The organism is Pseudomonas sp. B37(2017), assembly GCF_002112885.1.
In the GTDB taxonomy this organism is placed as follows: domain Bacteria; phylum Pseudomonadota; class Gammaproteobacteria; order Pseudomonadales; family Pseudomonadaceae; genus Aquipseudomonas; species Aquipseudomonas paraglycinae.
This window is the reverse complement of record NZ_NEIX01000015.1, coordinates 57524-108626: the sequence shown is the minus strand read 5'-3', so window position 1 is coordinate 108626 and position 51103 is coordinate 57524. Positions and strand designations below refer to the sequence as shown.

At 60.9% G+C, this 51103-nt stretch carries 42 protein-coding genes (1 of these 42 only partly in view); 22 read left to right on the top strand and 20 right to left on the bottom strand.

The window, feature by feature from the left end; genetic code table 11:
• The first annotated feature begins 224 nt into the window (after positions 1-224).
• The 3 genes from CAF90_RS26855 (at position 225) to CAF90_RS26845 (ending at position 1490) form a co-directional block, all read left to right on the top strand.
• Positions 225-593, top strand: a complete 369-nt coding sequence (locus CAF90_RS26855; protein ID WP_085609059.1) for a glycine zipper domain-containing protein — start codon at positions 225-227, stop codon at positions 591-593.
• A gap of 137 nt (positions 594-730) precedes the next feature.
• Positions 731-1153, top strand: a complete 423-nt coding sequence (locus CAF90_RS26850) for a glycine zipper domain-containing protein (protein ID WP_085609058.1) — start codon at positions 731-733, stop codon at positions 1151-1153.
• Between the two features lie 124 nt (positions 1154-1277).
• Entirely contained in the window at positions 1278-1490 is a 213-nt protein-coding gene (locus CAF90_RS26845; protein WP_085609061.1) for a hypothetical protein, read from the top strand.
• Positions 1491-1534: 44 nt separating this feature from the next.
• On the opposite strand, the gene CAF90_RS26840 is transcribed toward CAF90_RS26845, so the two are convergent.
• Positions 1535-1912: a hypothetical protein gene (locus tag CAF90_RS26840; protein WP_085609057.1), complete on the bottom strand. Its 378-nt coding sequence runs from the start codon at positions 1910-1912 to the stop codon at positions 1535-1537.
• A complete protein-coding gene (locus CAF90_RS26835) occupies positions 1905-6692 on the bottom strand; it encodes an RHS repeat-associated core domain-containing protein (RefSeq protein ID WP_085609056.1) in 4788 nt (1595 codons plus the stop codon). The genes CAF90_RS26840 and CAF90_RS26835 overlap by 8 nt, the downstream gene beginning before the upstream one ends.
• 249 nt (positions 6693-6941) lie before the next feature.
• Between CAF90_RS26835 and CAF90_RS26830 the strand changes: the two genes are divergently transcribed.
• A complete protein-coding gene (locus tag CAF90_RS26830) occupies positions 6942-7637 on the top strand; it encodes an HAD-IA family hydrolase (protein ID WP_085609055.1) in 696 nt (231 codons plus the stop codon).
• 76 nt (positions 7638-7713) lie between these two features.
• Here the strand turns inward: CAF90_RS26830 and CAF90_RS26825 are convergent, their stop codons facing one another.
• Complete coding sequence (locus CAF90_RS26825; protein ID WP_085609054.1) at positions 7714-8460, bottom strand: 3-oxoacyl-ACP reductase family protein; 747 nt, start codon at positions 8458-8460, stop codon at positions 7714-7716.
• A gap of 125 nt (positions 8461-8585) precedes the next feature.
• On the opposite strand from CAF90_RS26825, the gene CAF90_RS26820 reads away from it, so the two are divergent.
• Entirely contained in the window at positions 8586-9527 is a 942-nt protein-coding gene (locus CAF90_RS26820; RefSeq protein WP_085609053.1) for a LysR family transcriptional regulator, read from the top strand.
• Here the strand turns inward: CAF90_RS26820 and CAF90_RS26815 are convergent.
• From CAF90_RS26815 to CAF90_RS26805, 3 genes are all read right to left on the bottom strand, one after another.
• On the bottom strand, positions 9496-10224 hold the full coding sequence (locus CAF90_RS26815; RefSeq protein ID WP_085609052.1) for an aspartate/glutamate racemase family protein: 729 nt from the start codon (positions 10222-10224) through the stop codon (positions 9496-9498). The genes CAF90_RS26820 and CAF90_RS26815 overlap by 32 nt on opposite strands.
• A 54-nt stretch (positions 10225-10278) precedes the next feature.
• The gene (locus CAF90_RS26810) at positions 10279-11823 is read right to left on the bottom strand and encodes an NCS1 family nucleobase:cation symporter-1 (RefSeq protein ID WP_085609051.1); all 1545 of its coding nucleotides are present in this window, start codon (positions 11821-11823) and stop codon (positions 10279-10281) included.
• 501 nt (positions 11824-12324) lie between these two features.
• A complete protein-coding gene (locus tag CAF90_RS26805; protein ID WP_007960132.1) occupies positions 12325-13059 on the bottom strand; it encodes a phosphoadenylyl-sulfate reductase in 735 nt (244 codons plus the stop codon).
• Positions 13060-13222: 163 nt separating this feature from the next.
• Here CAF90_RS26805 and thrH point away from each other — a divergent pair, with 163 nt between their 5' ends.
• On the top strand, positions 13223-13840 hold the full coding sequence (gene thrH / locus CAF90_RS26800) for a bifunctional phosphoserine phosphatase/homoserine phosphotransferase ThrH (RefSeq protein ID WP_085609050.1): 618 nt from the start codon (positions 13223-13225) through the stop codon (positions 13838-13840).
• 56 nt (positions 13841-13896) lie between these two features.
• On the opposite strand, the gene pabB is transcribed toward thrH, so the two are convergent.
• The 4 genes from pabB to CAF90_RS26780 form a co-directional block, all read right to left on the bottom strand.
• The gene (gene pabB, locus CAF90_RS26795) at positions 13897-15240 is read right to left on the bottom strand and encodes an aminodeoxychorismate synthase component I (RefSeq protein WP_085609049.1); all 1344 of its coding nucleotides are present in this window, start codon (positions 15238-15240) and stop codon (positions 13897-13899) included.
• A 227-nt stretch (positions 15241-15467) separates the two neighbouring features.
• Positions 15468-16454 carry an alpha-L-glutamate ligase-like protein gene (locus tag CAF90_RS26790; protein WP_007951965.1) on the bottom strand — a complete coding sequence of 329 codons (987 nt, stop codon included), beginning with the start codon at positions 16452-16454 and terminating at the stop codon, positions 15468-15470.
• Positions 16454-17989: an inactive transglutaminase family protein gene (locus tag CAF90_RS26785; RefSeq protein ID WP_007951967.1), complete on the bottom strand. Its 1536-nt coding sequence runs from the start codon at positions 17987-17989 to the stop codon at positions 16454-16456. Before CAF90_RS26785 ends, CAF90_RS26790 begins: the two co-directional genes overlap by 1 nt.
• A gap of 5 nt (positions 17990-17994) precedes the next feature.
• Positions 17995-18531 carry an ATP-dependent zinc protease gene (locus CAF90_RS26780; protein WP_007951970.1) on the bottom strand — a complete coding sequence of 179 codons (537 nt, stop codon included), beginning with the start codon at positions 18529-18531 and terminating at the stop codon, positions 17995-17997.
• Positions 18532-18831: 300 nt separating this feature from the next.
• Between CAF90_RS26780 and CAF90_RS26775 the strand changes: the two genes are divergently transcribed.
• The 6 genes from CAF90_RS26775 to prpD all read left to right on the top strand — a co-directional run bounded on the left by CAF90_RS26775 (position 18832) and on the right by prpD (position 27213).
• A complete protein-coding gene (locus CAF90_RS26775) occupies positions 18832-19554 on the top strand; it encodes a GntR family transcriptional regulator (RefSeq protein ID WP_169432611.1) in 723 nt (240 codons plus the stop codon).
• A complete protein-coding gene (gene prpB / locus CAF90_RS26770) occupies positions 19551-20441 on the top strand; it encodes a methylisocitrate lyase (protein ID WP_007951973.1) in 891 nt (296 codons plus the stop codon). The genes CAF90_RS26775 and prpB overlap by 4 nt, the downstream gene beginning before the upstream one ends.
• 43 nt (positions 20442-20484) lie before the next feature.
• Positions 20485-21612 carry a 2-methylcitrate synthase gene (gene prpC / locus CAF90_RS26765; RefSeq protein WP_085609048.1) on the top strand — a complete coding sequence of 376 codons (1128 nt, stop codon included), beginning with the start codon at positions 20485-20487 and terminating at the stop codon, positions 21610-21612.
• A 61-nt stretch (positions 21613-21673) separates the two neighbouring features.
• Positions 21674-24268, top strand: a complete 2595-nt coding sequence (acnD, locus tag CAF90_RS26760; protein ID WP_085609047.1) for a Fe/S-dependent 2-methylisocitrate dehydratase AcnD — start codon at positions 21674-21676, stop codon at positions 24266-24268.
• Between the two features lie 54 nt (positions 24269-24322).
• Entirely contained in the window at positions 24323-25513 is a 1191-nt protein-coding gene (gene prpF / locus CAF90_RS26755; protein ID WP_085609046.1) for a 2-methylaconitate cis-trans isomerase PrpF, read from the top strand.
• Positions 25514-25728: 215 nt separating this feature from the next.
• Positions 25729-27213 (top strand): 2-methylcitrate dehydratase, encoded by a 1485-nt coding sequence (gene prpD, locus CAF90_RS26745; RefSeq protein WP_085609044.1) that lies wholly within the window; start codon positions 25729-25731, stop codon positions 27211-27213.
• Positions 27214-27347: 134 nt separating this feature from the next.
• On the opposite strand, the gene CAF90_RS26740 is transcribed toward prpD, so the two are convergent.
• A complete protein-coding gene (locus CAF90_RS26740; protein WP_007951980.1) occupies positions 27348-28166 on the bottom strand; it encodes a pyruvate, water dikinase regulatory protein in 819 nt (272 codons plus the stop codon).
• A 174-nt stretch (positions 28167-28340) separates the two neighbouring features.
• Here CAF90_RS26740 and ppsA point away from each other — a divergent pair, with 174 nt between their 5' ends.
• The 8 genes from ppsA (at position 28341) to CAF90_RS26700 (ending at position 36504) form a co-directional block, all read left to right on the top strand.
• Positions 28341-30716, top strand: coding sequence for a phosphoenolpyruvate synthase (gene ppsA / locus CAF90_RS26735; protein WP_085609043.1), 2376 nt, complete (start codon positions 28341-28343; stop codon positions 30714-30716).
• A gap of 98 nt (positions 30717-30814) precedes the next feature.
• A complete protein-coding gene (locus tag CAF90_RS26730) occupies positions 30815-31804 on the top strand; it encodes an alpha/beta fold hydrolase (protein ID WP_085609042.1) in 990 nt (329 codons plus the stop codon).
• Positions 31805-32030: 226 nt separating this feature from the next.
• A complete protein-coding gene (gene rraA, locus CAF90_RS26725) occupies positions 32031-32522 on the top strand; it encodes a ribonuclease E activity regulator RraA (protein ID WP_007951984.1) in 492 nt (163 codons plus the stop codon).
• Positions 32523-32546: 24 nt separating this feature from the next.
• Positions 32547-33542 carry a zinc transporter ZntB gene (locus tag CAF90_RS26720; protein ID WP_007951985.1) on the top strand — a complete coding sequence of 332 codons (996 nt, stop codon included), beginning with the start codon at positions 32547-32549 and terminating at the stop codon, positions 33540-33542.
• 63 nt (positions 33543-33605) lie between these two features.
• On the top strand, positions 33606-33854 hold the full coding sequence (locus tag CAF90_RS26715) for a hypothetical protein (protein ID WP_007951986.1): 249 nt from the start codon (positions 33606-33608) through the stop codon (positions 33852-33854).
• Positions 33855-33856: 2 nt separating this feature from the next.
• Positions 33857-34681: a mechanosensitive ion channel domain-containing protein gene (locus CAF90_RS26710; protein ID WP_007951987.1), complete on the top strand. Its 825-nt coding sequence runs from the start codon at positions 33857-33859 to the stop codon at positions 34679-34681.
• Positions 34682-34771: 90 nt separating this feature from the next.
• The gene (sigX, locus tag CAF90_RS26705; protein WP_011333251.1) at positions 34772-35362 is read left to right on the top strand and encodes an RNA polymerase sigma factor SigX; all 591 of its coding nucleotides are present in this window, start codon (positions 34772-34774) and stop codon (positions 35360-35362) included.
• A gap of 107 nt (positions 35363-35469) precedes the next feature.
• Positions 35470-36504: an OmpA family protein gene (locus CAF90_RS26700; protein ID WP_007951988.1), complete on the top strand. Its 1035-nt coding sequence runs from the start codon at positions 35470-35472 to the stop codon at positions 36502-36504.
• Positions 36505-36579: 75 nt separating this feature from the next.
• On the opposite strand, the gene cobA is transcribed toward CAF90_RS26700, so the two are convergent.
• From cobA to CAF90_RS26655, 8 genes are all read right to left on the bottom strand, one after another.
• Positions 36580-37332: a uroporphyrinogen-III C-methyltransferase gene (gene cobA, locus CAF90_RS26695; protein WP_085609041.1), complete on the bottom strand. Its 753-nt coding sequence runs from the start codon at positions 37330-37332 to the stop codon at positions 36580-36582.
• Positions 37333-37345: 13 nt separating this feature from the next.
• On the bottom strand, positions 37346-40060 hold the full coding sequence (locus CAF90_RS26690; protein ID WP_085609040.1) for a nitrate reductase: 2715 nt from the start codon (positions 40058-40060) through the stop codon (positions 37346-37348).
• Positions 40060-40377 (bottom strand): nitrite reductase small subunit NirD, encoded by a 318-nt coding sequence (gene nirD, locus CAF90_RS26685; RefSeq protein WP_007951992.1) that lies wholly within the window; start codon positions 40375-40377, stop codon positions 40060-40062. The genes CAF90_RS26690 and nirD overlap by 1 nt, the downstream gene beginning before the upstream one ends.
• A complete protein-coding gene (nirB, locus tag CAF90_RS26680) occupies positions 40374-42827 on the bottom strand; it encodes a nitrite reductase large subunit NirB (RefSeq protein WP_085609060.1) in 2454 nt (817 codons plus the stop codon). Before nirB ends, nirD begins: the two co-directional genes overlap by 4 nt.
• 309 nt (positions 42828-43136) lie before the next feature.
• Positions 43137-44807 carry a bifunctional protein-serine/threonine kinase/phosphatase gene (locus CAF90_RS26675; RefSeq protein ID WP_085609039.1) on the bottom strand — a complete coding sequence of 557 codons (1671 nt, stop codon included), beginning with the start codon at positions 44805-44807 and terminating at the stop codon, positions 43137-43139.
• A gap of 7 nt (positions 44808-44814) precedes the next feature.
• Positions 44815-46026, bottom strand: a complete 1212-nt coding sequence (locus tag CAF90_RS26670; RefSeq protein WP_007952035.1) for a NarK/NasA family nitrate transporter — start codon at positions 46024-46026, stop codon at positions 44815-44817.
• A 355-nt stretch (positions 46027-46381) separates the two neighbouring features.
• On the bottom strand, positions 46382-46957 hold the full coding sequence (locus CAF90_RS26660) for an ANTAR domain-containing response regulator (protein WP_007916390.1): 576 nt from the start codon (positions 46955-46957) through the stop codon (positions 46382-46384).
• A 15-nt stretch (positions 46958-46972) separates the two neighbouring features.
• Positions 46973-48184 carry a CmpA/NrtA family ABC transporter substrate-binding protein gene (locus CAF90_RS26655; RefSeq protein WP_085609037.1) on the bottom strand — a complete coding sequence of 404 codons (1212 nt, stop codon included), beginning with the start codon at positions 48182-48184 and terminating at the stop codon, positions 46973-46975.
• 222 nt (positions 48185-48406) lie between these two features.
• On the opposite strand from CAF90_RS26655, the gene CAF90_RS26650 reads away from it, so the two are divergent.
• Positions 48407-49426, top strand: a complete 1020-nt coding sequence (locus tag CAF90_RS26650; RefSeq protein ID WP_085609036.1) for a quinone-dependent dihydroorotate dehydrogenase — start codon at positions 48407-48409, stop codon at positions 49424-49426.
• Positions 49427-49564: 138 nt separating this feature from the next.
• Here CAF90_RS26650 and rmf read toward each other — a convergent pair whose 3' ends face one another.
• Positions 49565-49780 (bottom strand): ribosome modulation factor, encoded by a 216-nt coding sequence (rmf, locus tag CAF90_RS26645; RefSeq protein ID WP_003223300.1) that lies wholly within the window; start codon positions 49778-49780, stop codon positions 49565-49567.
• 530 nt (positions 49781-50310) lie between these two features.
• Between rmf and rlmKL the strand changes: the two genes are divergently transcribed.
• Positions 50311-51103, top strand: the 5' end (the start) of a protein-coding gene (gene rlmKL, locus CAF90_RS26640) for a bifunctional 23S rRNA (guanine(2069)-N(7))-methyltransferase RlmK/23S rRNA (guanine(2445)-N(2))-methyltransferase RlmL (protein WP_085609035.1). The gene runs 1478 nt beyond the window's last position; 793 of the gene's 2271 nt are visible here — the first part of the coding sequence; it begins with the start codon at positions 50311-50313; the stop codon falls past the right edge of the window.

Genomic DNA, 51103 nt, shown 5'->3' with positions numbered 1-51103 from the left:
ACCAGGAGCGCCCGCACCTGTCCTTAAAATACAAAACGCCCGATGCGGTGCATCGGGCGTTAGGGTGAAACAGGTGTAAACCTATTTCAGGACTAGACACGTCATAAAACCTTTTCCGTATTCGCTGTCCAATCGGCGCCAAGTGCGCTGCAACGCTGGACATTGCCGCGACAACAGCATTCAATCTGCGCCCTTTTTTATTCCTTCTGTTGAGGTTTTTCGTCATGCGTTTAACTCTGCCTGCTCTGGTTCTGGGGCTTCTGGTTGCTCAAGGTGCAATGGCTGGCGACGGTACCGCCGCACTGGGCGGCGGCCTGGGCGGTGCGCTGGGTAACGTGGTTGGCCAGAAAATGGGCGGCAGCACCGGTGCAGCGATTGGTGCTGGCGTAGCTGGCGCGGCCGGCAGCGCATTGGCTGCCAAGAAAGGTGCCCGTACCAAAGCGGCCATCGGCGGCGGCGTCGGCGCGGCAGGTGGTTCGGTGATCGGTGACAGCCTGGGTGGCAGAACGGGCGCCACTATCGGTGCTGGCCTGGGTGGCGCAGCCGGTGGTGCGGTGGGCAGCAACCTGTCCAAGGGTCACAAGCGTCACTGATTGCCAACGCGTGACTGAAAAGGCCCGGCTTGATGCCGGGCCTTTTCGTTGCTGAACGTTTTTCCCGAAATCCCCTCCAATACCACATAGCCCCCTCCGCGGGCGTACCGTCCCGATCCGGGACCTGTGAGGTCTGTATGCGCTTGACATTATCCGCATTGGTTTTGGGATTATTGGTGGCCCAAGGCGCCATGGCCGCTGGTGATGGCACAGCCGCCGTGGGTGGCGGATTGGGTGGCGCGCTGGGCAATGTGGTCGGCGGCCAGCTCGGCGGCAGCACCGGTGCTGCGGTGGGTGCTGGCGTTGGCGGTGCGGCCGGCAGTGCCGTCGGCGCGAATAAACGCAACCGCACGGAAGCTGCCATTGGCGGTGGCCTCGGCGCCGCAGGCGGTTCAGTAGTTGGCAACAGCCTCGGCGGCTCCACTGGTTCGACTATCGGCGCAGGGCTGGGTGGCGCAGCGGGTGGCGCGGTTGGCAACAACCTGGGTGACGATGGCGGCAAGTCGCACTCCGGGGGCGGCCACAAGCACAAGAACAAACACAAGAACCGTCATCGTTGAGTGACCGGTTCTACGAAAGCCCGGCTTTATGCCGGGTTTTTTTTTACCTGCGCGTCATGCGCAGGAACGAATGGCGACCATACTTTTCGAACGTCCTATACGAATGCAATTGACGAGGTGCGCCATGACTCCCGAAACCGAAGGCAAGGAAGAAAAAGGCCCGAGCGGATTGCCGTTTATCAATGATCCGGGGAATGAAGATCCGGGGTCGTTGATGGATGATGCGACGGTTCCGTTAATTGAGACTGATGAAGAGGATACGCTTGAGTATCCGTTGCCTTCGCCTACTGACTCACTGGGGCGTGATGATTTGCCGCCGGAGGATGTCAACGTTTAGCGTATTTTTATTCAGGCTTTCTCATTTCATCGGGTGCCTGTGGCTTACTCGAAAAAAACGTTAATTCTTTCTACGATGATTTTTACGTATCGTTCATTCAAGTGTGGATGTTCGTAATGGATTTCTTGCTCATAGAAGCTAACGAAGGACTCAAGAATGCTGCCATTGAGGTAACCGTAAAGAATGCACGAAAAGCTGTCATCAATTGTTTCAACACCCATTCGCTTCTCTTTTGAAGTTTCAGCGTAGTTCTCATCAGGCAATACAATTTCTAGTTCGACACTATGTTGTTCTCCGATTCGAATTCGGTGTGGGCAGTAGCTTATAAAGCACCTGACTTCAACGTTGTTGATGAGTAGGACGACAAACTCTTCAACGATGTCATCGATCTCAATTACGGTTGCAGCATATTTTTTAATCATTTTCGGGAGTGATCTCTTTGTTTTTTGAGTTTCCGTTGATCGTTTTCCAGAACTCTTTTCCGCTTTTGGTATGAAAGGTTGTTATCTCTTGGTTGTTGTTCGTGCCAACAAATGCAAATTTTGCCTCACCTTTTTTGGTCGTACCCATCAACATAAAAAATCCTGACCGCATTTCTTCTTTGTATACATATCGAACGTGGGTTCCTAGTTTGGCAACGTCACGAGCGACGGATAAATACTCATCTTTGCTCGTTGCATTGAATGCCGCACCATGTTTTTTGTAATGCGTAACCAAGGTTCCTTCATCACCAAAATTATAAGGGCGAGTTTTTGGCTTTGGAGCTACCGGCTCTTCGTTGTCGACAAAAGAGCCGCCAGTTTCGTCCGGAACCGAACAACCCGGCTTGTTCGACGGCGGACAGTTGGACGTCAACCCCAACGGATCCACCCACCCCGTCGGATTCGGCACGTACCGGTACTGATTCAACCCACCCGCCAGCTTCACCGGATCCGGCGTCAGATACCGCCCAGCGTCGGGGTCGTAATACCGATGCCGGTTGTAATGCAGCCCGCTTTCGTCATCGAAGTACTGCCCCTGAAAGCGCAGCGGCTGGTTCAGGTAGTCGTCGGTCGCCAGTTCCAGCGAGGTGACCTTGCCGTAGGCGCTGTATTTGGCTGACCAGACGATGTCGCCGCTGTAGTCGGTCAGTTCCTGCGGAGTGCCGAGGTGATCGAGTTGGTAGTAGAACGGGCAGGCGCGTTTCGGGCCTTTGCCGTCGAGCATGGCCAAGGGGCGGAAGGTGCCGGGTTCGTAGATGAAGCTGCGGTGCTGTTCTTTGCTGCTTTCGGCGATCAGATGGTCGCCTTGCCAGAAGAACTCGGTGGTCTGGCCGTTGACGGTTTTGCGGATGCGCCGGCCAAAGGCGTCGTATTGGTAGGTGGCGCTGGTGCCGTCGGGGCGCGTGAGGCCGATCAGGCGGTGCTGGCTGTCGTAGCGATATTCGGTGACGAGGGTTTGCGCGCGGCCGCGGCGTTCGCGGATCAAGTTGCCGAAGGCGTCGTAGTCGTAGTGGCGGTCGCCCTGCATCAGCAGGCGGTTGCCTTTGATCTGTGTCGGGCCTGGACGGTCCTGCATCAGCAGGTTGCCGGCCGGGTCGTGGGCGAAGTTTTCCGGCACATCGTCGCGGGTATGGCGCACCCGAATCAGCCGGTCGAGGGCGTCGTACGTGTAGCTGCGCTGGCCGTGGCGGGTGTCGGCGATGTGTTCGAGGTTGCCGTTGGCGCTGTAGGCAAAGTCGCGACGGTACAGCCCGCTGCGCTGATGGCCTACGGCGTGGGCGCGTAACCGGCCCTGTTCGTCGTAGGTGTATTCGCTGAGCAGCAAGCCCTGCTGGCGTTGTTGTTCGCGGCCGTTCTGGTAGACATGGCGGGTGAGCAAGGCGCCGTTGAGGTCGATCGCCGTCAGCGCGCCGCCCTTGGCGTAGTGGTAGTCGAGCTTGCTGTTGTCCGGCAGACGCAGGCGGGTGAGCTGGCCGCAGGCGTCGTAGGTGTAACGCAGGGTGCCCCAGCCCTGATGCTCGCGCACCAGCCGGTCCTGCAGGTCGTATTCAAAGGCCAGTGGGTGATCCTGGCCGTCATCCACGCCGACCAGTCGACCGAGACGGTCATAGCGGTAGCTGACCTCGACCCCGTCCGGCAGGGTCTTGAGCAGTAGACGTCCGGCGCTGTCGCGCTCATAAGTGGTGACTAGCGTGGTGCCGTCATCGCCATACTCGGTCTTTTCCAGCAGGTGGCCGTTGCGGTCGTAGGCGTAGGCGGTGCGCCGGCCATCGAAGCCGGTTTCCTGTCGGATCAGTCCGGTCGGCGTGTAGTCCAGCCGGTACTTTTCGCCGGACTCGTTCTCGATTTCCGTCAGCAGCAGCTGCGCATGGTCGTAGCGGTATTGCAGCCGGGTGCCGTCGGGGTTGATCCGGCGACTGACCAGGTGCAGGTCGTCGTCATACTCGTAGCGGGTGATCCGTCCCAGCTCGTCGCGTTCGGCGGTGATCTGGCCGTAGGCGCTGTAACTGAAGGCTCGAGTGGCGCCATTCGGCGAGGTGGTCTGGATCAGCCGGCCAACGGCGTCCCACGCCTGGCGAGTGACCGCACCGTGTTCATCCTGCGAAGTAATCCGCCGCCCCAAAGCGTCGTAGGAGAACTTCCGAACCCCGCCGTCCGGCAGGCTTTCCTCGACCAGTTGCCCGAGGTCGTTCCACACGAACACATGCCGGCCCGAATCCGGATAACGGATCGACAGCAACCGCCCCTGCGCGTCGTAGTGGTAATGGGTGACATGACCGTCGGGATCGACTGCTTCGGTGACGTCACCCTGAGCATTACGCCGGTACGTCCACACCGCATCGCCACGCGAACGGCTGTGAAGGAAACCATTGCGGTACTCGTAGGACGTCGGCGCATCGTCCGGCGGAATCAGCGCGATCAGCCGTCCGGCATCGTCATAGCGGTATTCGGTAACCGCCCCCAGCGCATCCTGCTCAGCGACCAGCCGGCCCGCCGAATCGTAGGCCTTGAGCTGTTCACCACCGTCCGCCGCGACCTGACGCACCAATCGCGCCGTGTCGTCGTGGACGTAAGCCTCTTCAGTCCCATCGACGTAATGCACGGTGACACGGCCGGCGTCATCCCAGACGTAGCGCGTGTCCATCTGCGAAAACGACGCCCAATGCCGCACGCAACGCGCCGCCTTGCCGGAACGCTCCCACTCCCAGAAGAAACTCGCGCCGCCGCTCAGTTGCCGTTGCAGGATGACGTGCTGATCGTCGTAGTCGTAACGCTCGCTTTCGCCGACCGCGTTCGCCGCCTCGATCAGTCGATGACGGGCATCAAAGCGATAACTGGCCAGCGTCTGCTCGGTACGCCAGGCAGACTCCCGAAAAACCTGATAATCGACCGCGACCAGATGCGCCCGCTCATAGCGCAACAGCAGCGAACGGCCAGTCCCGTTATCCAGCCGCTGAACCCGGTCGGAAAGATCCCGATGCACCGTCAGACGATTGCCATACGCATCGCTGACAGCCGTCAGACGCCCAGCCCGAAAGTGATAAAACCGCGCCGCCTCACCCGCCAGCGCAACAATCAGCTCCTCCGGCTCATCCCCGAGAAAGATCGCCGCCCGCGACAAGCTGTTGTGAATCGCCGGCCGCTCAACGCTCGGCAACGGAAACCGCGTCCGCCGGTTCTCATGGTCAACCCAGACCACCGCAGCGCCATCAACCTCCAGCCGATGCGCCAGCGAATGGCTCCAGCCAAACCCCAACCCAACATCGATCTCAGCCGCACTGCTGCGGTACAACCGGCTGAACTCAAACGGCAGCAGTCCATCAAGCACACCGTCAGTCAGCGTCAACAATTCTTCGCCGGTGACCATCGACACCGGACACCCATTGGTACAGGTCAGCGGTGCACAATCGGCGCTGTCACCATTGGGATTTTTCGCCTGATCCGAAGCATCATCCCGAGGCTCATGCCGCTCCATTCGCGTCATGCCGTGGGACTTGTCCCGCGCAACGGTCGCCGGATTGGGCACCGTCAGCACCAGCGCATCCCCCGTGCGAATCTCCAGCGGGACAGCCGGTGTCGGCCGCAACGGCACCTGCCGCGCGTTGACCACCAGCGGTTTCAAAGCGCTCGCATGCCGGGTCAGGTCAGGCGCCGAGGTCACCGCTGCCAGCCGCAACGCCGAAGCCGCCAGCCATTCCCGCGCACGCGGCGACTTGATCTTGCCCAGTACCTTGGTGCTCAACCGCAGCGGCACACCCATGCCACCCGACACACACATCAGCAGAAAACTGACCAGCAGCTCGGCCCGAACCTCAGCCACTACCTCGGCCAGATACTGCGGCGGCAACATTTTCAGCCAACTGGTAAAGGCCGCCAGATAAATGAACAGCAACGGCTCATCGCCGAGCATCAGCAGGCCATTGGCAATGGCTTCGCTGGACGCCTCGAGCAAGGCATCCAGTTCAGCGCTGGACAGGTACTGCAGAAGCTTTTCGCTGTTGGCCTGCAAATCGGCGAGCAGGGCAAACAGCTGCTTCACGTCATCCCAGACGCCATTCAGCGCGGATTCGAAGCCGTGCCAGTCAGCCTCTTGCAGTTGGCCGAAACGCTCCAGGAAGCCGGCACTGGAAAACTCGGTCCATTGCGGGTGGAGCTCCGTCCATTCCGCACGCAGCCATTTCTCCAGACCATCGATCAAGCCCTGGTAGGAGGCATACAAGGCTTTAACGTGGTCGGTGGAAACATCGGGAAAGAAGGTGATGCGATAACGCTGGCCCCGGTCGCAGTCGTCGACCTTGAGAATGCCGCTGGGGCCGATGGTGTAACGCAGCGGTTCTCCGAAACCCAGAACACCGTCGACATCGGAAATGACCGGTTCAAGGATCACCGGCGTGTCGCCGATCGGCACAAACCGCGCGGCTTCGAACATGTGCACCAGCGTCAGGGAGCCGGTAGCGGAACACATGGCGACAGAGGAACTGATGGGTTTGCGGCTGGCGACCGGCGCACTGAGCCGGACATCGTTGCCGACCTGGAACACTTGCTCGACACCCAGCGCGGTGCCCGTCCAGAACTGCTCGGCCCAGGCGTCATAGTTGTTGAGACAGAGGCGAAACTCCTTAAACAGCTTTTCGACGTCGGGCTGATCAGGGTTCAGCGCAGCGACCACCAGCAAACCAATGCTGTTGTTCAGTTTCAGGAGTTGGTCAGATGGAAGCATTCGCAGTCACTCGCGCGCATCAGGGGAATGGCGCGAAACTTTGCGGGGGATCAAACAGGAAAGAAGTCAGCCGAGTAGGCGATGTCTGTAGGGCGATTCTCTAAATGTGCGGGAGGGCGTTCGGCGGACAACCGACATTGCCCGTTGCTCAACCTTGGCCGCGCTCGTTATGCTGCTGAACCCTTTAATCAGATCCAAGCAGCGGCGCTATCCGCGCCGCCCGGGATGTCTTTGATAACGGATCCGATGATGAATGCACCGCTGAAGGCGTTCGGCCCGATCAAGGCCGTGATTTTCGATATGGACGGTTTGCTGCTGGACACCGAGGGCATCTACACCGAGGTCACCTCGCTGATTGCCGAGCGTTATGGCCGCACTTTCGACTGGAGCATCAAGCAGAACATCATCGGCCGTGGCGCCGGCGATCTGGCGCGTTATGTGGTTGAAGCGCTGGACCTGCCGATCACTGCCGAAGAATTTCTGGTGATCCGCGAGCCGCTGATGCGCGAGCGTTTTCCCACTGCGCAAGCGATGCCGGGCGCCGAGGAACTGATCCGCCACCTCAAGGCGCACAACATTCCGATTGCGGTCGGTACCAGTTCGTCGCGTCAGTCGTTCGGGCAGAAAACCACGTTGCACCGCGATTGGTTTGCACTGTTCGACTTCATCGTCACCGCTGACGACCCGGAAGTCGGCGCGGCCAAACCCGCGCCGGACATCTTCCTCACCGCCGCGCGCCGCCTGGGTGTATCGCCGGAAGATTGCCTGGTGTTCGAAGACTCTCCATTCGGTGTGACGGCGGCGAAAGCGGCCGGCATGACCGCCATCGCCATTCCCGATGCCGCCATGGCCGATGAAAAGTACGCACACGCCGACGGGATTCTTCGTACGTTGAAAGCGTTCACGCCGAGTGCATGCGGATTGCCAGCGCTGGACTGGGCCTGATCAAATCACGAACAAAAAAACGCCGCCCCTCTGTTAAAGGAGGGGCGGCGTTTTTCGTTATCGACTATCCGATCAATCAGGCGCCGAAACCACCGTCGATGGTCAGGCTGGCACCGGTGATGTAACCGGCCTCCGGGCTCGCGAGGTAGGCAACGAAGCTGGCGATTTCCTCGGCTTTACCGTAGCGACCCACCGCCATCAGCGGGATCAGGCTGTCGGCGAACTCGCCGTGAGCCGGGTTCATGTCGGTATCGACCGGGCCGGGCTGCACGTTGTTGATGGTGATGCCGCGTGGGCCGAGGTCGCGGGCCAGGCCTTTGGTCAGGCCGACCAGTGCGGATTTGCTCATCGCATACACGCCGCCACCGGCGAAGGGCATGCGGTCGGCGTTGGTGCTGCCGATGTTGATGATGCGCGAGCCTTCGCCCATGTGTTTGGCGGCTTCCTGGCTGGCGATGAACACGCTGCGTACATTGATTGCCAGGGTCTGGTCGAAGTCTTCCAGTTTGAAGTCTTCCAGCGGCGCGACGGCAAGCACACCGGCGTTGTTGACCAGAATGTCGAGGCGGCCAAAGGTTTCGACAGTGGCATTCACCGCGTTGCGGATGGCGCTGGCGTCGGCGCTGTCAGCCTTGATCGCCAGGGCTTTGCCACCGGTGGCGGTGATGCTGTTTTGCAGTTCTTCAGCCTTGGCGGCCGAGCTGACGTAGGTAAAGGCAACCGCGGCGCCTTCAGCGGCCAGGCGTTTGACGATGGCGGCACCGATGCCGCGAGAGCCGCCTTGAATCAGAGCGACTTTACCGCTGAGGTGTTGAGTGGTCATGTTCGATCTCCAGAAGTTTCAAGGCAGGCTGCCTTGGTGTGGTGTCGAGTATCTGCCCCTCGCCAATAGGCGGGTAGACCGTGGTTGCTATAGTCTGTGTAAACCAAAAGTTTAGAGTGGTGGCCATGGAAACCTTCAGCAGTATCGAATGCTTCGTGCGTAGCGCCGAAGTCGGCAGCTTTGCCGAGGCCGCGCGACGCCTGAGCCTGACACCGGCCGCTGTGGGAAAAAGCGTGGCGAAACTGGAAGCGCGCCTCGGCGTGAGGCTGTTCCAGCGTAGCACCCGTCGGTTGACCCTGACGGAAGCGGGGCAATTGTTTCTGAGTGAGGTCAGCGGCAGCCTGACCACCATCCAGAACGCTGTGAACAATCTGGCCAGTGCCAGCGGCCAACCGGCCGGTACGCTGAAAGTCAGCATGGGCACGGTGTTCGGCCGTTTGTACATCGTGCCGTTGCTGGGGGAATTCCTGACAAGGTTTCCGGCGATCAACCCGGACTGGCACTTCGATAACCGCCAGGTCGATCTGATCGGCCAAGGTTTCGATGCGGCGATTGGCGGCGGCTTCGAACTGCCCCAGGGCGTAGTGGCGCGCAGGCTGACGCCAGCGCATCGGGTGTTGGTGGCTTCTGCGGATTATCTGGATCGGCACGCGCCGATCAGCGAGCCAGACGACCTCAAGCTGCACGACGGCATCCTGATCCGCTCACCACAGACCGGTCGCGTGCGCTCCTGGCAGTTGACGCATCGCACCCGGCAACACAGCCCGCTGACCCTCAAGGCCCGAATGACCATGAGCGATTCCGAAGCCGCCTGCGCCACGGCGGCGCAGGGGTTGGGGATTGCGTTGGTGAGCATGCCGTTCGCGGTCGGCTACCTGGAGGCGGGGACTTTGCAGCGAGTCTTGCCCGACTGGTACGTCGACGACGGCAACATCTCCATCTATTACGCCGAACACAAATTGCTGCCGGGCAAGACCCGGGCGTTCGTAGATTTTGTCATCGAGCAGTTTTCAACCCTGGGCCTCGCTGAACGGTTCAACGCGCAAAACGTGCTGGCCAGCCGATGATGGTTTTCGGGCGTGGCGTCGCGTAAGTCCGCACCTTGGACGTCGACAGGCCCAGTCGCACCAGCGATTCGGCGATGGTCACGGCCGCTGTGACGCCGTCCACCACCGGCACTCCGGTGCGCTGACGGATCTTCTCGTCGAGTCCGGCCATGCCGCCGCAACCAAGGCAGATCACTTCGGCTTTATCCTGAGTCACCGCCAGTTCCGCCTGATGCACGATGGCTTCCAGAGCGCGCTGCGGTTCATGTTCCAGTTCCAGAACCGCCAGACCACTGGCGCGCACCGAGGCGCAGCGATCCCACAGGCCGGAAAGTTTCAGCCGATCCTCGATCAACGGCACGGTGCGATCCAGCGTGGTGACCACCGAATAGGCGTGGCCAAGAAACATCGCGGTGCTGGCCGCCGCATCGGTGATGTCCACCACTGGCACGTTGAGCAATTCCTGCAAACCTTCGCGACCGTGTTCGCCGTAGCCGGCCTGGATCACCGCGTCGAACGGCTGGTCGTAGGACATCACCCGGTCCATCACGGCGATGGCGGCCAGGTAACTTTCGAAATTGCCCTCGACTGAATCGGCGCCGAAGTGCGGCGTCAGGCCGACAATCTCGGTGCCGGGGGAGGCGACAGCCTGCGCCGAGCGGGCGATGGCCTGGGTGATGGATTCGGTGGTGTTGACGTTGACCACGAGAATTCGCATGGGAAGTCCTTATTACGGTTGGTTCTGCGGCCCCGCGAAGGGCCGCCAAAAGATTCAGTGGCTGACGTTGTCGACGGCGATGGCTTCACCGTCGACATCGGCGTAGTGCGGCTGGCGTTTGGCGATGATCAGGTAGAGCATCCCGGCAATGCCGGCGCCGATCAGCCAGGAGAAGGGCGAAACGCTGTGGAAGCCCGGCACCAGCGCCAGAACGATCGCGATCAGCGCGGCCGGAATGAACGCCGCCACCGCCCGCAGATTGACCCCGCGGCTGTAGTAATACGCGCCGTTCGGGTTTTCGCTGTACAGCTGCGGCACGTGGATCCGGCCTTTGCGGATCAGCCAGTAGTCGACCATGATCACGCCGTACAACGGGCCGAGCAGGGCGCCGAGGCCGGACAGGAAGTACACGATCACCAGCGGGCTGTTGTAGAGGTTCCACGGCAGGATCAGCACCGCAATCGTTGCGCTGATCAGCCCGGCGCGGCGGAAGGTCAGGTATTTCGGCGCCAGGTTGCTGAGTACGAAGGCCGGGGCGACGAAGTTGGCCATGATGTTCACCGCCACGGTGACGATCAGGAACGCCAGGCAACCGAGCACCAGAAAGAACGTGTTGGGAATCGACGCAATGATCTCGGTCGGGCTTTCGATGATCCGGCCGTTGATCTGAAATTGCGCGCCGCACAGCAGGACGGTGATCCCGGCGAACACCAGAATATTGACCGGCAGGCCCCAGAAGTTTCCGATCTTGATCGTCTTGCGGCACGGTGAAGAGCGGGCGAAATCGCAGAAATTGAGGATTAGCGTGCCGTAGATCGCCAGCCACAAGGCGCCGCCGGCAAAGATGTTGCGCCACATCTCGCCGCCGGTCAGCGGTTCGCGGATCGACCAGGCGATGGTCGCGTTGGCCTGGGTGTACATCCACGCGGCGAGGCAGGCAACGGTCAGCAGAATCACCGGCCCGGCGAAGGCTTCGTAGCGGCGGACCATTTCCATGCCGTAGGCGAGGATCGCCAGCTGCACGAACCAGATCGCAACGAAACACACCCAGCCCAGGCTCGACAGGCCGAGGATCGAGTTGTGGTCGTAGTCGGCGAAACCGGGATGGATCGCCGTGAGCAGCACGCGAAACACCACCGACGCCAGGTACGTCTGAATCCCGAACCAGGCGATGGCGATCACCGCCCGGATCAATGCAGGAATCTGTGCCCCGTGAATGCCGAAACTGATCCGGCTGATTACCGGAAACGGCACGCCGGTTTTCTGCCCCATGTAACCGGACAGGTTCATGAAGAAGTACACCAGCGCCGCGCCGATCCCCAACGACAGCAGAATCTGCCAGCCACCCAGGCCCAGGGCGTACAGACCGATGGCAAACGAGTAGTTGGCGATGTTGTGCACATCGTTGGTCCACAGGGCAAAGATGCTGTACTTGCCCCAGCGCCGTCCTTCGACCTTGGTCGGCGCGAGGTCACTGTTGTGCAGACGCGGGCTCAGTTGCAGCGGTTCGGCGATGCCATCACCGGGCACGCTGTGGTCGAGGGGTGAAGAGGCGGGCAGATTCAGCGCAATGTTGTTATTGGAGAGACTCGTACGCATTCCGGCAGGCTCCTGATGTTCGGGCCGCGATGACTGTGCATGAGCGTTCGGGCTCGGCAGATCTTCGTCGCGGCGGTGAAAACATCACTGGTTACGGGGCATCTGCAGCCTGTACGGGATAGGGCGCTTCAGGCTTGCGGATCGAAAGTGTGGGTTCATGTTTTGCAGTTTTGTATACAAAACATGTATGCACTAAAGCCAGATCTGTGCCAGTCGGCGATCTATGAAAACCACCGCTGATTTCGAAAAGTTATTGAAGAGCGCTAAGCTGCTGAAATACGGGCGATATAAATTGACCGTTCGAACAGGTATTTATTTTTCGGGAGGGATTTTGGCGGACGCCGGGAGGGAGTGTTTTTGGAGCTTGATGTAACTTTTCAGGGCGCAGAAACGAAAAGTGCACACATAAATGGCACCGATGGTGACATTCGTGTGTACACATTTTTCAAGGTGGGTAGCGAACACTGTGGGAGCTGACTTGCTCCCACGGGGCATCAGGGGTTATGCCTTGCTGATGATATTCCCGGCATGCAATCCGCATTCTTTCTGGGTCGCTTCTTCCCACCACCAGCGACCTTCGCGTTCGTGCTGGTTCGGCAGGACAGGGCGGGTGCACGGTTCGCAGCCGATGCTGATGAAACCGCGCTCATGCAGGCTGTTGTACGGCAGCTCCAGCATGCGGATGTAGCCCCAGATTTCCTCGCTGGTCATCTGCGCCAGCGGGTTGAACTTGTACAGGGTGCGCTCCGGGGTGGAGAACGCTGTATCGATTTCCATCACCGCCACGGCACTGCGGGTGCCAGGGCTTTGATCGCGGCGCTGGCCGGTGGCCCAGGCTTTGACGCCGGACAGCTTGCGACGCAGCGGCTCGATCTTGCGGATGCCGCAGCATTCGCCATGGCCGTCCTTGTAGAAACTGAACAGGCCTTTTTCCTTCACGAACGGTTCAAGTTTCGTGTAATCCGGCGAGACCAGTTCGATGTCGATCTTGTAGTGCTCGCGCACCTGATCGATGAAGCGATAGGTTTCCGGATGCAGGCGGCCGGTGTCGAGACTGAACACCTTGACGTTCTTGTTCAGCTTCCAGGCCATGTCCACCAGCACCACATCCTCGGCGCCGCTGAAAGATATCCACAGGTCATCGCCGAACTCGGCGAACGCGAGTTTGAGGATGTCCTGCGCGGATTTGTTGGCATAGGTCGTGGCGAGTTCCACGACGTCGAACGTTGGGCTCATCAGGGCGGCTTCCTACAGGTCGGTGGCGCTGGGCGCTCTATATGGCGGCGATGGTAACAAAAAGCAACGCGCGCCGGGGCGGCCTCTGCGTTGCGCGCTCTAGGTCGAGCCGCTAGAGTTCGGGCTCGCTCGACTCAATAAACATTACAAACGGGAGTGTCTTGTGGAAATTGCCTGTCTTGATCTTGAAGGGGTGCTGGTGCCGGAAATCTGGATCGCCTTCGCCGAAAAAACCGGAATCGAATCGCTCAAGGCCACCACCCGGGACATTCCCGACTACGACGTGCTGATGAAACAGCGCCTGCGCATCCTCGACGAGCATGGCTTGAAGCTTTCGGACATCCAGGAAGTGATCGCCACCCTCAAGCCGCTGGACGGCGCGGTGGAGTTCGTCAACTGGCTGCGCGAGCGGTTTCAGGTGGTGATTCTGTCGGACACGTTCTACGAGTTTTCCCAGCCACTGATGCGTCAGCTGGGCTTTCCGACTTTGCTTTGCCATCGACTGATTACCGATGACAGCGGGCGGGTGACCAGCTACCAATTGCGTCAGAAAGATCCGAAACGTCAGTCGGTCCTGGCTTTCAAGGGCTTGTATTACCGGGTGATTGCGGCGGGGGATTCCTACAACGACACCAGCATGCTGGGCGAAGCGGATGCGGGGATTCTGTTCCATGCGCCGGATAACGTGATCCGCGAGTTTCCGCAGTTTCCGGCGGTGCACACGTTTGCAGAGTTAAAGCAGGAGTTTCTCAAGGCTTCGAACCGCGATCTGACTTTGTAGCCACCACATGATCGTTCCCACGCGGAGCGTGGGAACGATCATCAAGCGATCAATGGTTAAAGGTTCTGCAAGGTTTCGAGCAGAACCCTGACCTTGGTAATTGACTCCTGATACTCCGCCTCCCAATCCGAGTCAGCGACGATCCCGCCACCGCCCCAGCAGCACACCTGTCCATCCTTCACCAGCAGGCTGCGAATGGCGATGGAACTGTCCATCTCGCCACGCACATCCAGATACAGCAACGAACCGCAATACAACCCACGTCGGGTCGGTTCGAGTTCGTCGATGATCTGCATCGCGCGAATCTTCGGCGCGCCGGTGATCGAGCCGCCGGGGAAGCTGCCAGCAATCAGATCCAGAGCGTCGCGATCTTCCGCCAGCTCGCCGGTCACGCTGCTGACCAGGTGATGCACGTTCGGATAACTTTCCAGGCTGAACAACTCCGGCACCCGCACCGAGCCGATGCGGCAAGTGCGGCCCAGGTCGTTGCGCAGCAGGTCGACGATCATCAGGTTTTCCGCGCGGTCCTTGGGGCTGGCCAGCAGTTCGGCGGCGTTCGCCGCGTCTTCGGCCGGGGTCGCGCCACGGGGGCGGGTGCCCTTGATCGGGCGGGTTTCCACCTGACGCTGGCTGACTTTGACGAAACGCTCGGGTGACAGGCTCAGTACCGCGTTGCCGTCGGGCAGGCTTTGGAAACCGGAAAACGGCGTCGGGCATGCTTCGCGCAATTTGCAGTAGGCCAGCCATGGATCACCCTGGCACGGCGCGCGGAAGCGCTGGGCGAAGTTGACCTGATAGCAGTCACCGGCCTGGATGTAATGCTGGATGCGTTCGAAGGCCTGACGGTAATCGTCGGCTGAAAGATCTGCCGCCATCGGGCTGTTCAGCTTGAACGGGGTCAGTTCCGTGCCCACCGGTTGGCTGAATACATCGATCAGCCGCTGTTTCTCGCTGGCGCTGACCGAGGGGTGGAACACCAGTTGGCTGGTTGCCGATTGGTGATCGCTGATCAAGGCCCAGTCGTACAGGCCAAATCGCGCATCGGGCAATTGCAGATCATCCCGGGCCTGACTTGGCAGGTTTTCCAGATGCCGACCGAAGTCGTAGCTCAGGTAACCGATCAGGCCGCCGGCGAAGGGCAATTCGTACCCGTCGGGCAATTGCGCATCGCCCAAACGGGTCAGATTGTCCCGCAGACGTTGCAGGAAATCTTCCCCGCGCTCGTCCGGCAATACCGCCAGTTGTTCCAGCGGCCAGGCACTGAGCAGGTCATAACGGCCACGGTCGGCACTCGGCCGGCCACTGTCGAGCAGCACGGCGCCGGGCGCATGGCGGACGGCCGCGAAATAGTCGGCGGGGTTGGCGCGATAGGGCAGCGGGTGTACGGAACAGGTCAACATGGGCGGGGCAGATCGGCCATCGAGGCGGGGTGGGGATTGTAGTCCCCTCCGGGAATTGCTCCTAGAGGGGATGTCGGGGATTGGCAGATTGGCGGCAGGATCACGCGACTTGATCGTTCCCACGCTCTGCGTGGTAACGCCGCCATGGACGCTCCGCGTCCACTGTGACGCGGAGCGTCACGGTATGCATTCCCACGCGGAGCGTGGGAACGATCATGAAAGGGAAGTCAGCCCTCGACCGCCGGAATATGCCCAAACAATTCCTGAGCAAACGCCACCCGCTCTTCAACCGACTCCGTCACTCCACGCGCCTTCAGCTCTTCCAGATGCGCTTCCACCGCATGGGTACGCAACGTCAGCCCGCAATCATTGGCAATCTGGATATTCAGCCCCGGCCGCGCATTCAGCTCCAGAATCAGCGGGCCTTTCTCCTGGTCCAGCACCATGTCCACGCCGATGTAACCCAAACCACACAGCTCATAACAACCGGCGGCGAGTTTCATGAAACCGTCCCAGTAGGGCAGTTGCACGCCGTCCACCGCGTTGGTGGTGTCCGGGTGTTTGGTGATGATGTTGTTCAGCCAGGTGCCGCGCAGGGTCAGGCCGGTGGCCAGGTCAACACCGACGCCGATGGCGCCCTGGTGCAGGTTGGCCTTGCCCCCGGATTGACGGGTCGGCAGGCGCAGCATCGCCATCACCGGGTAACCCATCAGCACGATGATGCGGATGTCCGGCACGCCTTCGTAGCTGATGCTTTTGAAGATCTGGTCCGGGGTCACCCGGTATTCGATCAGCGCCCGATCACGGTGGCCGCCCAGCGAATACAGGCCGGTGAGGATGCTGGAGATGTGATGCTCCAGCTCTTCGTGGGCAATGATCTTGCCCGATACCGTGCGATAGCGGCCCTCGAAACGGTCGGCGACCACGATGATGCCGTCACCGCCGGCGCCCTGGGCCGGCTTGATCACGAAGTCGTTGCGCCCGCCGATGATCTCGCCAAGCTTGTCGATTTCCTTCTCCGTGGAAATCACGCCATACAGTTCCGGCACGTGAATGCCGGCCTTGATCGCGCGTTCCTTGGTGATGATCTTGTCATCGACGATCGGGTACAGGCTGCGCTTGTTGTACTTGAGCACGTAGTCGGCGTTACGCCGATTGATGCCCATGATGCCCCGGGCTTCCAGGGCCTTCCAGGTCTTCCAGAAACCGAACATCAGGCGTCAGCCTTCTTCAGGAAAGCCTTGAAACGTACGAGTTCAGTCAGGCGATAACCGCGATAACGACCCATGGCCAGCATGAAGCCCACCAGAATCAGCAGGATCGCCGGGAAGGTGAACACGAAGTACACCAGCTCCGGAACGGTCATGATCAGGTGCGCCAGGGACGCTGCGAACAGCGTGCCGATCGCCACTTTCATGGCATGGCTGGCGCCGCGTTCTTCCCAGGTGATCGACAGGCGTTCGATGGTCATGGTCAGAATCACCATCGGGAACAGCGCCACCGACAGGCCACGCTCCAGACCGAGCTTGTGACTGAACAGACTAATCGCCGCAATCAGCACCACCACGAAGGTCAGCACCACCGACAGGCGCGGCAGCATTTGCAGCTTCAGGTGTTCCAGATACGAGCGCAGCGATAACCCGAGCGCGGTGATCACGGTAAACAGCAGGATGCCGAAGCCCAGTTGTGTCTCGCGGAAGGCCAGGGCGATCAGCACCGGCGTAAAGGTGCCGAGGGTCTGCAGGCCGATCAGGTTGCGCAGGATCAGGATCACCAGCACGCCGATCGGGATCATCACCATGATCATGAAGGTCTGCTGGGTTTGCAGCGGCAGGCCGTACAGCGAGTATTCGAGGAAGTTGGCGTCGGTGTTTTCGTCGGTCAGCTTGGCCAGACGAATCGCGTTCATCTCGCTGTTGTTGAGGCTGAAGGTCACGTTGGCTTTCTTGCCGCCGTCGACGGTGATCAGGTTCTCATCACCGCTCCACCACAGCAGGCGGTCGGTCGGCAGGCCTTGCTCGCCGGTTTCCGGGTTGAAATACAGCCAGTCGGTGCCGTTGAAGCTGCGCAGCCACAGTTCCGGAGTTTGCGGTTGATCGGCGACGAGGCGGATGGTGTGGACTTTCTCCACCGGCACGTGGGCGATGGACAGCAGCAGCTCGACGATTTTGGCTTTGTGCGGCGTCGACGGATCGCCGGCCAGCAGCAGTTTTACGTTGTCGTCGTTGACGTTGTTGACGCGTTTGATCGCCTCGCCAATGAAGGTCTCGACGTCGGCCGAGTGCTGGCGGATCGGGGCGAGCAGGGCTTCGGCGGCGATCTTTTCCGGGCCTTCGATGGCCATGCTGTCGCGGAAGGTCGGGCCTTTGATCTTGGTTTTTTCGGCGGTGTAACGCTTGGTCAGCACCAGACGGTAATAAAGCGTCTGGTTGCCCTTGGCCCGGCGCGCCGACCAGGTGACCTTGCGGTTGCCGTCGACGCGGTTGACCGCCACGCCGTAGTTGTTGGAGATAAAGCTTTCATTGAGGCTGACGTAATCGCGGCTCAGGGGCGGCACGAACATCTGGATCTTGACCGGATCCTTGGTGCTGGCGACGAACTCGACCTTGGCGTCGATGTTCCACAGGTCGTCGGTGGCGTCTTCGGTCACTGGAATGCCGAGCACGAAAATCTGATAGGCCGTAACCGAAACGCCCAGCAGCACCAGGATGGTGATCAGGACTTTCAGGTGGAAGGTTAGAGAACGCATGGAAATTACTCGGCGGTATGAGCGGCGATGGCGCAGGCGGGTTTGCCGGCAGCGTATTTAAGACTGGGATCGACCAGCGCATCGAAGCGTTTCAGCGCCTCGGAGCCGATCAAAAGCGGGTATTGGAACGCACTACGGTCGGTCAGGTTCACTTCGATGCTGCGCATTGCCGAACCCATGCAGATGTCCAGCTCGATCACCGGGCGGGCGGTGTACTTCTTGCCTTCCTCCGGATCGTAGTCGCCGGCGCGGCGCTTGATCTTGCTGACCCGGGCCAGCGGCCGTTCGATCGGGTGCGAATGCGCGGCGTCGATGGCCAGGTAGAAACGTACCCAGGACTCGCCGTTGCGTTTGAAGCGTTTGATGTCGCGGGCGCTCAGCGAGGCGGTTTTCGCCCCGGTGTCGAGTTTCGCCGCCACTTCCAGGTTGATCCCGTCGAGGGCAGCGTATTCGTTGAGGCCGTACACGGTCTTTTCCCCCGCCACGGCGAGGCCGGGCAGGCAAAACAGTGCAAAGAATGTGGGGAAGGGCTTGAGTCTCATAAATCCTGGCGAGCAGCGTTCCGTTCTCGGTTCAGGGCCATGGCATCAGGAAATCCTGTCTGCCCATGCGCCTTCGTGTGCCTATCAGCTTTTTATGACAAGCCGTGCAAATGACTCGCAAATGCGGGCGGCATTCTAGCACGGTGGTTTTATGGCGCCAGCGCCGGGACCGGTCTATAACCCTTGGGGCTGAGATGAAGGCTTATTAGACGATTGTCGACAATCTGTATTTATCCTTTGACTGGTGCGGGCTGATTCGCTAGTTTTTGCCGCATTGGATTTGAAGGTGTCGACAATATGCTGGATCAACTCGATCCCCCGGTGATCAGCGGCGACGATTCCGAGACGCTCTCGGAAAACGTCTTCCGACGCATCCAGGCGGCCATCGTCAAAGGCGAGATCGCCCCGGGCAGCAAGATCTCCGAGCCGGAACTGGCGCGCACCTACGGCATCAGCCGCGGGCCGCTGCGCGAGGCGATCCACCGGCTGGAAGGCCAGCGCCTGCTGGTGCGCGTACCGCACGTCGGTGCGCGGGTGGTGTCGCTGAGCCACGCCGAATTGCTCGAACTCTACGAAATCCGCGAATCCCTCGAAGGCATGGCCTGCCGTCTGGCGGCCGAACGCATGAGCGTTGAAGAAATCGACGAACTGCGCCGGGTGCTGGAAACCCACGAACGCGATGCGGCGTTTCAGGCCGGTGTCGGCTACTACCAGCAGGAAGGCGACTTCGACTTTCACTACCGGATCATCCAGGGCAGCGGCAACCGCACCCTGACCCAGATGCTTTGCGGCGAGCTTTATCAACTGGTGCGCATGTACCGCATCCAGTTTTCCACCACGCCCAACCGCCCGCGCCAGGCCTTTGCCGAACACCACCGGATTCTCGATGCCATCGCCGACCGTGACGGCGAGCTCGCGGAATTGTTGATGCGCCGTCACATCGGCGCCTCGAAACGCAACATCGCCCGTCACTACCAGGACGGCGCCGACAATAAGACAGCCACTGAACGAGGTGAGTCATGAGTTCCAACAAGAGCACTCCAGGCCAGCGTTTCCGCGATGCGGTCGCCAGCGAACATCCGCTGCAAGTGGTCGGGGCGATCAACGCCAACCACGCGCTGCTGGCCAAACGCGCCGGTTTCAAGGCGATCTACCTGTCGGGTGGCGGGGTGGCTGCCGGCTCCCTTGGCGTGCCGGACCTGGGCATCACCGGCCTGGATGACGTGCTGACCGACGTGCGCCGCATCACCGACGTCTGCGACCTGCCGCTGCTGGTGGACGTGGACACCGGTTTCGGCGCCTCGGCGTTCAACGTGGCCCGCACCGTCAAGTCGATGATCAAGTTCGGCGCGGCGGCGATTCACATCGAAGACCAGGTCGGCGCCAAGCGCTGCGGCCACCGTCCGAACAAAGAGATCGTGACCCAGCAGGAAATGGTTGACCGCATCAAGGCCGCCGTCGATGCCCGCACCGACGACAGCTTCGTGATCATGGCCCGCACCGACGCCCTGGCCGTTGAAGGTCTGGAATCGGCACTGGACCGCGCCGCCGCGTGCATCGAGGCCGGCGCCGACATGATCTTCCCGGAAGCCATCACCGAGCTTGAGATGTACAAGCTGTTCGCCAGCCGCGTGAAAGCGCCGATCCTGGCCAACATCACCGAATTCGGCTCGACGCCGCTGTACACCACCGAGCAACTGGCCGGCGCCGATGTATCGCTGGTGCTGTACCCGCTGTCGGCGTTCCGCGCGATGAACAAGGCGGCGGAAAACGTCTACACCGCGATCCGCCGCGACGGCACTCAGCAGAATGTCATCGACACCATGCAGACCCGCATGGAGCTCTACGATCGCATCGATTACCACACCTTCGAGCAGAAGCTCGACGCGTTGTTTGCGGCGAAGAAGTAAGCCGCAACCGTACTCCCTAATAAATTCAAGATTGGAGACAACAATGGCCGAAGCAAAAGTACTCAGTGGCGCCGGGCTCCGGGGCCAGGTTGCCGGGCAAACCGCACTGTCCACCGTGGGCCAGGCCGGTGCCGGGCTGACCTATCGAGGCTACGACGTACGCGAACTGGCAGCAGACGCACAATTTGAAGAAGTGGCGTACCTGCTGCTCTACGGGGAGCTGCCGACCAAGGCACAGCTCGCCGACTACCAGAACAAACTCAGCAAGCTGCGCGACCTGCCGCAAGCGCTGAAAGAAGTGCTGGAACGCATCCCCGCCGACGCTCACCCGATGGACGTGATGCGCACCGGTTGCTCGTTCCTGGGCAACATCGAGCCGGAGAAAGACTTCTCCGAGCAACGCGACAAGACCGACCGCCTGCTGGCCGCGTTCCCGGCGATCATGTGCTACTGGTATCGCTTCAGCCACGACGGCAAACGCATCAATTGCGTGACGGACGAACAGTCCATCGGCGGCCACTTCCTGCACCTGCTGCACGACAAGAAGCCGAGCGAACTGCACGTCAAGGTGATGAACGTTTCGCTGATCCTTTACGCCGAGCACGAATTCAACGCCTCGACCTTCACTGCTCGGGTGTGTGCTTCGACCCTGTCCGATCTGTATTCCTGCGTCACGGCAGCCATCGGCTCGCTGCGCGGCCCGCTGCACGGCGGCGCCAACGAAGCGGCGATGGAAATGATCGAGCGCTTCTCGTCGCCGGAAGAGGCGATCAAGGGCACCCTCGGCATGCTCGAGCGCAAGGACAAGATCATGGGCTTCGGCCACGCGATCTATAAGGACAGCGATCCGCGCAACGAGGTGATCAAGGGCTGGTCGAAAAAACTTGCCGACGAAGTGGGCGACAAGGTGCTGTTCGCGGTTTCGGAAGCCATCGACAAGACCATGTGGGAGCAAAAGAAACTGTTCCCCAACGCCGACTTCTACCATGCCTCGGCGTACCACTTCATGGGCATCCCGACCAAGCTGTTCACCCCGATCTTCGTCTGCTCGCGCCTGACCGGCTGGGCAGCGCACGTGTTCGAACAGCGCGCCAACAACCGCATCATCCGTCCAAGCGCCGAGTACACCGGCGTCGAACAGCGCAAGTTCGTGCCAATCGACCAGCGCTGACCGGGGAGGGCGCCGGCACAGGCGCCCCCTCTTTGAAACTACCGTGACCGAGTCCTGACCGATGAACACAGAATTTCGCAAGAACCTGCCCGGCACGCCGCTGGACTTTTTCGACGTCCGTGCGGCTGTCGATGCGATCCAGCCCGGCAGCTACGACACCCTGCCGTACACCTCTCGCGTGCTGGCGGAAAACCTCGTGCGTCGCTGCGACCCGGCCACGCTCACCGATTCCCTGAAACAACTGATCGAGCGCAAACGCGACCTCGACTTCCCGTGGTTCCCGGCCCGCGTGGTGTGCCACGATATTCTCGGCCAGACCGCGCTGGTGGATCTGGCCGGCCTGCGCGACGCGATCGCCCAGCAGGGCGGCGACCCGGCGCAGGTCAACCCGGTGGTGCCGACCCAACTGATCGTCGACCACTCGCTGGCGGTGGAGGCGGGCGGTTTTGACGCCCAGGCGTTCGAGAAGAACCGTGCAATCGAAGACCGTCGCAACGAAGACCGTTTCCACTTCATCAACTGGACCAAGAAGGCGTTCAAGAACGTCGACGTGATCCCGCCGGGCAACGGCATCATGCACCAGATCAACCTGGAGAAAATGTCTCCGGTGATCCAGGTGCGCGACGGCGTGGCATTCCCGGATACCTGCGTCGGCACCGACAGCCACACCCCGCACGTCGATGCGCTGGGCGTGATCGCCATCGGTGTCGGTGGGCTTGAAGCCGAGAGCGTGATGCTCGGCCGCGCGTCGTGGATGCGTCTGCCGGAAAGCGTCGGCGTCGAACTGACCGGCAAGCTGCAACCGGGCATCACCGCCACCGACATGGTGCTGGCGCTGACCGAATACCTGCGCAAACAGAAAGTGGTCGGCGCATGGTTGGAGTTCTTCGGCGAAGGTGCTTCGGCACTGACCCTCGGCGACCGCGCGACCATCTCCAACATGGCCCCGGAATACGGCGCCACGGCGGCGATGTTCTACATCGACCAGCAGACCATTGATTACCTGAAACTGACCGGTCGCGAAGACCAGCAAGTGCAGTTGGTCGAGCAGTACGCCAAGCAGATCGGCCTGTGGGCTGACAGCCTGAAAGGCGCGCAGTACGAGCGCGGCCTGACCTTCGATCTGTCTTCGGTGGTGCGCAACATGGCCGGCCCGAGCAACCCGCACGCCCGTGTGGCGGTGTCGGATCTGGCGGCCAAAGGCATCGCCGGCCAATGGGAAGACGTGCCGGGGCAAATGCCCGACGGCGCGGTGATCATCGCGGCCATCACCAGTTGCACCAACACCAGCAACCCACGCAACGTGATCGCCGCCGGCCTGCTGGCGCGCAACGCCAACAAGCTCGGGCTGACCCGCAAGCCGTGGGTCAAGTCGTCGCTGGCGCCGGGCTCGAAAACCGTGGCGCTGTACCTCGATGAAGCGGGGCTGACCACGGAGCTGGAGCAACTCGGTTTCGGCGTTGTCGCCTTTGCCTGCACCACCTGCAACGGCATGTCCGGCGCGCTGGACCCGGTGATCCAGCAAGAGATCATCGACCGCGATCTGTACGCCACCGCTGTGCTGTCCGGCAACCGCAACTTCGACGGCCGGATTCACCCCTACGCCAAGCAGGCGTTCCTCGCTTCGCCGCCGCTGGTGGTGGCCTACGCGATTGCTGGCACCATCCGTTTCGATATCGAAAAAGATGTGCTGGGCGTGGTCGACGGCAAGGAAATCCGCCTGAAGGACATCTGGCCGAGCGACGAAGAAATCGACGCGGTGGTGAAATCCTCGGTCAAGCCCGAGCAGTTCCGTCAGGTCTACATCCCGATGTTCGCCATCCATGAAGACACCGGCCCGAAAGTCACGCCGCTGTACGACTGGCGAGAAATGAGCACCTACATCCGCCGTCCGCCGTACTGGGAAGGCGCGCTCGCCGGGGCTCGTCCGCTCAAAGGCATGCGCCCGCTGGCGGTGCTGCCGGACAACATCACCACCGATCACCTGTCGCCGTCGAACGCGATCATGCTCGACAGCGCCGCCGGCGAATACCTGGCGAAAATGGGCCTGCCGGAAGAGGACTTCAACTCTTACGCGACCCACCGTGGCGACCACCTGACCGCGCAGCGCGCAACGTTTGCCAACCCGAAACTGTTCAACGAAATGGTCGTGGAGAACGGCAAGGTCAAACAGGGCTCGCTGGCCCGCGTCGAGCCGGAGGGCCAAGTGATGCGCATGTGGGAAGCCATCGAAACCTACATGGAACGCAAGCAGCCACTGATCATCATCGCCGGCGCCGACTACGGTCAGGGATCGTCCCGTGACTGGGCGGCCAAAGGCGTGCGTCTGGCGGGTGTGGAAGCGATCGCCGCCGAAGGTTTCGAGCGCATTCACCGCACCAACCTGGTGGGCATGGGCGTGTTGCCGCTGGAATTCAAACCGGGCACCGACCGCAAGACGCTGGGCATCGACGGCAGCGAAACCTATGACGTGATCGGTGAGCGGACGCCGCGCGCCGATCTGACGCTGGTGATTCATCGCAAGAATGGCGAGCGCATTGACGTGCCGGTGACCTGCCGCCTCGATACCGCTGAAGAAGTGTCGATCTACGAGGCCGGCGGCGTGCTGCAACGCTTCGCCCAGGACTTCCTCGAAGAGTCGGCGGTTGCCGTTTAAATCAATCGATGTGGGCATGGGACTTCAAGTCCCATGCTTTCGTTAAGGAGCACCATGGCTCACGCACCGCAAATAAAGATCCCCGCCACCTACATGCGCGGCGGCACCAGCAAAGGCGTGTTTTTCAGCCTCAAGGATCTGCCCGAAGCCGCGCAGATTCCCGGCCCGACCCGCGATGCTCTGTTGCTGCGGGTAATCGGCAGCCCCGACCCGTACGACAAGCAGATCGACGGCATGGGCGGCGCCACGTCCAGTACCAGCAAAACCGTGATCCTGTCGAAAAGCATCAAGGCCGATCACGACGTCGATTACCTGTTCGGTCAGGTGTCCATCGACAAGCCGTTCGTGGACTGGAGCGGTAACTGCGGCAACCTGTCGGCGGCGGTCGGTTCGTTCGCCATCAGCAACGGTCTGGTGGACGCCAGCCGCATTCCGCACAACGGCGTGGCGGTGGTTCGCGTGTGGCAGGCCAACATCGGCAAGACCATCATCGCCCACGTGCCGATCACCAACGGCGAAGTCCAGGAAACCGGTGATTTCGAACTCGACGGCGTGACCTTCCCGGCTGCCGAAGTCCAGGTCGAATTCATGGATCCGGCGGCGGAAGAAGAGGGCGGCGGGGGCTCGATGTTCCCGACCGGCAACCTGATCGACGAGCTGGAAGTCCCGGGCGTCGGCACGTTCAAGGCGACCATGATCAACGCGGGTATCCCGACGATCTTCGTCAACGCCGAAGACATCGGTTACACCGGCACCGAACTGCAGAGCGCGATCAACAGCGATCCGAAAGCGTTGCAGATGTTTGAGACCATTCGTGCTTATGGCGCGCTGCGCATGGGGCTGATTTCGAATCTGGATGAGGCGGCCAAGCGACAACACACGCCGAAGGTTGCGTTTGTCGCCAAGCCTGCGGATTACGTCGCGTCCAGTGGCAAGGCCGTTGGCGCCGGGGATGTGGATTTGCTGGTGCGGGCGTTGTCGATGGGCAAGTTGCACCACGCGATGATGGGGACGGCGGCGGTGGCGATTGGCACCGCAGCAGCTATCTCCGGCACTTTGGTCAACCTCGCGGCCGGTGGCGTTGAACGCAACGCCGTGCGCTTCGGGCATCCGTCCGGGACGTTGCGTGTTGGCGCTGAGGCCAGCCTGGAAAACGGTGAGTGGGTTGTGAAGAAAGCGATCATGAGCCGCAGTGCGCGCGTCCTGATGGAGGGCTACGTGCGCATCCCCGGAGATTCTTTCTGACGTAACACAGATCCAAATGTGGGAGCGGGCTTGCTCGCGAAAGCGGTGTATCAGGCAACATCAACGCTGGATATGCCGGCCCATTCGCGGGCAAGTCGAATCGTCGCACCGCCGCTCCCACAGGTTCTGTGTTTCAACAATAAGAATGGTTTAAAACCAAGACTCAGCCTGAACCGAGGTCCCATCAACGAACCACTTTGAAGAGTGAATCGAACATGAGCGCCAACGTCGACCTGAACAACCGCCCCGACTACGACCGTGTCCTGCAGGACATCGCCGATTACGTCCTCACCTGCAAGATCGAATCCGCCGAAGCCCTCGACACCGCCCGCAACTGCCTGATGGACACCCTGGGCTGCGGCCTGTTGGCCTTGCGTTTCCCCGAGTGCACCAAACACCTCGGCCCAATCGTCGAAGACACCGTCGTCCCATTCGGCGCCCGAGTCCCCGGCACCTCCTATCGCCTCGACCCGGTCAAAGCCGCGTGGGACATCGGCTGCATCGTGCGCTGGCTCGATTACAACGACACCTGGCTCGCCGCCGAATGGGGACACCCGTCGGACAACCTCGGCGGAATTCTCGCGGTGGCCGACCACCTGTCGCAAAAGCGTCTGGCCAATGGTGAAGCGCCGCTGACCGTGCGCGACGTACTCGAAGCCATGATCATGGCCCACGAAATCCAGGGCGTGATCGCGCTGGAAAATTCGTTCAATCGCGTAGGACTCGACCACGTCATTCTGGTGAAAGTGGCCTCGACTGCCGTGACCGCCAAACTGATGGGCGCCAACCGTGAGCAGCTGCTATCAGCGTTGTCCCACGCGTTCGCCGACGGCCAGGCATTGCGCACGTACCGCCATGCGCCAAACGCCGGCTCGCGAAAATCCTGGGCGGCAGGGGATGCATCGAGCCGGGGCGTGCGGCTGGCGGATATCGCGATGCGCGGCGAAATGGGGATTCCCGGCGTCTTGAGTGCCAAACAGTGGGGCTTTTACGACGTATTGTTCAGCCACACCAACAACGATCTGGAACTCAAGCCCGAAGACAAACGCACCTTCAGTTTCTCGCGGCCGTTCGGCAGTTACGTGATGGAAAACGTGCTGTTCAAGATCAGCTTCCCCGCCGAGTTCCACGCGCAAACCGCCTGCGAAGCCGCCGTGACCCTGCACCCGCAGGTGCGCAATCGTCTGCATGAGATCGACCGGATCGTCATCACCACCCACGAATCGGCGATTCGCATCATTTCCAAGGTCGGGCCGCTGGCCAATGCCGCTGACCGCGATCACTGCCTCCAGTACATGACCGCCGTGCCGCTGGCGTTCGGCAATCTGGTGGCCGAGCAGTACGAGGACGACTTTCACAAGGCCCATCCGGTCATCGATGTGCTGCGCGAGAAAATGGTCATCGTCGAGGATCCGCGCTTCACCCGCGAATACCTGGAGGCCGACAAGCGTTCGATTGCCAACGCGGTGCAGGTGTTTTTCAAGGACGGTTCGAGCACGGAAAACGTGGTGGTGGAGTACCCGATCGGACACCGTCGGCGCCGCGCAGAGGGCATTCCATTGCTGGAGGACAAGTTCAGGGCGAACCTGGCCACCCGTTTTACCGGGCAGCGCAGCGGGGAAATTCTTGCGTTGTGCAAGGATCAGGCGCGGCTTGAGGCCACGCCGGTGAACCGGTTTGTCGATTTGTTTGTTATCTGAGAGACCGCGTTATCGTTCTTCGCGGGCAAGCCACGCTCCCACAGGGTTTTGTGTCGGATGCAATTTTTGCAAACGCCACCACACCTGTGGGAGCCGGGCTTGCCCGCGAAGGCGTCAGATCAGATACCGCAGAGCTATTTGAAGCGCCGCTCGACGCCTTTTTCCACGAGGATCTTCGCGGAAATTTCTTCCACCGAAAAATGCGTGGAGTTGATGTTCGGGATGTTCTCGCGGCGGAACAGGTTTTCCACCTCGCGCACTTCGAACTCGCACTGGGCGTAGCTCGAATAACGGCTGTTGGGTTTGCGTTCGTTGCGGATCGCGGTAAGGCGGTCCGGGTCGATGGTCAGGCCGAACAGCTTGTGCTGATGGGCGCGCAGGGCGGCCGGCAGTTGCAGGCGTTCCATGTCGTCTTCGGTCAGCGGGTAGTTGGCCGCGCGGATGCCGAATTGCATCGCCATGTACAGGCACGTCGGCGTCTTACCACAACGCGACACGCCCACTAGTATCAGGTCGGCCTTGTCGTAATAGTGGGTGCGGGCGCCGTCATCGTTGTCGAGGGCGAAGTTCACCGCCTCGATCCGCTCCATGTAATTGGAGTTGTGACCGATGGAATGGGACTTGCCGACGGTGTAGGAAGAATGCTCGGTCAGTTCCTGTTCGAGCGGGGCGAGGAACGTCGAGAAGATGTCGATCATGAAACCATTGGAGGTTGCGAGAATCTCACGAATGTCCTGATTGACGATGGTGTCGAAGATGATCGGCCGGAAACCGTCGGTTTCAGCGGCTTTGTTGATTTGTTGTACCATGGCCCGCGCTTTTTCCACGCTGTCGATGTACGGTCGCGTGAATTTGCTGAAGGTAATGTTTTCGAACTGCGCCAGAAGGCTTTGACCCAGGGTTTCGGCGGTGATGCCGGTGCCATCGGAGATAAAGAAAGCAGATCGTTTCATTTGCACCTTGGGCCTTAAGCTAATGAGTATTTCTGGATATGATAGGCGCGATTTGCCGGCCGCCATTGGCCCGCATTCTCACTTATTTTCCAGGTCCAGGCCATACAGCCGGCCAACGCTCCCCCGAGCCGCCGGTTTCTGAGCTTTTCCAACACAGTTAGTGGAGAGATCACCTTGGTAGAGTACGTAGTTTCCCTCGATAAGCTCGGCAAACACGATGTTGAGCATGTGGGGGGCAAGAACGCATCCCTGGGCGAGATGATCAGTAACCTGGCCGGTGCCGGTGTTTCGGTCCCCGGCGGCTTCGCCACCACGGCGCAAGCCTATCGCGACTTCCTGGAACTGAGCGGTCTGAACGATCAGATCCACAAGGCCCTCGATGCGCTGGACGTCGATGACGTCAATGCCCTGGCCAAGACCGGTGCCCAGATCCGCCAATGGATCATGGAAGCCGAATTCCCTGAAAAACTGAACACCGAGATCCGCACCGCGTTCGCCGCGCTGTCGGCCGGTAATCCTGACGTGGCCGTGGCCGTGCGTTCCTCCGCCACCGCCGAAGACTTGCCGGACGCTTCGTTCGCCGGTCAGCAGGAAACCTTCCTGAACATCCGTGGCGTGGAAAACGTCATCCGCGCGGCCAAGGAAGTGTTCGCTTCCCTGTTCAACGACCGTGCCATTTCCTACCGCGTGCACCAGGGCTTCGACCACAAGCTGGTCGCCCTGTCGGCCGGCGTGCAGCGCATGGTGCGTTCGGAAACCGGCACCGCCGGCGTGATGTTCACCCTCGATACCGAATCCGGCTTCCGTGACGTGGTGTTCATCACCGGCGCCTACGGCCTGGGCGAAACCGTTGTACAAGGCGCGGTGAACCCGGACGAATTCTATGTCCACAAGGGCACGCTGGCAGCCGGTCGTCCGGCAATCCTGCGCCGCAACCTGGGCAGCAAGGCCATCAAGATGATCTACGGCGACGAGGCCAAGGCCGGTCGTTCCGTGAAAACCGTTGATGTCGACAAGGCCGAACGCGCGCGTTTCTGCCTGACCGACGCTGAAGTCAGCGAGCTGGCCAAGCAGGCGATGATCATCGAGAAGCACTACGGCTGCCCGATGGACATCGAGTGGGCCAAGGACGGTGACGACGGCAAGCTGTACATCGTGCAGGCCCGTCCGGAAACCGTGAAGAGCCGCACCCAGGCCAACGTCATGGAACGTTACCTGCTGAAAGAAACCGGCACCGTGCTGGTGGAAGGCCGTGCCATTGGCCAGCGCATCGGCGCCGGCAAGGTGCGGATCATCAAGGACGTGTCCGAGATGGACAAGGTCCAGCCGGGCGACGTGCTGGTCTCCGACATGACCGACCCGGACTGGGAACCGGTAATGAAGCGCGCCAGCGCCATCGTCACCAACCGTGGCGGCCGTACCTGCCACGCGGCGATCATCGCCCGTGAGCTGGGTATTCCTGCGGTCGTCGGTTGCGGCAACGCCACCCAACTGCTGAAGGATGGCCAGGGTGTGACCGTGTCCTGCGCCGAAGGCGACACCGGCTACATCTTCGAAGGCGAGCTGGGCTTCGACATCAAGAAGAACTCCGTCGACGCCATGCCGGAGCTGCCGTTCAAGATCATGATGAACGTCGGCAACCCGGACCGCGCCTTCGACTTCGCGCAGCTGCCGAACGCCGGTGTGGGCCTGGCCCGTCTGGAATTCATCATCAACCGCATGATCGGTGTTCACCCGAAAGCGCTGTTGAACTACGACGGCCTGCCGCAGGACATCAAGGAAAGCGTCGACAAGCGCATCGCCGGTTACGACGATCCGGTCGGCTTCTATGTCGAGAAACTGGTTGAAGGCATCAGCACCCTGGCCGCTGCGTTCGCACCGAAGAAGGTCATCGTGCGTCTGTCGGACTTCAAGTCCAACGAATACGCCAACCTGATCGGGGGTAAACTCTATGAGCCGGAAGAAGAAAACCCGATGCTTGGCTTCCGTGGCGCTTCGCGTTACATCAGCGAATCGTTCCGTGACTGCTTCGAACTCGAGTGCCGTGCGCTGAAGCGCGTGCGCAACGAGATGGGCCTGACCAACGTCGAAATCATGGTGCCGTTCGTCCGTACCCTCGGCGAAGCCAGCCAGGTGGTGGATCTGCTCGCCGAAAACGGCCTGGCACGTGGCGACAACGGTCTGCGCGTGATCATGATGTGCGAACTGCCATCCAACGCGATCCTGGCTGAAGAATTCCTCGAATTCTTCGACGGTTTCTCGATCGGTTCCAACGACCTGACTCAGCTGACACTGGGTCTGGACCGTGACTCCGGGATCATCGCGCACCTGTTCGACGAGCGTAATCCGGCGGTCAAGAAGCTGTTGGCCAACGCGATTGCCGCGTGCAACAAGGCCGGCAAATACATCGGCATCTGCGGTCAGGGCCCTTCGGACCACCCGGACCTGGCCAAGTGGCTGATGGAGCAGGGCATTGAAAGTGTGTCGCTGAACCCGGACACCGTGCTGGAAACCTGGTTCTTCCTTGCCGAAGGCCAGGCGGCGGAATAAGCCGTGAATGAAGCCTCGGCCCGTTGAACCGGGTCGGGGCTTTAAGATTGAAGTAGGGCGAGCTCTCCGGATGCCGCCCTTTTTTGTGCAAGAGCATTATGCAAAGCAGCAGCAACCTATTTCCTGTCGCCCTGATCAGCGCCGAACGACGCGGTGATCTGAGCGAAGACGTTTACCGTTTGAAACCGGGCAACAGCCCTGACTGGTCCGTGGAAATCGCGGTAACCCGTCTCGGCATGGCGGATGAGCCGGCGTCGCGCGGCGTGCCGGTGATCTTGCTGCACGGCAGTTTTTCCAACCGGCGCTTCTGGTTTTCGCCGAAGGGCCTTGGCCTGGGCGCGTATCTGACGCGTCTGGGCTTCGATGTGTGGATCCCGGAAATGCGCGGCCACGGTCTGTCCCAGCGCAACGAGGACTACCGCCGCAACCGCGTCGCCGACTATGCCCGTTACGATCTGCCGGCCATTGCCGCGTTCGTGCGTGAGCAGAGCGGGCAGATTCCGCACTGGATCGGCCACTCGCTGGGTGGCATCACGTTGGCGGCTGCGCTGGGCGGCGAATACCTTGGTGAGCCAGCGGTGGCCTCGGCCGCGTTTTTCGGCACCCAGGTCAGTCGCACGTACTGGCCGCTGAAGATTCCGCCGGTGGAGTGGAGCGGGCGCTTCATTCTCAAGCGTTTTGCCCAGTTGTCCGGCTCGCGGCTCAAGCGCGGCCCCGAGGACGAGCCGATCGGCCTGGCGCTGGAAAGCATGCGCTGGTACGGATTGTTCGGCCGTTTCGGCGACAAGGACAAGGATTGGTGGGCAGGCCTTGCCGATGTGCAGATACCGGTGCTGGCAGTGAGCGCGGCGGGGGATCATCAGGATCCGGCCTGGGCGTGCCAGAAGCTGTTCGAACAGATCGGTTCGGAGCACAAGCAGTTCATCAACCTGGGCCGTGAACAGGGTTTCAACGATCAGTTCGGGCATGTCGAGATGCTGGTCAGCAAGGCGGCGCAGGCTGAGGTCTGGCCGCTGGTGGCGCGTTGGCTGGCGGATCAGCACACGCCATTGCTCGGCGAGAAGCCGGATCTGGCGGCAGCGGTCTGAACGCGGCGCCCTGAAAAGGGCATTTCGTTCGAGTCGGCTTGCGGCTAAGATATGACGCATTGGACGGTTCTGGTCATATTTAGTGACTGTTTCGCTATTACGTTTCAGCTTGTGTTCAGGTTCGTTCAGCGACCATGACATGGGCTAAGGTAAACAGCGACCGCCGGAACTCGTTTCAAAAGAGTGCGACATCCTTGATCGTCTTCCTTGTTACAGGAGTTATTCGATGAACCATTACCTTACGCCTGACCTGTGCGACGCCTATCCGGAGCTGGTTCAGGTGCTGGACCCGATGTTCAGCAATTTCGGCGGCCGTGATTCGTTCGGCGGCGAGATCGTGACCATCAAGTGCTTCGAAGACAACTCGCTGGTCAAGGAGCAGGTCGAGCTCAAGGGTAATGGCAAGGTGCTGGTGGTTGATGGTGGCGGTTCCCTGCGTCGCGCGCTGCTGGGTGACATGCTCGCCGAGAAGGCCTCGAAAAACGGTTGGGAAGGGCTGGTCATCTACGGCTGCATCCGTGATGTCGACGTCATCGCCCAGACTGATCTTGGCGTACAGGCCCTGGCCAGCCACCCGATGAAGACCGACAAGCGCGGTATCGGCGACCTCAACGTGCCGGTGACCTTCGCGGGTGTCACTTTCCATCCCGGCCAGTACATCTATGCGGACAACAATGGCGTGATCATCTCGCCAAGCCCGCTGAAAATGCCTGAATAAATCGCGGTAACCACAGGGGTGAGGATGTTCGAGGAAGAAAACGCGCAATGGGGGCTGGTGCATGCCCTGGTGCTGGACGGTAAAGGCGGTGCGCGTTCGATAGCCCGGACTGATCTCGACGATCTGCAACTGCAGGCTCATGAAAGCCTGTGGTTGCACTGGGATCGCAGTCACCCGCAGACCCAGACCTGGCTGCGCAAATCCAGTGGGCTCAACGAGTTCACCTGCGATCTGCTGCTGGAAGAAAACACCCGCCCACGCCTGTTGCCGCTGCCGGATTCCGAACTGCTGCTGTTTTTGCGCGGGGTCAATCTCAACCCCGGTGCCGAGCCGGAAGACATGGTGTCGGTGCGGATTTTCGCTTCGGCCCAGCGGGTGATTTCCCTGCGCTTGCGTCCATTGCGCGCCACCGACGAGTTGCTGGTGATGCTGGGCGAGGGCAAAGGGCCGAAAACCTCGTCCGAACTGATGCTTTATCTGGCGCAATTCCTCACCAACAAGGTGCAGGATCTGGTGACTTGCCTCTCCGAAGTGGTCGATGAAGAGGAAGAAAAACTGGATGCCGACGAACGGTATACCCCCGAGCATGGCGCCATTTTGCACATCCGTCGCCGGGCTGCCGGACTGAAGCGTTTTCTGGCACCGCAGCGGGATATTTTCGGACAGCTGACGCGGATAAAACTGCCATGGTTCGTCGATGACGATGCCGACTACTGGAACGAATTGAACAACAGCCTGACCCGTTATCTCGAAGAGCTCGAATTGACCCGAGAGCGCGTGGGGCTTGTGCTGGAGGCCGAAGACCGGCGATTGAGCGTGCGCATGAATCGCACGATGTATCGCTTCGGGATCATCACCTGCATCTTTTTGCCGATGAGTTTTCTGACCGGTCTGCTGGGCATCAATGTCGGCGGCATTCCGTTCGCGAGCAGCCCTTATGGTTTCCTGATCGCCTGCCTGACGGTGCTCGCCCTAGCGTTCGGACAATGGTGGTTGTTCCGCCGTTTGCGCTGGGTATGAAGATGCGCCATGTGACCCGACCAAATTTGCCCGCGTCTTTCACAGACATCACGAGAGGTGCGTATGCACGATCCGTTTGAACAGTCTTTGCGCGACATGCTCAACGCCTCGCCGTCCAGCCGCGACGACGATGCCTGTCTGGGCCGCGTACTCAAAACCGCCAACCGCCAGGTTGGCGCCGGCGATCTGTTCAGCCTGCTGGGCCGCTGGCTGCCCGCGCTGATGATCGCTCTGAATAACGGCTCGGCCCATGTCGCGCCGGTCTCCCGTCTTCGTAAACCTACCGCTCGCACTGCTGATAAGGCTGATTGAATATGGAACTTGATCTCTGGACTCAGAGCCTCGTCACTGCAATGACTGCGTTGTGGACCAAAGTCGCTAACTTCATTCCGAACCTGTTCGGCGCACTGGTTGTGCTGCTGTTGGGTTTTGTCGTGGCCAAGCTGCTGGACACCTTGCTGTCCAAACTGCTGGCCAAACTGGGCCTCGATCGCCTGATGGGCGGCACCGGCCTGACCAAATTGATGTCCCGCGCGGGACTGCAAGTGCCGATCTCGACCCTGATCGGCAAGATCGTCTATTGGTTCGTTCTGCTGATTTTCCTGGTTTCGGCAGCAGAATCCCTTGGACTTGAGCGAGTTTCAGCTACGCTTGACATGCTCGCGCTGTATTTGCCGAAAGTGTTCGGTGCCGCGCTGGTGTTGTTGGTGGGTGTGCTGCTCGCACAACTGGCCAATGGCCTGGTTCGCGGGGCGGCAGAAGGCGTAGGCCTGGACTACGCTTCAGGACTTGGGCGAATTGCCCAGGGCCTGGTGATCATCATCAGCATTTCGGTCGCGATCAGTCAGCTGGAAGTCAAGACCGACCTGCTGAACCATGTGATCGTCATCGTATTGATTACCGTTGGTCTGGCGGTTGCGCTGGCCATGGGTTTGGGAAGCCGGGAAATTGCCGGTCAGATTCTTGCGGGAATCTATGTGCGTGAGTTGTATCAGGTTGGGCAACAAGTGCGTATTGGCGAGGTCGAAGGCCAGATCGAAGAGATCGGCACGGTTAAGACCACATTGCTGACCGATGAGGGTGAGCTAGTCTCTCTCTCCAATCGGATCCTGCTGGAGCAGCATGTGAGTAGCCGCTAACCCGGCAAACCCTGCTAATGTATGCCGCCGCAAAATGCCAGCTGTCGCTGGCTGCGGTGGACATTGACCTGACTGTCGGCACGACTTGTTTTGAATAAAGCCCAAACGCTATCCACGCGCTACGACCCCCGCGAGCTCTCTGATGAGGAGTTGGTCGCGCGCTCGCATACCGAGCTTTTTCACGTGACGCGCGCGTATGAAGAATTGATGCGGCGTTACCAGCGCACATTATTTAACGTTTGTGCGCGATATCTTGGGAACGATCGCGACGCAGACGATGTCTGTCAGGAAGTGATGTTGAAGGTGCTGTACGGCCTGAAGAACTTCGAGGGGAAATCGAAGTTCAAGACGTGGCTATATAGCATCACTTACAACGAATGCATCACGCAGTATCGGAAGGAACGGCGAAAGCGTCGCTTGATGGACGCACTGAGTCTTGACCCCCTCGAGGAAGCGTCCGAAGAAAAGGCGCCGAAACCCGAGGAGAAGGGCGGACTGGATCGCTGGCTGGTGTATGTGAACCCGATCGACCGGGAAATTCTGGTGCTACGATTTGTCGCAGAGCTGGAATTTCAGGAGATCGCAGACATCATGCACATGGGTTTGAGTGCGACAAAAATGCGTTACAAACGCGCTCTTGATAAATTGCGTGAGAAATTTGCAGGCATTGCTGAAACTTAGTTCGGCGCAAATATCTCTTACGTGTAGGCAAGTTCTGATAGACTTGCCGCCGAGTTGTCCCCCGGTTTGCGGGACTGCTTCACAATCACCAGATGGGGATTTAACGGATGAAACTGAAAAACACCTTGGGCTTGGCCATTGGTTCTTTGATTGCCGCCACTTCTTTCGGCGCTCTGGCACAAGGCCAAGGCGCAGTTGAAATCGAAGGCTTCGCAAAGAAAGAACAATTCGACAGCGCTCGTAACTTCAAGAACAACGGCAACCTGTTCGGCGGTTCGATCGGTTACTTCCTGACCGACGACGTTGAACTGCGTCTGGGCTACGACGAAGTGCACAACGTGCGTGCCGACGATGGCAAGAACGTCAAAGGCGCTAACACCGCTCTGGACGCTCTGTACCACTTCAACAACCCAGGCGACATGCTGCGTCCATACGTCTCGGCCGGTTTCTCCGACCAGAGCATCGACCAGAACGGCTCGAACGGTCGTAACCGTTCCACCTTCGCCAACCTGGGCGCTGGTGCCAAGCTGTACTTCACCGACAACTTCTACGCCCGTGCTGGCGTTGAAGCTCAGTACAACATCGACCAGGGCGACACCGAGTGGGCTCCTAGCGTCGGTATCGGTGTGAACTTCGGTGGCGGCTCCAAGCCTGCTGCTGCTCCAGTTCCAGCACCAGCTGAAGTCTGCTCCGACAGCGACAACGACGGCGTTTGCGACAACGTTGACAAGTGCCCGGACACCCCAGCCAACGTAACTGTTGACGCTGATGGCTGCCCTGCAGTTGCTGAAGTTGTTCGTGTTGAGCTGGACGTCAAGTTCGACTTCGACAAGTCGGTTGTGAAGCCAAACAGCTACGGCGACATCAAGAACCTGGCTGACTTCATGAAGCAGTACCCATCCACCACCACTACTGTTGAAGGTCACACTGACAACGTCGGTCCTGACGCTTACAACCAGAAACTGTCCGAGCGTCGTGCAAACGCCGTTAAGCAAGTTCTGACCAACCAGTACGGTGTTGAATCGTCCCGCGTTCAGTCTGTTGGCTACGGCGAAACCCGCCCAGTTGCTGACAACAAAACTGACGCTGGCCGTGCTGTTAACCGTCGCGTAGAAGCGCAGGTTGAAGCTCAAGCTAAGTAATTAGCTGCCGCTCCGAGAAAAGCCCGGCTTAGGCCGGGCTTTTCTTTGCCTGCGATTTGGTGAAATCGGGGATTTTCAGGCCAATCGGTCGGCTGGCCAGTGAATCGAATCGACCTGGGACGCAGCCGCTGCGACGGCACCTATGACCAGAATCGCAGGGCTTTTGAGCTGGAAACCAAGGGCATCGTCTTCCATCGCTGTCAGATCACTGCGGCATTCGCGCTGCTCCGGCAACGAGGCGTTCTCGATCATCGCCACCGGCGTATCCGCCGCCATGCCGCCCGCCAGCAGTTGCTCGCGAATCTCGCCGAGCTTCGCCACCCCCATGTAAATCACCAGCGTCGTCCCGCCTTGCGCCAGCGCCCGCCAGTTCAACTGGCTATCGTCCTGGGTATGAGCCGTGACTAGCGTCACGCCTCGGGCCACGCCGCGCAACGTCAGTGGAATATCACACTGGGTCGCGCCGGCCAGTCCGGCGGTGATGCCATTGACCAATTCCACCTCGACCCCGCGCTCGCGCAACCACTGCGCTTCCTCACCCCCACGCCCGAAAATGCACGGATCGCCACCCTTGAGCCGCACCACGCATTTACCCTGACGGGCATAACGCAGCATCAGCCGATGGATGAACGCCTGGGGCGTCGAGCGGCAGCCGCCGCGTTTGCCGACCGCGATAATCCGCGCAGCAGGGCAGTGCTCAAGTACCGCCTCATTGACCAGATCGTCGATCAGCACCACCTCGGCCTCGCGCAAGGCACGCGCCGCTTTGAGCGTCAGCAATTCAGGATCACCGGGGCCCGCGCCCACCAGCCAGACTTTCGCGTTCATGGTGTTTTCCTCTTCAGATGACGGCAACCGGACGCACTTCGGCGGCCAGCAAACGCTTGATTTCCGGGACGCAGGAACCGCATTGCGTGCCGCACCCCAACTTGTTTTTCAAACCCTGTAGATCAAGACCTTCACGAATACCGGCGCAAACCGCGCTGTGGCCGACGTTCTTGCAGTTGCACAGGGTTTTGTCCGCCACAACCTGCGCACCTGCATTGCCCGGCGGCGCACTCATCGGTGCCAGCAGCCAGCGCCGCAGTTGTTCGTCGGCACGACCCTCCAGCCACAGGCCTTGCAACCAGTGTTGGGCAAGGGTTTCACCGGCCAGACGGATCGCGGTGATTCGTCCGTTTTCAATCCGTACCCGTTTGCCGATGGCGCGGCGAGGATCGTCATAAGCCAGCACCGGCCCGTCGATCAGGGCCAGGCACTGGTCGATTTCACGCAGCAATTGCGGCTCCGGCGCCACGGCGCTGGCTGCGCGTATCAGCAGCGCAGGCCGTTCACGTCCGACAAGGCTGAGACTTGCGTAGGAAAACGCCTCACAGAGCGGTCGAAGCGCCTCGAAATGCCGTTGAACATCGCCCTCGATCAGTGCGAACAGTTGCCATGGCAAATCCACCGGTTCTAGCCGCACACCGCTGTGCTTGAGTTCCGGCTGTTTCGACAAAGGATCGAAGGCGGGCAGGGTCAGGCTGTTCACGCCGCCCTTGAGGAAACGATCGCCCCAGTGCATCGGCAGGAACGCCTGGCCCGGACGCACGCTGTCATCGCTGGCGACCGCCACGATCACTGCGCCTCGACGACTTTTCAGATTCACCAGATCCCCCGGCTGCAAGCGGTGACGCCGCAACTCGTCAGGATGCAGACTCAACACTGCTTCGCTGACATGACCGAATAACTGCGCCGCCGTGCCGGTGCGGCTCATACCGTGCCATTGATCACGCAGGCGACCGGTGATCAGGGTCAGGTGAAAACGCGCGTCGCGTTGTTCTTTGGCGGCGCGATAGGGATCGGCAACGAACTGCGCGCGCCCGTTCGGTGTAGGAAAGATTCCGTCGCCATACAGCCGGGCTGTACCTTGGCGGGCACCAGCGGGAAAGGGCCATTGTTGTGGCCCCAGTTCATCAATCAACCCATGGCTGATCCCGGACAAATCCAGATCGCGGCCACGGGTCAGTTGTTTGTACTCGTCAAACAGCTGCGCCGGTTGTTCGAACGCAAACAGCCCCGGCTGCTGCGGGCGCAGACGCTTCTCCAGGCGTTGTGCGAAATCTACGGTGATCGCCCAGTCCGGTCGTGCTTCACCCGGTGCGGCAATGGCCTGGCGGACGTGGGAAATCCGCCGTTCGGAGTTGGTTACCGAGCCTTCCTTCTCGCCCCAACTGGCCGCCGGCAGCAGCAGATCGGCAAACGCTGCGGTTTCGGTGGTGCGAAACGCCTCCTGCAACACCACGAACGGACAGGCTTCCAGCGCGGCGCGGACGGCGTTCTGGTCCGGCATCGATTGTGCGGGGTTGGTGCAGGCAATCCACAACGCCTTGATCTTGCCGTTGCGCACCTGTTCAAACAGTTCGATGGCGCTGAGACCGGTATTTTCCGGCAGCTTATCCACACCCCAATACGCCGCCACTTCAGCGCGGTGCTCTGGATTGGCGACTTCACGGTGACCGGGCAACAGATTGGAAAGGCTGCCGGTTTCGCGCCCGCCCATGGCATTCGGCTGACCGGTCAGGGAGAAAGGTCCTGCACCCGGCCGGCCGATTTGCCCGGTGGCCAGGTGCAGATTGATCAGCGCGCTGTTCTTCGCGCTGCCGGCGGTTGACTGGTTCAGGCCCATGCACCACAGCGACAGAAAACTCGGCGCGGTGCCGATCCATTCGGCGCATTGCTGCAACTGCTCGACGCTGATCCCGCACAGCTGCGAAACCATCGCCGGGGTGTAATCGCGCACCAGGCTTTTCAGCTCGGCGAGGCCTTCGGTGTGGGCCTTGATGAAGTCGCGGTCGATCCAGTCTTCCCACAACAGCAGATGCAAAATCCCATGGAACAAAGCGACATCGGTGCCCGGCAGTATCGCCAGGTGCAGGTCCGCCAGATCGCAGGTGTCGGTGCGCCGTGGATCGATAACGACGACTTTCATCTGCGGGCGGTGAGATTTGGCTTCTTCGAGACGGCGAAAAAGTACCGGATGTGCGTAGGCCATGTTACTGCCGACGATCACCACGCAATCGCTCAACTCCAGGTCTTCGTAGTTGCACGGTGGTGCGTCGGCGCCGAGGCTGCGTTTGTAACCCACCACCGCCGAAGACATGCACAGCCGCGAATTGCTGTCGATGTTATTGGTGCCGACCAGCGCCCGCGCCAGTTTGTTGAAGGCGTAGTAATCCTCGGTCAGCAACTGCCCGGAGATATAGAACGCCACGCTGTCCGGGCCGTGTTCGGCGATTGTTTCGGCGAAAACGTTGGTGGCGTGATCCAGCGCGGTGTCCCAGTCGCAGCGACTGCGCGCCAGGCCTTTGCCCAGGCGCAATTCCGGATATAACGCCCGTGCCGCCAGATCGCCGGTCAGGTGCAGGGTCGAGCCTTTGCTGCACAGTTTGCCGAAGTTGGCCGGATGCGCCGGATCGCCACTGACGCCGAGAATGCGCTCGCCGTCATGCTCGATCAGCACGCCGCAGCCGACCCCGCAATAGCAGCAGGTCGAGGCGGTCGTCTGGCGGTTCATCAGACGGCGTCCCGCAGGGCCAGTTGCACGCGGCCGTTCTCGACCCGGGCCGGGTGATGGTGGGCGCAGCCAACATCCGGTGCCTGGGCTTCGCCGGATTGCAGGTCGATCTGCCAGTTGTGCAGCGGGCAGGCGACACGTTTGCCGTAGATCAGGCCTTGGGACAATGGGCCACCCTTGTGCGGGCAGCGGTCATCGAGTGCGAAAACCTCGTCGTCGCTTGTGCGAAAGATCGCGATGTCACCTTTGGGCCCGGCGATGATCCGCGAACCGAGGGCGTTGATCTCTTCCAGGGCACAGATATCGAGCCAGTTCATGCCGGCACCTCCAGGTTTTTCACGGGGATCACGTCGAATTCTTTTTTCAGTTGCGGCTGGGCGAGGCGCTCTTTCCAAGGGTCCTGTTCGAACGACAGGGAGAATTGCAGGCGCTCGTTCAGGGCCTTGCGGCGTTCGGGATCTTCCAGCACGGCTTTCTTGATGTGCTCCATGCCGACCCGTTGCAGGTAGTGCACGGTGCGTTCGAGGTAGAAGGCTTCTTCGCGGTACAGCTGCAGGAACGCGCCGTTGTATTCGCGCACTTCCTCGGCGGTCTTGAGCTTGACGAAGAACTCGGCGACTTCGGTCTTGATCCCGCCGTTGCCACCGATGTACATCTCCCAGCCGGAATCGACGCCGATGATTCCTACGTCCTTGATCCCCGCTTCCGAGCAGTTGCGTGGGCATCCGGAGACCGCCAGCTTCACTTTGTGCGGCGACCACATGTTGAACAGGTCATGTTCGAGGTCGATGCCCAACTGGGTCGAATTCTGCGTGCCGAAGCGGCAGAACTCGCTGCCGACGCAGGTTTTCACGGTGCGGATCGATTTGCCGTAGGCGTGGCCGGATGGCATGTCGAGGTCTTTCCATACGCCGGGCAGGTCCTGTTTCTTGATCCCCAGCAAGTCGATGCGCTGGCCGCCGGTGACCTTGACCATCGGCACCTGATATTTGTCCGCGACATCGGCGATCCGCCGCAATTCCGACGGGTTGGTCACGCCGCCCCACATCCGTGGCACCACCGAATAAGTGCCGTCCTTCTGGATGTTGGCGTGGGCCCGCTCGTTGATCAGGCGCGACTGCGGATCGTCCTTGGCTTCGCCGGGCCAGGTGGAAATCAGGTAGTAGTTGAGGGCCGGGCGGCAGGTGGCGCAGCCGTTCGGGGTGCGCCAGTTGAGGTAGCTCATGGTGCCGGCGATGGTCAGCAGATGCTGTTCGCGAATCGCCTGGCGGATCTGGCCGTGGTTGAGATCGCTGCAACCGCAGATGGCTTTTTCGCTTTTCGGTTTGACGTCGGCTGCACCACCAACGGTGTTGATCAGGATCTGCTCGACCAGCCCGGCGCAGGAGCCACAGGAACTGGCGGCCTTGGTGTGTTTCTTTACCTCGTCGACGCTGAACAGCCCGTGTTCCTGAATCGCCTTGACGATGGTGCCCTTGCACACGCCGTTGCAGCCGCAAACTTCGGCGTTGTCGGCCATGCTCATGGCTTTGTCCTGGCCCTGATGTCCTACGTCGCCTAAAGCATTTTCGCCAAACATCAGATGATCGCGGATCTCGCCGATGGCGTGATTCTCACGAATCTGCCGGAAATACCAACCGCCATCTGCCGTATCGCCGTACAGACAGGCGCCGACCAGCACGTCATCCTTGATCACCAGTTTTTTGTACACCCCGCCGATCGGGTCGGAGAGGGTGATGGTCTCGGTGCCTTCGCCGCCCATGAAGTCGCCGGCGGAAAACAGGTCGATGCCGGTGACCTTCAATTTGGTCGAAGTCACCGAGCCCTGATAACGGGCGAAACCCAATTGGGCCAGGTGGTTGGCGCAGACCTTGGCCTGTTCGAACAGCGGCGCCACCAGGCCGTAGGCGATGCCACGGTGGCTGGCGCATTCGCCGATGGCATAGATGCGCGGGTCGTAGGTTTGCAGGGTGTCGTTGACCAGAATCCCGCGATTGCACGGGATGCCGGCCTTTTCCGCGAGTTCGGTATTGGGGCGGATGCCGGCGGCCATGACCACCAGATCGGCAGGGATGATGTCGCCATTCTTGAATTGCACCGAGCCGACGCGACCGTTGCCGGCGTCGTGCAGGGCGTGGGTCTGTTCGCACAGGCGAAAGTGCAGGCCACGGGACTCGAGGGCGGTATGCAGGAGCTGGCCGCTGGTCTTGTCCAGTTGCCGCTCCAGCAGCCATTCACCGAGGTGCACCACGGTGACGTGCATGCCGCGCAGCATCAGGCCGTTGGCGGCTTCGAGGCCGAGCAGGCCGCCGCCGATCACCACGGCGTGCTTGTGGGTTTTTGCGGTGTCGATCATGGCCTGGGTGTCGGCGATGTCGCGGTAACCGATCACGCCCTGCAAGGTGTTGCCGGGGATCGGCAGGATGAACGGGGTCGAGCCGGTGGCGATCAGCAGGCGATCGTATTCGGCCTCGGTGCCGTCTTCGGCGATCACCCGGCGTTTGACCCGGTCGATCTCCACCACTTTGCGGTTGAGCAGCAGTTTGATGTTGTTTTCCAGGTACCAGTCGAGGTCGTTGAGCACGATCTCTTCAAAGGTCTGTTCGCCAGCCAGTACCGGCGACAACAGGATGCGGTTGTAGTTGGTGTGCGGTTCGGCGCCGAAGACCGTGATGTCGTACAGCTCGTTGCTCAGCTTGAGCAGTTCTTCCAGGGTACGAACCCCGGCCATGCCGTTGCCGATCATCACCAGTTTGAGTTTTTTCATCAGGTTCTCCGGGAGCATCGGGCTTGCCTCTTGTGGGCAGTCAGGCCTTGCTCGACAAAAATGGCGCAAACAAAAAAGGCGTCCCGCCAGTTACCTAGCGAGGACGCCTTTGTCCTTGTCCCGTTCTCTCGGGAAGCCTGGCCTTCGTCGTTGAAGGTCGGGCTTTATGTCAGTTGAAAACGTTAATGCAGTGGTTGTGCCAAGTCGCGGCGGGCCGCGAATTCACTGGGGTAAAGCTGGAATTGGCCAGATGTTCGTTGTGGTTTTTGCACTGAATGGAAGCGGCACGCCCGTTAATGGAGCGCCGCATCAGCCATGAAACAGCAGAAACAGCAGGACCAGATTGCCCAGCAGTGCCAGTAACGCCAGTGTCCGCCAGACCTTCAGCGGCTCACGTTCCAGCAAGGGGCGAGGGCGCACACTCAGGCTGCGGCGCTCACCTTGCTCCAGAATCAGCAACCATTCCTCGGCGGTTTCATAGCGTTGCAAAGGATCGGTCGCCACACCGCGCTCCAGACACTGCGCCAGCCACTCCGGCAGATCCGGGCGATAGCGACCGGCACTCACCGGCACCCCGAAACGCGGGCGCTGGAAGGCTTCGATCTCGCCGTAGGGAAAATGCCCGGTGAGCAAAAAATACAAAGTCACGCCCACCGCATACAGATCCTGTTGTGCGCTGGGTGCTTCACCCTGAAAGGCTTCCGGCGCGATGTAGCTCGGGGTCCCTGGCAAGGTTGACGGTGCGTCCTGCGACAGACCGGGGCAATACGCCAGACCGAAATCCAGCAGACGCAACTCGCCGTCGTCCCCCAGGTGCAAATTTTCCGGTTTGATGTCGCGGTGCAGGATCTGCCGTCGATGCAACAGGCCGACAGCCCGCAGCAGGCGTTCGGCCAGATCCTGCCACTGAGCCAGTGGCAGCGGGCCGCTTTGCCCGAACAACTGAGCCAGGGTCGTCCCCGAGTATTCACGCATCACGTAGTACAAATGCTGACGCTGGCCGGCGCTATGGACTTCAGGGAAGTGCCGCCCGGCGACGCGTTTGAGAAACCATTCCTCCGCCAGCAAGGCCTGACCGGCCTGGGCATCGTCTGCCAGTTGTGCAGGCAGCGTCTTCAAAAGCCAGGTCTGGCCCTGACCATCGAGCACGCGATACAGCAATGATTGCTGGCTCTGACCGACGATCCCTTGCACCTGCCAGCCTTCGAATGCCTGACCCGGTTTCAACGGCGGGGGCAGCGGCCACTGCTGCAAATGAATCAGTGCATCGCCAAGGCTGGCCTCGCCGACAGCATCCACTCGCACCAACAGCGCGCTGGCGTTGTCCTGGCTGCCGGCCAGATGCGCGGCGTTGACCAACGTTTGCGCCGCACTGTGCAGGTCCGGTTGATCGCGCAGGATTCCGGCGATGGTGGTATCGCCGAGCGCCGCCCACACGCCATCACTGAGCAGCACGAAACATTCGCCGTCACGCAGTTCGCCATCAAGAAAGTCCAGCACCAGATGCTGATCCAGCCCCAATGCCCGCTTGAGCACATGCTGCATGCCCGGTTGGTCCCAGACGTGATCCTCGCTGATCCGCTGCAAGTTCTCGGCATGCCAGCGATAGACCCGGCAATCACCGACATGCGCCAAGGTAAACCGCCGGCCGCGCAGGACCAGCGCACTGACCGTGGTGAGCAGCGGCTGACCGCCACCGTTGGCCTGCAACCAGCGGTTTTGCGCGAGCAACAGACGATCGAGGGCCTGGGCCACGCTCCAGGTTTCCGGGGTGGCGTAGTAGTCCAGCGCCAGCGCCTGCAAGGTCGAGCGCGCGGCCAGCCCGCCATCGGCGCACTGGCTGACGCCGTCGGCGATGGCGAACAGAAAACCTTTGCTGGCCGCCAGCGCCGGGGCCGGGGTCACCAGGCGCAAAGCGTCCTGGTTTTCCGCGCGGGGGCCGGTGGCGCTGGCTTCGGCGAAGCTCAGTTGCAGAGCCATTCGGGCCTCAGACCCGGGCAGCAGTCACGGCCGCCGAACCCCAGGTGGTTCTCCAGCGACGTTTGACCCCGTGCAGGCCAAACCACGCCAGCACGCCAAGGCTGGCGAACAGCCAAAGCGCCAGTTGATAGCTGCCGGTGCTCTGTTTGATCGCGCCCATGCCGGCCGCCAGGGCAAAACCGCCGATGCCGCCGGCCATCCCAATCAGGCCAGTCATCACACCGATCTCGCGACGGAAACGTTGCGGCACCAGTTGGAACACCGCGCCGTTACCCGCGCCGAGACCGAGCATGGTGCAGACGAAAAGTGCCAGTGCCGCGTAGGAACTTGGCAGGTTGAAGCCGACCGCTGCGATACAAACTGCGGCCACCGTGTACATCGCCAAAAGCGTGCGAATCCCACCGAAACGATCAGCCAGCGCGCCGCCCAGTGGACGCATCAGGCTGCCGCCGAACACGCAGGCCGCGGTGTAATAACCGGCGGTCACCGGGCTCAGGCCGTATTGATCGTTGAAGTAACCGGGCAGGGCGCTGGCCAGGCCGATGAAGCCGCCGAAGGTCACGCTGTAGAAAAACATGAACCACCAGCTGTCACGGTCGCCCAGGGCCTTGAAGTAGTCGGCCATGGATTTGGCTTTCGGCCGCTCCGGCGCATTTTTCGCCAGCCAGGCGAACAGCACCAGCGTCAGGATCAGCGGAATCAGGGCGAAACCGAATACATTGCTCCAGCCAAACGCCGCCGCGAGTACCGGGGCGATCAGTGCCGCGAACACGGTCCCGGAGTTGCCGGCCCCGGCGATGCCCATCGCCTTGCCCTGATGCTCCGGTGGATACCACTGCGAGGCCAAGGGCAGGGCCACGGCGAACGAGGCGCCGGCCATGCCGAGGAACAGACCGAGCAGCAGGGCCTGTTCGTAACTGTGGATGCCGAGTTTCCAGGCGCCGAACAGTGCGCAGATCACGATCACCTGGCCGATCAGCCCGGCGGTCTTCGGCGACAGGCGATCGGCGAGCATGCCCATCGCAAAACGCAGTACCGCGCCGGCCAGAATCGGCGTGGCCACCACGAGACCGCGCTGCTGGGTGGTCAGGTGCAGGTCGGCGGCAATCTGCACCGCCAGCGGGCCGAGCAGGTACCAGACCATGAAGCTCAGGTCGAAATACAGGAAGGCCGCGAACAGGGTCGGGGTGTGGCCGGATTTCCAGAAGCTTTTATTCATCGCGCACCTCAGCTGTAGAGAATCTCGAGAAGGAGTCAGAACCAGCACAGTGGGGCGCCACCACGGCCGCACCACCGGCCCCGGGCTGTGGGGCCAAAACGCAAAAACGCCGCTACCCGGATCGCCGAAAGGGGCGAAGAAGGTGAGCGACGTCTTTGTCGTAGGTGGGGCAACCGCCGTTGGTTACCTGTGGGGATTGCTTAGCGAGATTTGTGCCACATCGATGTGGCTCGTTCCCATGCTCTGCGTGGGAACGCATTCGGTGACGCTCTGCGTCATGCTCTGAAGCGGACGCGGAGCGTCCATGGCTGCATTCCCACGCGGAGCGTGGGAACGATCAAGGCAGGGCAGGGCTTCAGCCAAGCAACTCGCTCATGGCAATGATCTGTTCCGCCACCTGAATCAGTTTCTGCTGGCGGCTCATGGCCTGGCGGCGCATCAGGGTGTAGGCCTCTTCTTCGTTGCAGTCCTTCATTTTCATCAACAAACCCTTGGCCAGTTCGATGCGCTTGCGCTCGGCCAGTTGCTGGTCGCGGGCCTGTAGCTGGGCGCGCAGGGCCTGGTCGCTTTCGAAGCGGGCCATGGCCACGTCGAGAATCGGCTGCAAGCGTTGTGCGTGAATGCCCTCGACGATGTAGGCACTGACCCCGGACTTGATCGCCTGACGCATTACGCCGGGATCGTGCTCGTCGGTGAACATCACGATCGGCCGCGGCTGGTCGCGGCTGACCAGCACCACTTGCTCCATCACATCGCGGCTCGGTGACTCGGTATCGATCAGGATCACGTCCGGACGCACCGTTTCGACGCGCGCCGGCAGGTCGATGGTCAGGCCCGACTCGTCGATCACCTCGAAACCGGCCTCGGTCAGCGCAGCTTTCAGGCGTCCGACTTTTTTTGCGGTGTCGTTGATCAGCAGAATGCGCAGCATGTTCGCGGTCTCCTGTCAGCGGTGGGCGAGAAGGGGCGCGCTGTCGCTCAGCGCGTGGAGCTTGAAGCTCCGGGCATAGGCGGCCGGGTCGCTGCCGTCCCAGATTTTGCCGTCGATCAACTGGCTGCTGCGTATGTCCTTGCCCCAGGCCGCGACGCCCACAGCAGTCGCCGCGTCGCGATAGATCTCCAGTTGCTGCACCTGACGGGCGACGGCGAGGTAATCCGGGTCATCGCGCAGCAAACCCCAACGGCGAAACTGAGTCATGAACCACATGCCATCCGAGAGATACGGCAGGTTCACCGCGCCATCGCCGTGAAAGCGCAGGGCGTGCGGGTCCTGCCAACGGTTGCCGAGGCCATCGTCGTAGTCGCCGAGAAAGCGTGGTTCGATGCAGGAAACCGGGGCGTCGAGGTATTCCGGGGCGCTCAGCAACTGCGCGGTGCTGCGGCGGTTTTCCGGGCTTTCTTCGATGAAACGGCTGGCTTCGAGGATCGCCATCACCAGCGCGCGGGCGGTGTTGGGGTACTGCTCGACGAAGGCGCGAGTGCAGCCGAGGACTTTTTCCGGGTGATCGGGCCAGATGGTCTGGCTGGTGGCCAGCGTGAAACCGAGATCCTGCTGCACGGCGCTGGCCGCCCACGGCTCGCCAACGCAGAGGCCATCGATGCGTCCGGCCTGCAAGTGCGCGACCATTTGCGGCGGCGGCACCACCACGCTGTCGACATCCTGCAACGGATGGATGCCCTGGCTCGCCAGCCAGTAATACAGCCACATGGCATGGGTGCCGGTCGGGAAGGTCTGGGCGAAGGTCAGTTTTGCGCGGGTTTGGTGCACATGGTGGTGCAGCGCTTCAGGACCGGTCACGCCCAGGCCTTGCAAACCGTGGGACAGGTTCAGGCTCTGACCGTTCTGATTCAGGCCCATCAGCACCGCCATGTCGGTCGGCGCGACACCACCGATGCCCAGGTGCACCGCGTAGATCAGACCGTAAAGGCTGTGGGCAGCATCGAGTTCGCCGCTGACCAGATTGTCCCGCAGGTTGGCCCAGGAACTCTGGCGCTTGAGATTCAGGGTCAACCCGTAAGGCTGAGCAAAGCCTTGAGTGGCGGCGACCACCAGCGAGGCGCAGTCGCTCAGGGCCATGAAACCGAGGTTGATCGCGCTTTTTTCCGGGGTATCGCTGCCGTTGACCCAGGCCAGCGGCCCGGCGGAGGTTTGAGTCATGAAAGCCACCCTCAAAAAAAACGTCGTCCCGGGCTTTGCCCGCGCAAAACCGAGAGACGACGCCATTGTCCTTGCCTGCACGCCACCATTGGCCTGCGGGCTGATGTCGAGGAAGGTGCAAGGCATATGCCATGCGCACGGATTTACCCGTGCGCCTCGCGCGGCGGGGCGATGCCCGGCTATAATCGCCGCCTCTTTTCGCCGCCCGAGTCATAGCCGCCCATGTACACCCTGGCCCGTCAGCTGTTGTTCAAACTTTCCCCGGAAACCTCCCACGATCTGTCGCTGGATCTGATCGGCGCGGGCGGGCGTTTGGGCCTCAACGGCTTGCTGTGCAAGGCGCCGGCGTCGCTGCCGGTGACTGTCATGGGCCTGGAGTTCCCGAACCCTGTGGGGCTGGCGGCCGGTCTGGACAAGAACGGCGCGGCCATCGACGGCTTTGCGCAACTGGGTTTCGGTTTTGTCGAAATCGGCACTGTGACCCCGCGTCCGCAGCCGGGCAACCCGAAACCACGGATTTTCCGCCTGCCGGAAGCCGAGGCGATCATCAACCGCATGGGTTTCAACAACCTCGGTGTGGATAACCTGCTGGCGCGGGTGGCGGCGGCCAAATACAAAGGCGTGCTGGGGATCAACATCGGCAAGAACTTCGACACCCCGGTCGAGCGTGCGGTGGATGACTACCTGATCTGCCTGGACAAGGTCTACGCCCACGCCAGTTACGTCACGGTCAACGTCAGCTCGCCGAACACCCCGGGCCTGCGCAGCCTGCAATTCGGCGATTCGCTCAAGCAATTGCTGGCGGATCTGGCCACGCGCCGCGCCGAACTGGCCCTGCGCCACGGCAAACATGTACCGCTGGCGATCAAGATCGCGCCGGACATGACCGACGAAGAAACTGCGCAGGTCGCTCAAGCGCTGATCGAAACCGGGATGGACGCGGTGATCGCCACCAACACCACCCTCAGCCGCGTGGGCGTCGAAGGCATGGAACACGGTGACGAGGCGGGCGGTCTGTCCGGCGCGCCGGTGCGTGAGAAGAGCACCCATACCGTGAAAGTGCTGGCGTCCGAGCTGGGCGGCAAGTTGCCGATCATCGCGGCGGGCGGTATCACCGAAGGCAAGCATGCGGCCGAGAAGATCGCTGCCGGCGCGAGCCTGGTGCAGATCTACTCCGGCTTCATCTATAAGGGCCCGGCGCTGATCCGCGAGTCCGTGGACGCGATCGCCGCCAAGCGCTGATCGGCGGACATAAAAGGCAGGCATAAAAAAGGGCTCCTCGAAGGAGCCCCTGGGCCGTAGCCCGCCGTCCGGGAAGGACGTGCATGGTGATCAGGTTGTTGCGAAATCAGATTGTCGTGTCGGAATAAGTGCCCTGTGTCAGCCGACGGCGTGAAGTTCGTTGAGTCTGTGGATTCCCGCAGTGCCGGTCATACCGTCCCAGTTGTCGCCGCGTCCTTCTCGCCAGCCGTTGATCCAGGCTTGACGTACCGACGGTAGAGTAAATGGGCAAAGCTCACGGGATTTGCCACCAACGCCATATTGATATCCGCGCAAAAATGCTCTTTCCAACGGATCACGCTTAAGTCTTCTCATAGGGTGTTTCCCTCACTTGTTGACTGTTTTTGTCGCGTCGACCTCAATTGAGGTCTGGCAGAAAAACTCTGCCGTTGGCGGCTCGCTGCCGGCGTGGCGAGCCAAGGTGTTGACGCCGTTGCGACGTCAACCTGTGTCCAGTTCTAACCAATGAGTCACATCGATGGAATGACCGTTTTGTCATAAGGACGTAACGAAAAAGATGCTATGGCCATAAGTAACCGCGTATTTATCCAGTGTTTGTTGGCCAAACCCCGGTATGATCGGCCCCGCGCTGGATGATGAGGTTAATCCTTTAGTGAGAATGACCCACGTTTGCGCTGGGGTACTATTCGACGAAGGGTTGCTTTGAGTCATTTTGTTGCTTCAACTTTTTTATCTGTCCCGGCATCTAAGCTCTTTTAACCCGAGCAGCGGGGATGGAACGGCACACCTTCGTGCCACGCGGGCGCTCTTGTAGAAAAGCGCCTGATTGAAAACCGGATCGGCAATGCGTTGCCGGTTCATTAGCCAAAGGCTCTGGAAAAACCATGTCCGACCGTTTCGAACTCTTCCTCACTTGCCCCAAAGGCCTAGAAGGCCTGCTCATCGAGGAAGCCGTCGGGCTTGGCCTTGAAGAGGCCCGCGAACACACTTCCGCCGTGCGTGGCATGGCGACCATGGAAACCGCTTATCGCCTGTGCCTCTGGTCGCGTCTGGCCAACCGGGTGCTGCTGGTGCTCAAGCGTTTCCCGATGAAAAACGCCGAGGACCTGTACCACGGCGTACTCGACGTCGACTGGCAGGATCACATGCTGGCCGACGGCACCCTGGCCGTGGAATTCAGCGGCCACGGTTCGGGCATCGACAACACCCACTTCGGCGCCCTGAAGGTCAAGGACGCCATCGTCGACAAACTGCGTACCCCGCAGGGCGACCGCCCAAGCATCGACAAGCTCAACCCGGACCTGCGCATTCACCTGCGTCTGGATCGTGGCGAAGCGATTCTGTCCCTCGACCTCTCCGGCCACAGCCTGCACCAGCGCGGTTACCGCTTGCAGCAGGGCGCTGCGCCGCTGAAGGAAAACCTGGCGGCCGCGATCCTGATCCGTTCCGGCTGGCCGCGCATTGCCGCCGAAGGTGGCGCGCTGGCTGACCCGATGTGCGGTGTCGGCACGTTCCTGGTAGAAGCTGGCATGATCGCCGCCGACATGGCGCCGAACCTGCGTCGTGAGCAGTGGGGCTTCACCGCCTGGCTCGGTCACGTACCGGCGTTGTGGAAAAAACTGCATGAAGAAGCGGTCGAGCGTGCTGCTGCCGGTCTGGCCAAGCCGCCGCTGTGGA

Coding starts and splice junctions, on each gene's coding strand:
- CAF90_RS26855 (WP_085609059.1), top strand. CDS start 225: ATGCGTTTAACTCTGCCTGCTCTGGTTCTGGGGCTTCTGGTTGCTCAA.
- CAF90_RS26850 (WP_085609058.1), top strand. CDS start 731: ATGCGCTTGACATTATCCGCATTGGTTTTGGGATTATTGGTGGCCCAA.
- CAF90_RS26845 (WP_085609061.1), top strand. CDS start 1,278: ATGACTCCCGAAACCGAAGGCAAGGAAGAAAAAGGCCCGAGCGGATTG.
- CAF90_RS26840 (WP_085609057.1), bottom strand. CDS start 1,912: ATGATTAAAAAATATGCTGCAACCGTAATTGAGATCGATGACATCGTT.
- CAF90_RS26835 (WP_085609056.1), bottom strand. CDS start 6,692: ATGCTTCCATCTGACCAACTCCTGAAACTGAACAACAGCATTGGTTTG.
- CAF90_RS26830 (WP_085609055.1), top strand. CDS start 6,942: ATGAATGCACCGCTGAAGGCGTTCGGCCCGATCAAGGCCGTGATTTTC.
- CAF90_RS26825 (WP_085609054.1), bottom strand. CDS start 8,460: ATGACCACTCAACACCTCAGCGGTAAAGTCGCTCTGATTCAAGGCGGC.
- CAF90_RS26820 (WP_085609053.1), top strand. CDS start 8,586: ATGGAAACCTTCAGCAGTATCGAATGCTTCGTGCGTAGCGCCGAAGTC.
- CAF90_RS26815 (WP_085609052.1), bottom strand. CDS start 10,224: ATGCGAATTCTCGTGGTCAACGTCAACACCACCGAATCCATCACCCAG.
- CAF90_RS26810 (WP_085609051.1), bottom strand. CDS start 11,823: ATGCGTACGAGTCTCTCCAATAACAACATTGCGCTGAATCTGCCCGCC.
- CAF90_RS26805 (WP_007960132.1), bottom strand. CDS start 13,059: ATGAGCCCAACGTTCGACGTCGTGGAACTCGCCACGACCTATGCCAAC.
- pabB (WP_085609049.1), bottom strand. CDS start 15,240: ATGTTGACCTGTTCCGTACACCCGCTGCCCTATCGCGCCAACCCCGCC.
- CAF90_RS26790 (WP_007951965.1), bottom strand. CDS start 16,454: ATGTTCGGTTTCTGGAAGACCTGGAAGGCCCTGGAAGCCCGGGGCATC.
- CAF90_RS26785 (WP_007951967.1), bottom strand. CDS start 17,989: ATGCGTTCTCTAACCTTCCACCTGAAAGTCCTGATCACCATCCTGGTG.
- CAF90_RS26780 (WP_007951970.1), bottom strand. CDS start 18,531: ATGAGACTCAAGCCCTTCCCCACATTCTTTGCACTGTTTTGCCTGCCC.
- prpB (WP_007951973.1), top strand. CDS start 19,551: ATGAGTTCCAACAAGAGCACTCCAGGCCAGCGTTTCCGCGATGCGGTC.
- prpC (WP_085609048.1), top strand. CDS start 20,485: ATGGCCGAAGCAAAAGTACTCAGTGGCGCCGGGCTCCGGGGCCAGGTT.
- acnD (WP_085609047.1), top strand. CDS start 21,674: ATGAACACAGAATTTCGCAAGAACCTGCCCGGCACGCCGCTGGACTTT.
- prpF (WP_085609046.1), top strand. CDS start 24,323: ATGGCTCACGCACCGCAAATAAAGATCCCCGCCACCTACATGCGCGGC.
- prpD (WP_085609044.1), top strand. CDS start 25,729: ATGAGCGCCAACGTCGACCTGAACAACCGCCCCGACTACGACCGTGTC.
- CAF90_RS26740 (WP_007951980.1), bottom strand. CDS start 28,166: ATGAAACGATCTGCTTTCTTTATCTCCGATGGCACCGGCATCACCGCC.
- CAF90_RS26730 (WP_085609042.1), top strand. CDS start 30,815: ATGCAAAGCAGCAGCAACCTATTTCCTGTCGCCCTGATCAGCGCCGAA.
- rraA (WP_007951984.1), top strand. CDS start 32,031: ATGAACCATTACCTTACGCCTGACCTGTGCGACGCCTATCCGGAGCTG.
- CAF90_RS26720 (WP_007951985.1), top strand. CDS start 32,547: ATGTTCGAGGAAGAAAACGCGCAATGGGGGCTGGTGCATGCCCTGGTG.
- CAF90_RS26715 (WP_007951986.1), top strand. CDS start 33,606: ATGCACGATCCGTTTGAACAGTCTTTGCGCGACATGCTCAACGCCTCG.
- CAF90_RS26710 (WP_007951987.1), top strand. CDS start 33,857: ATGGAACTTGATCTCTGGACTCAGAGCCTCGTCACTGCAATGACTGCG.
- CAF90_RS26700 (WP_007951988.1), top strand. CDS start 35,470: ATGAAACTGAAAAACACCTTGGGCTTGGCCATTGGTTCTTTGATTGCC.
- cobA (WP_085609041.1), bottom strand. CDS start 37,332: ATGAACGCGAAAGTCTGGCTGGTGGGCGCGGGCCCCGGTGATCCTGAA.
- CAF90_RS26690 (WP_085609040.1), bottom strand. CDS start 40,060: ATGAACCGCCAGACGACCGCCTCGACCTGCTGCTATTGCGGGGTCGGC.
- nirD (WP_007951992.1), bottom strand. CDS start 40,377: ATGAACTGGCTCGATATCTGTGCCCTGGAAGAGATCAACGCCCTCGGT.
- nirB (WP_085609060.1), bottom strand. CDS start 42,827: ATGAAAAAACTCAAACTGGTGATGATCGGCAACGGCATGGCCGGGGTT.
- CAF90_RS26675 (WP_085609039.1), bottom strand. CDS start 44,807: ATGGCTCTGCAACTGAGCTTCGCCGAAGCCAGCGCCACCGGCCCCCGC.
- CAF90_RS26670 (WP_007952035.1), bottom strand. CDS start 46,026: ATGAATAAAAGCTTCTGGAAATCCGGCCACACCCCGACCCTGTTCGCG.
- CAF90_RS26660 (WP_007916390.1), bottom strand. CDS start 46,957: ATGCTGCGCATTCTGCTGATCAACGACACCGCAAAAAAAGTCGGACGC.
- CAF90_RS26655 (WP_085609037.1), bottom strand. CDS start 48,184: ATGACTCAAACCTCCGCCGGGCCGCTGGCCTGGGTCAACGGCAGCGAT.
- CAF90_RS26650 (WP_085609036.1), top strand. CDS start 48,407: ATGTACACCCTGGCCCGTCAGCTGTTGTTCAAACTTTCCCCGGAAACC.
- rmf (WP_003223300.1), bottom strand. CDS start 49,780: ATGAGAAGACTTAAGCGTGATCCGTTGGAAAGAGCATTTTTGCGCGGA.